The sequence below is a fragment of the Methylobacterium terricola genome (assembly GCF_006151805.1).
In the GTDB taxonomy this organism is placed as follows: Bacteria; Pseudomonadota; Alphaproteobacteria; order Rhizobiales; family Beijerinckiaceae; genus Methylobacterium; species Methylobacterium terricola.
This window is the reverse complement of sequence record NZ_VDDA01000021.1, coordinates 1-57487: the sequence shown is the minus strand read 5'-3', so window position 1 is coordinate 57487 and position 57487 is coordinate 1. Positions and strand designations below refer to the sequence as shown.

Annotated in this window: 54 protein-coding genes (1 of these 54 cut by a window edge); 27 read left to right on the top strand and 27 right to left on the bottom strand. The window is 63.4% G+C overall.

Translation table 11 applies throughout. The features are described from left to right. From FF100_RS28540 to FF100_RS28530, 3 genes are all read right to left on the bottom strand, one after another. Positions 1-2291: the 5' portion of an N-6 DNA methylase gene (locus FF100_RS28540; RefSeq protein ID WP_139039143.1), read on the bottom strand. Its footprint begins 757 nt before the window's first position; the window shows 2291 of its 3048 coding nt (coding positions 1-2291); the start codon lies at positions 2289-2291; the stop codon falls past the left edge of the window. Continuing rightward, positions 2288-2758: a hypothetical protein gene (locus tag FF100_RS28535; RefSeq protein ID WP_139039142.1), complete on the bottom strand. Its 471-nt coding sequence runs from the start codon at positions 2756-2758 to the stop codon at positions 2288-2290. The genes FF100_RS28540 and FF100_RS28535 overlap by 4 nt, the downstream gene beginning before the upstream one ends. 334 nt (positions 2759-3092) lie before the next feature. Beyond that, complete coding sequence (locus tag FF100_RS28530; RefSeq protein WP_139039202.1) at positions 3093-4265, bottom strand: site-specific integrase; 1173 nt, start codon at positions 4263-4265, stop codon at positions 3093-3095. A gap of 178 nt (positions 4266-4443) precedes the next feature. Here FF100_RS28530 and FF100_RS28525 point away from each other — a divergent pair, with 178 nt between their 5' ends. The 7 genes from FF100_RS28525 to FF100_RS28495 all read left to right on the top strand — a co-directional run bounded on the left by FF100_RS28525 (position 4444) and on the right by FF100_RS28495 (position 11863). Next, positions 4444-5544 (top strand): RHE_PE00001 family protein, encoded by a 1101-nt coding sequence (locus tag FF100_RS28525; RefSeq protein ID WP_139039141.1) that lies wholly within the window; start codon positions 4444-4446, stop codon positions 5542-5544. A 216-nt stretch (positions 5545-5760) separates the two neighbouring features. After that, the gene (locus FF100_RS28520) at positions 5761-6297 is read left to right on the top strand and encodes a Ros/MucR family transcriptional regulator (RefSeq protein WP_139039140.1); all 537 of its coding nucleotides are present in this window, start codon (positions 5761-5763) and stop codon (positions 6295-6297) included. Positions 6298-6481: 184 nt separating this feature from the next. Next, positions 6482-6955 carry a Ros/MucR family transcriptional regulator gene (locus FF100_RS28515; RefSeq protein ID WP_139039139.1) on the top strand — a complete coding sequence of 158 codons (474 nt, stop codon included), beginning with the start codon at positions 6482-6484 and terminating at the stop codon, positions 6953-6955. 418 nt (positions 6956-7373) lie between these two features. After that, a complete protein-coding gene (locus FF100_RS28510) occupies positions 7374-9269 on the top strand; it encodes a potassium transporter Kup (RefSeq protein ID WP_425463365.1) in 1896 nt (631 codons plus the stop codon). 480 nt (positions 9270-9749) lie between these two features. Further along, entirely contained in the window at positions 9750-9968 is a 219-nt protein-coding gene (locus FF100_RS28505; RefSeq protein WP_139039138.1) for a hypothetical protein, read from the top strand. A gap of 288 nt (positions 9969-10256) precedes the next feature. Continuing rightward, positions 10257-11201 carry a hypothetical protein gene (locus FF100_RS28500; RefSeq protein ID WP_139039137.1) on the top strand — a complete coding sequence of 315 codons (945 nt, stop codon included), beginning with the start codon at positions 10257-10259 and terminating at the stop codon, positions 11199-11201. A gap of 2 nt (positions 11202-11203) precedes the next feature. Further along, on the top strand, positions 11204-11863 hold the full coding sequence (locus FF100_RS28495) for a DUF1345 domain-containing protein (RefSeq protein WP_139039136.1): 660 nt from the start codon (positions 11204-11206) through the stop codon (positions 11861-11863). A gap of 74 nt (positions 11864-11937) precedes the next feature. Here the strand turns inward: FF100_RS28495 and FF100_RS28490 are convergent, their stop codons facing one another. The 3 genes from FF100_RS28490 to FF100_RS28480 form a co-directional block, all read right to left on the bottom strand. Then, a complete protein-coding gene (locus FF100_RS28490) occupies positions 11938-12429 on the bottom strand; it encodes a Ros/MucR family transcriptional regulator (protein ID WP_139039135.1) in 492 nt (163 codons plus the stop codon). Between the two features lie 202 nt (positions 12430-12631). Next, positions 12632-13108, bottom strand: coding sequence for a hypothetical protein (locus FF100_RS28485; protein ID WP_246102472.1), 477 nt, complete (start codon positions 13106-13108; stop codon positions 12632-12634). Between the two features lie 98 nt (positions 13109-13206). Beyond that, entirely contained in the window at positions 13207-13491 is a 285-nt protein-coding gene (locus FF100_RS28480) for a hypothetical protein (RefSeq protein ID WP_139039134.1), read from the bottom strand. A 211-nt stretch (positions 13492-13702) separates the two neighbouring features. Here FF100_RS28480 and FF100_RS28475 point away from each other — a divergent pair, with 211 nt between their 5' ends. Further along, positions 13703-14305, top strand: a complete 603-nt coding sequence (locus tag FF100_RS28475; protein WP_139039133.1) for a PAS domain-containing protein — start codon at positions 13703-13705, stop codon at positions 14303-14305. Positions 14306-14341: 36 nt separating this feature from the next. On the opposite strand, the gene FF100_RS28470 is transcribed toward FF100_RS28475, so the two are convergent. The 4 genes from FF100_RS28470 to FF100_RS28455 form a co-directional block, all read right to left on the bottom strand. After that, the gene (locus FF100_RS28470) at positions 14342-14770 is read right to left on the bottom strand and encodes a hypothetical protein (RefSeq protein ID WP_139039132.1); all 429 of its coding nucleotides are present in this window, start codon (positions 14768-14770) and stop codon (positions 14342-14344) included. Between the two features lie 195 nt (positions 14771-14965). Beyond that, complete coding sequence (locus tag FF100_RS28465; protein WP_139039131.1) at positions 14966-15211, bottom strand: hypothetical protein; 246 nt, start codon at positions 15209-15211, stop codon at positions 14966-14968. Positions 15212-16117: 906 nt separating this feature from the next. After that, complete coding sequence (locus FF100_RS28460) at positions 16118-17803, bottom strand: methyl-accepting chemotaxis protein (protein WP_139039130.1); 1686 nt, start codon at positions 17801-17803, stop codon at positions 16118-16120. A gap of 155 nt (positions 17804-17958) precedes the next feature. Continuing rightward, positions 17959-18147: a hypothetical protein gene (locus tag FF100_RS28455; protein WP_139039129.1), complete on the bottom strand. Its 189-nt coding sequence runs from the start codon at positions 18145-18147 to the stop codon at positions 17959-17961. 620 nt (positions 18148-18767) lie between these two features. Here FF100_RS28455 and FF100_RS28450 point away from each other — a divergent pair. Beyond that, positions 18768-19625, top strand: coding sequence for an outer membrane protein (locus FF100_RS28450; protein WP_139039128.1), 858 nt, complete (start codon positions 18768-18770; stop codon positions 19623-19625). A 105-nt stretch (positions 19626-19730) separates the two neighbouring features. Here FF100_RS28450 and FF100_RS28445 read toward each other — a convergent pair whose 3' ends face one another. From FF100_RS28445 to FF100_RS28405, 9 genes are all read right to left on the bottom strand, one after another. Further along, positions 19731-20663 carry a molybdopterin-dependent oxidoreductase gene (locus FF100_RS28445; protein ID WP_139039127.1) on the bottom strand — a complete coding sequence of 311 codons (933 nt, stop codon included), beginning with the start codon at positions 20661-20663 and terminating at the stop codon, positions 19731-19733. After that, a complete protein-coding gene (locus FF100_RS28440) occupies positions 20660-21484 on the bottom strand; it encodes a cytochrome b/b6 domain-containing protein (protein WP_139039196.1) in 825 nt (274 codons plus the stop codon). Before FF100_RS28440 ends, FF100_RS28445 begins: the two co-directional genes overlap by 4 nt. 134 nt (positions 21485-21618) lie before the next feature. Beyond that, positions 21619-21879 carry a hypothetical protein gene (locus FF100_RS28435; protein WP_139039126.1) on the bottom strand — a complete coding sequence of 87 codons (261 nt, stop codon included), beginning with the start codon at positions 21877-21879 and terminating at the stop codon, positions 21619-21621. Positions 21880-22353: 474 nt separating this feature from the next. Further along, positions 22354-22866: a hypothetical protein gene (locus FF100_RS28430; RefSeq protein WP_139039125.1), complete on the bottom strand. Its 513-nt coding sequence runs from the start codon at positions 22864-22866 to the stop codon at positions 22354-22356. Between the two features lie 42 nt (positions 22867-22908). Further along, positions 22909-24234 (bottom strand): hypothetical protein, encoded by a 1326-nt coding sequence (locus FF100_RS28425; protein WP_139039124.1) that lies wholly within the window; start codon positions 24232-24234, stop codon positions 22909-22911. Positions 24235-24238: 4 nt separating this feature from the next. Continuing rightward, positions 24239-25573 (bottom strand): HlyD family type I secretion periplasmic adaptor subunit, encoded by a 1335-nt coding sequence (locus tag FF100_RS28420; RefSeq protein ID WP_139039123.1) that lies wholly within the window; start codon positions 25571-25573, stop codon positions 24239-24241. After that, positions 25570-27297, bottom strand: a complete 1728-nt coding sequence (locus FF100_RS28415) for a type I secretion system permease/ATPase (RefSeq protein WP_171070366.1) — start codon at positions 27295-27297, stop codon at positions 25570-25572. The genes FF100_RS28420 and FF100_RS28415 overlap by 4 nt, the downstream gene beginning before the upstream one ends. Before the next feature lie 109 nt (positions 27298-27406). Beyond that, positions 27407-27871, bottom strand: coding sequence for a hypothetical protein (locus FF100_RS28410; protein WP_139039121.1), 465 nt, complete (start codon positions 27869-27871; stop codon positions 27407-27409). Positions 27872-28281: 410 nt separating this feature from the next. Beyond that, a complete protein-coding gene (locus tag FF100_RS28405) occupies positions 28282-29091 on the bottom strand; it encodes a Crp/Fnr family transcriptional regulator (RefSeq protein ID WP_246102471.1) in 810 nt (269 codons plus the stop codon). Between the two features lie 792 nt (positions 29092-29883). Here FF100_RS28405 and FF100_RS28400 point away from each other — a divergent pair. The 3 genes from FF100_RS28400 (at position 29884) to FF100_RS28390 (ending at position 35883) form a co-directional block, all read left to right on the top strand. Continuing rightward, positions 29884-30081, top strand: coding sequence for a type II toxin-antitoxin system ParD family antitoxin (locus FF100_RS28400; protein WP_139039120.1), 198 nt, complete (start codon positions 29884-29886; stop codon positions 30079-30081). Beyond that, on the top strand, positions 30078-33827 hold the full coding sequence (locus FF100_RS38065; protein ID WP_139039119.1) for a PAS domain S-box protein: 3750 nt from the start codon (positions 30078-30080) through the stop codon (positions 33825-33827). The genes FF100_RS28400 and FF100_RS38065 overlap by 4 nt, the downstream gene beginning before the upstream one ends. A gap of 250 nt (positions 33828-34077) precedes the next feature. Next, complete coding sequence (locus FF100_RS28390) at positions 34078-35883, top strand: PAS domain S-box protein (protein WP_171070365.1); 1806 nt, start codon at positions 34078-34080, stop codon at positions 35881-35883. Positions 35884-35953: 70 nt separating this feature from the next. Here FF100_RS28390 and FF100_RS28385 read toward each other — a convergent pair whose 3' ends face one another. Continuing rightward, positions 35954-36190: a hypothetical protein gene (locus FF100_RS28385; RefSeq protein WP_139039117.1), complete on the bottom strand. Its 237-nt coding sequence runs from the start codon at positions 36188-36190 to the stop codon at positions 35954-35956. Between the two features lie 137 nt (positions 36191-36327). Continuing rightward, a complete protein-coding gene (locus FF100_RS28380; RefSeq protein WP_246102469.1) occupies positions 36328-36738 on the bottom strand; it encodes a response regulator in 411 nt (136 codons plus the stop codon). Positions 36739-36875: 137 nt separating this feature from the next. Here FF100_RS28380 and FF100_RS28375 point away from each other — a divergent pair, with 137 nt between their 5' ends. Beyond that, complete coding sequence (locus tag FF100_RS28375) at positions 36876-37109, top strand: hypothetical protein (RefSeq protein WP_139039116.1); 234 nt, start codon at positions 36876-36878, stop codon at positions 37107-37109. Between the two features lie 335 nt (positions 37110-37444). Here the strand turns inward: FF100_RS28375 and FF100_RS28370 are convergent, their stop codons facing one another. Together FF100_RS28370 and FF100_RS28365 are read right to left on the bottom strand one after the other, a co-directional pair. Continuing rightward, positions 37445-38236, bottom strand: coding sequence for a Crp/Fnr family transcriptional regulator (locus tag FF100_RS28370; RefSeq protein ID WP_246102467.1), 792 nt, complete (start codon positions 38234-38236; stop codon positions 37445-37447). Next, a complete protein-coding gene (locus FF100_RS28365) occupies positions 38233-38610 on the bottom strand; it encodes a response regulator (protein ID WP_171070363.1) in 378 nt (125 codons plus the stop codon). Before FF100_RS28365 ends, FF100_RS28370 begins: the two co-directional genes overlap by 4 nt. 348 nt (positions 38611-38958) lie before the next feature. Between FF100_RS28365 and FF100_RS28360 the strand changes: the two genes are divergently transcribed. The 9 genes from FF100_RS28360 (at position 38959) to FF100_RS28320 (ending at position 49221) form a co-directional block, all read left to right on the top strand. After that, positions 38959-39672, top strand: coding sequence for a Crp/Fnr family transcriptional regulator (locus FF100_RS28360; RefSeq protein WP_139039114.1), 714 nt, complete (start codon positions 38959-38961; stop codon positions 39670-39672). Positions 39673-39674: 2 nt separating this feature from the next. Next, positions 39675-39941, top strand: a complete 267-nt coding sequence (locus FF100_RS28355; RefSeq protein WP_139039113.1) for a DUF6894 family protein — start codon at positions 39675-39677, stop codon at positions 39939-39941. Between the two features lie 174 nt (positions 39942-40115). Then, on the top strand, positions 40116-41468 hold the full coding sequence (locus FF100_RS28350) for a transposase (RefSeq protein WP_139039112.1): 1353 nt from the start codon (positions 40116-40118) through the stop codon (positions 41466-41468). 722 nt (positions 41469-42190) lie between these two features. Then, complete coding sequence (locus tag FF100_RS28345) at positions 42191-42610, top strand: DUF5681 domain-containing protein (protein ID WP_139039111.1); 420 nt, start codon at positions 42191-42193, stop codon at positions 42608-42610. Then, positions 42607-42873 (top strand): hypothetical protein, encoded by a 267-nt coding sequence (locus tag FF100_RS28340; RefSeq protein ID WP_139039110.1) that lies wholly within the window; start codon positions 42607-42609, stop codon positions 42871-42873. The genes FF100_RS28345 and FF100_RS28340 overlap by 4 nt, the downstream gene beginning before the upstream one ends. Positions 42874-43389: 516 nt before the next feature. Then, entirely contained in the window at positions 43390-45087 is a 1698-nt protein-coding gene (locus FF100_RS28335) for a methyl-accepting chemotaxis protein (protein ID WP_246102465.1), read from the top strand. Positions 45088-45688: 601 nt separating this feature from the next. Beyond that, positions 45689-48004 (top strand): bifunctional diguanylate cyclase/phosphodiesterase, encoded by a 2316-nt coding sequence (locus FF100_RS28330; RefSeq protein WP_246102463.1) that lies wholly within the window; start codon positions 45689-45691, stop codon positions 48002-48004. A 99-nt stretch (positions 48005-48103) separates the two neighbouring features. Then, positions 48104-48538 (top strand): hypothetical protein, encoded by a 435-nt coding sequence (locus tag FF100_RS28325; protein ID WP_139039109.1) that lies wholly within the window; start codon positions 48104-48106, stop codon positions 48536-48538. Positions 48539-48645: 107 nt separating this feature from the next. Beyond that, a complete protein-coding gene (locus tag FF100_RS28320) occupies positions 48646-49221 on the top strand; it encodes a cupin domain-containing protein (protein WP_205825054.1) in 576 nt (191 codons plus the stop codon). Between the two features lie 90 nt (positions 49222-49311). Here the strand turns inward: FF100_RS28320 and FF100_RS28315 are convergent, their stop codons facing one another. Next, entirely contained in the window at positions 49312-49551 is a 240-nt protein-coding gene (locus FF100_RS28315; RefSeq protein ID WP_139039108.1) for a DUF6894 family protein, read from the bottom strand. Positions 49552-49753: 202 nt separating this feature from the next. Here FF100_RS28315 and FF100_RS28310 point away from each other — a divergent pair, with 202 nt between their 5' ends. Continuing rightward, positions 49754-50140 carry a DUF7831 domain-containing protein gene (locus tag FF100_RS28310; RefSeq protein ID WP_139039107.1) on the top strand — a complete coding sequence of 129 codons (387 nt, stop codon included), beginning with the start codon at positions 49754-49756 and terminating at the stop codon, positions 50138-50140. A 12-nt stretch (positions 50141-50152) separates the two neighbouring features. Here the strand turns inward: FF100_RS28310 and FF100_RS28305 are convergent, their stop codons facing one another. The 3 genes from FF100_RS28305 to FF100_RS28300 all read right to left on the bottom strand — a co-directional run bounded on the left by FF100_RS28305 (position 50153) and on the right by FF100_RS28300 (position 51345). Continuing rightward, positions 50153-50500: a hypothetical protein gene (locus FF100_RS28305; protein WP_139039106.1), complete on the bottom strand. Its 348-nt coding sequence runs from the start codon at positions 50498-50500 to the stop codon at positions 50153-50155. Between the two features lie 314 nt (positions 50501-50814). After that, a complete protein-coding gene (locus tag FF100_RS37350) occupies positions 50815-50976 on the bottom strand; it encodes a hypothetical protein (protein ID WP_171070362.1) in 162 nt (53 codons plus the stop codon). Positions 50977-51042: 66 nt separating this feature from the next. Continuing rightward, entirely contained in the window at positions 51043-51345 is a 303-nt protein-coding gene (locus tag FF100_RS28300; protein WP_139039184.1) for a tyrosine-type recombinase/integrase, read from the bottom strand. A gap of 873 nt (positions 51346-52218) precedes the next feature. On the opposite strand from FF100_RS28300, the gene FF100_RS28295 reads away from it, so the two are divergent. The 4 genes from FF100_RS28295 to FF100_RS28280 all read left to right on the top strand — a co-directional run bounded on the left by FF100_RS28295 (position 52219) and on the right by FF100_RS28280 (position 57331). Further along, on the top strand, positions 52219-53163 hold the full coding sequence (locus tag FF100_RS28295; RefSeq protein WP_139039105.1) for an SMP-30/gluconolactonase/LRE family protein: 945 nt from the start codon (positions 52219-52221) through the stop codon (positions 53161-53163). Between the two features lie 211 nt (positions 53164-53374). Next, positions 53375-55165: a thiamine pyrophosphate-requiring protein gene (locus tag FF100_RS28290; RefSeq protein ID WP_139039104.1), complete on the top strand. Its 1791-nt coding sequence runs from the start codon at positions 53375-53377 to the stop codon at positions 55163-55165. Positions 55166-55188: 23 nt separating this feature from the next. Further along, the gene (locus FF100_RS28285; RefSeq protein WP_139039103.1) at positions 55189-56283 is read left to right on the top strand and encodes an enolase C-terminal domain-like protein; all 1095 of its coding nucleotides are present in this window, start codon (positions 55189-55191) and stop codon (positions 56281-56283) included. A 46-nt stretch (positions 56284-56329) separates the two neighbouring features. Further along, a complete protein-coding gene (locus FF100_RS28280; RefSeq protein ID WP_246102461.1) occupies positions 56330-57331 on the top strand; it encodes a hypothetical protein in 1002 nt (333 codons plus the stop codon). Positions 57332-57487 lie beyond the last annotated feature (156 nt).

The following is a 57487-nucleotide window of genomic DNA, read 5'->3' as shown; positions in this document are numbered from 1 at the left end:
CGGTGTGCCTTGTCTACGGAAGCCCCGAAATAGGCGTCCATATAGACGAGGTCGCGATCAACGACGGCCGCCACCGGACGCGGTCCCGCTCTTAGAAACTCCTTGATGAGCAGGATCGGGCCTCGATACGTTTCCCGCGCGCGTGGCCATTGCGCTGTCGGGTGCTCGAAAGTGGGAAGGCCGGTAGGTACGAGGAACGGCGCGAGGTCTTTCGTGCTAAGAACCTCCAGGCCTTGCAGGTGTGTGGCGTCTCGCGTGCGCTGGTGCGGCTTTCCGAGGATAAGCCCATCGCGCCAGACGGAGCCGACCGAGGCGAGCCAAGCATCCAGATCCGAAAAGCGCGTCCTGAGCTCGTCGAGCAATAGCATGTCGCGGCCGCGTCCGAAGGCGGCTGTTTTTAGCCGTTCTGGGTCTCGTTCCCAGCTCGCGAGCGGTACAACAGTCACGTCCCCAGGCGCGATCTCGAAGGTATAGGACCGCTCGGCCGAGGGTGACCAAGGAACGTTCACCACGGTGAACTGGTCTGGATCTTGCGGACGGTGACGTGCAAGGAGGACAACGGCGGGCATTTTAGCCGTCGGGAAGAGCCACTTTGTGTGCGCGGCCAGGTTGACGAGCGTGGCGGGCGCGAGCCGCTGGACCACGTGCCGCGCCGCGGCGGCGCCTGTCTTGCTGCCGGCGAAGAACGGCATCGCGCTTAGCACGATGCCATAGCGGGATTGCTCATGCCCGAACTCGGCGGCGCGAAGCACGAAGTCGAGGCCTTCGCCGCGCGGCTGGCGGGGCGCGCCTGGGCGCGAACGGGTTCGACGATCCTCCGTCCCCTTCTTACCCCGGAAGGTCCAGGGTGGATTGCCGACGATGATGTCGAAGCGTCGCCGCTCTCCCGTCTCATCGAGCAGCGACGAGCCCTCCGGCTTGCTCTCGATGTCTCGTGCGTCGCCGACCAACAGGGTACGGCCGATGAGGTGCTTGAACCTCAGCGCTTCCGGCGGCTGCGGGTCAGGATCGAGCTCCAATGCTGCGAGGTAGAGGCTGAACGCCGCTACCCGGATCGCGGCGTCGCTGATGTCGACCCCATAGACCTGATTGTAGAGGGTTGATCGGATCAGCTCGCGTGTGGGTATCTCGCCGCCCTTGCGCGCCACGAGCCGCCGAAGTGCCTCGACGAGGAAAACGCCTGAGCCGCACGTCAGGTCAATGATGGTTTCCTTGCCCGTGATGTCGTTCATTACCTCATCGAGGATGAGCGACACGACCGGCAAGCGCGTGTAGTGAACGCCCCGTCGCCTGGCTTGGGCGGCCGTGACAGCGTCACTGGCGGCATCCGCTTGCTCGTCAGGCGCATCCTCTACTTCGAGTGGCGGCGCGATCTCATCAGCCGCAAGCGCGCCGTCCGCCGCCGCACCCGCCTTCGAGTGCGCGAACTGCTCGTAGATAGAGCTGATCAGCTCAACCGGGATAACATCGAACTGGTAGGGAAAGAAGGTGAGCTGGCCGGTCTCTGGATCGACCGCTTCTAGGAAATCGGCGACACGCGACAGGTGCCGTTCGGACAGGTTCTCGGTCGCCGCGCTCTGCGGGAACATGTCGCCGTTAAAGGTCCCGGCGAGGAAGGCAAAGAGGCGCTCCGTCGCGACCGGATCGCGCAGGGCTGCTGACAGGGTCCCGGCGCCGCATTCAGCGGCGAGGCGCGCGGGCCCTACGATCTTCCGATCAATGAGGTACTGCGAGAAGATCGACCGGCCGATCAGGCCTTGAGCGGTAGCGCGATTGAGGCCGGCACGGATCAGATCGCGCTCAAGTGCCGCCAAGTCGGAGAGTAGCTGCTCATCGACGCTCGTCTTGCGATTGACCGTACCGGGCCGGAGCCAGAACTGCCCGGTCTCCATCGCGAGCCGACCCGCCAGTTCATCGAGCTCTTGAAGCTCACGCTCGATCGTCGTGAAGGTCCGTAGCCGGTGCCGGCTCGCCTCGTCACGTGAGACCGGACGTCCGAAGCCGTTGTAGAGCTCGACCCGCTGCGGCGAGACGACCCATAGCAGGGGCGCAAAGCCTTCGTTCCAGATTTGCCGGCGCCAATCTTCGATCTCGGCCTCGTCAACCTGCGCGCCGCCATACTTGAAGTAGACGGTTAGCGACGAAGTGCCCTGCCACAGCGCGTCGGGGACGAATGACCGGCCCCGCCGATCTCGGCGCGCGTCGGAGCCCAACCGGACGCCGTGAGCTGGCACGCCGTTCTGGAGGTAGCCGGTCGCTTCAAGAACGCGGTTGAGCGGGCTCGGGCTCATCGGGCGTTCACCCGCAAGGCTTGGGGCGGGAACGGATGCGCCGACTGCGGCTCAGGCGGGATCGGCAGCAGCAGGCCGCTTAACCGCTCGATCAACGGCCAGCACGGCACCGCAAGGACTGCGTCGCCCGGCTGTGACCATGGAACCTCTCCCGCCGCGCACAGTCGAGCCTCGTCGGAGGTCACAACCGCGACAGTCTGGCCGAGTCGCGAGAGCTCGGCCCGACCTAGCAATTCGAAGAGCTCGCTGACGCCTGCTCCAACCGCCCCCACTCCCACGCCAAGCCGGCCAACGATCTCGAGGGTGACGGCGAGGCCGAGCAGATCGGAGAAGGTAAACCGCGCCGATTTGCCGGTCTTGTGTCGGAGATATGGAACCGACTTCCGCCAGTGACGCAGCTTCTCGGCCGAGACACCGACAGCTTCTCTAGCCTGCTCCTGCGTGTAATGGATCGTCCTGATGCCCACAAATGCCTGTTGCTAGCAACGAGAAATCTGGCCCATCTGTACGATGGTAGCCGTGCTAGCGCAACAAGCAGGCATGGCTTCTGTGAAACACGGTCGGGCTAATCCACAGCCATTGGCGACGTCGCACCTAATGGTTCAAGTGAGCGCCGCAGTGTGGGAGCGTGGTTGTCGGATCGCGAGGCTCGATCCTGAACGCGTCGATACCGTGACAGCTTAGGGCGATCCGCGAACCTGAGATAGGCCAGCGGTAATCATGCGTCTGCCGATCCGGATAGCATCGATCCGCCGTGCAACTCTCCAGCCGTTTTTCACCTGACCCGTGCTGGTCCTCGCCTCATCCAATAAGCCGGACGGCCTTTCCCTGATCGATTTCGGCCTCGTTGTAGTAGCGTGCAGCCTGCTGAACCGAGCGGTGCTGCGACAGTTGCATCGCCTCAGGCAGCGGCACGCCCTGCTTCCCGGCCTCGGTCATGAACCCCGATCGCAAGCCGTGGGCCGAAAACAGGGCGGGGTCGAGCCCGGCTCGAGCGCAGCGCGCCTTCAAGATCGCGTTCACGCTTTGCGGATCGAGCGCCATCGCGCCCAGCCGGCCCCAGCGGTCGATGCGCCGGAACACCGCCCCGCTCTCGATCCGCGACAGCGCCAGCCAGTCGATCAGAGCCGTGGCGGCCCGCCCGATCACCACCACCCGGGCGTCGTCCTCTGCCGTCGTGGTCTTGGTGCGCCCGAGCCGGATCGTGAGCTTCGCGACCATCGGACCGTCCGGGTCGGCCGGATTGCGCGGCACGGCCGCCTCGCGCACCAGGTCTTCGACCCGCAAAGACGCGACCTCGGCCCGGCGTCGCCCTCCCGAGGCGAAGGCGACTAGCAGCAGCGCCCGGTCGCGCACGTCGACCAGGCGATGCTCGTACAGGCAGGTGGCGAGCAGCTTCTCGATCACCACGGCGGTGACCGCTCGGGCGCTCTTTCGAGCGCGAGGCCGCCGGTTCGCCCGCACGGCCAACGACAGGGCGGTCCGTAGGCGTGGTGCCTTGAACGGTCCGTCCGCGCCGCGGAAGCGGTGCAGGGTCGACCAGTGGGCGAGGCGCCGGCGCACGGTCGAGACCGCGTGCGGACCGGCGACCCGGAGCAGGCTGCGGGTGCGCAGTTCATCCTCAACGGCGCTGGGCATGCCGTGGCGGGGATCGCTCTCGCGCTCGGCTGGATCCCAGAGGTGATGGGCGACGAACTTCAGCGCCAGGGCCTCGGTCGCAGGCCAAGGCAGGGGATGACCGGTCGCGGCGAGGCACCAGGCCTCGAGGTAGCCAAGGTCGGAGGCGAGCGCCCGCAGGGTATTGGCGCCCATGCCGGAGCGGGCGAGGTGTTTGAGGGTGGCGGCGTCCTCGTCGGTGAGGAGGACGGCCAGGCGCTCGCGGGCATCGAACGGCAGGAGACCGGCGAGGGCATCGAGGTCGCGCTCTCGGGCGAGGGTCGGATCCGGGAGCAGGGCAGGGGCGGTATCGGGCATCGCGGCCGGAAGTGAGAGGAGCGGCGAGGGCGCATTCAAGCCGATTTCTGGCTCCTCGTCTACCACCATCGATAAGGGGGAATTATCAATGGTCAGAGTAGCACTCACGCAGTGATGCCGGTGCGGGAAGCGAAAGCTTTACTCGCTTCCGTTATGACGGATTGGTACAATCCTCGCAATGAGTTACCGTCTGCCCGACCCGCTCCCCTGGGCCGCCCTCGCCACACCGCTCGCCGCCGCCGAGGACACACTCGCCCGCCTCGACCAACTCCTCGCGACCAGCCCCATCCGCGACGGCTGGCGCACCCGCACCGACTTCGCCGACGCCTGCGCCAGCCTCACCCTCCAGGGCGACCTCGTGCTCCTCGAGGACCTCGTCCTCCACGACGCAGGCCGTGATCGGCACGCGCCCTCTCAGGAACTCACCCTCGCCCACACCGTCCTGCGTACCCGTCGCCGCATCGCCGCCGCCGAACCCGGATGGGCCACCAGCCCCACCGGACTCGCTGCCCTGGCCGAGGACCCGGATGGGGCGGAAAATCAGGCCGAAGCATCGGCATCAGCTGCGCCGCCGAACGACGACGTAGACGGGGAGGGGGATCTTGAAGATGCCGACGATGCCTTCGCTGCCGAACTCGCCGGCATCGACGCCCTGATCGCCCGCTCCAGTCGCCTTCTCGCCGACACCGGCCCGGTGAGGGAGAAAACGCCGCTGCTCTACGACCCAGCCTGGGGTGAGACCGACCGCCTCAGCAACTGGCGCCAGGTGGTCGCCGACACCCGCACCCTGCCCCCCATCCTTGTCGCCACCGTCGCCTACGATGCCTGGGCCGCCCTCGAACCGCTTCAGCACCGCGCATGGCTCGGGTCGCTCCTCACCGCCGACCTCCTGCGCGCGCGCGGCAAATGTCGACACCACCTGCCCGCTCTCGCCAGCGCCCTGCGCCGCGTGCCGCGCGATCGCTGGCTCGTGCGCGACCCACTGACCCGCTGGCTGGCGGTCCTTGGCGCCGTCACTGCGGGTGCCGAGCAGAGCATGAGGGATCACAACCGCTGGATGCTGGCGCGCGAGGGGCTACTACTCAAGGTGCGGGGGAGGAGAGGGAGTTCCAGCCTGCCCCGCCTCATCGACCTCGTTCTGGCCCGCCCGCTGGTCTCCACCACCACCATCGCAGACGAGCTCGGGGTCACACCCCGCGCCGCCCAGACCCTCGTGGCCGAACTCGGCCTGCGCGAGCTCACCGGACGAGGACGATACCGAGCATGGGGGATCTTGTGAGTTGGTGTCACGAGTGGCGGTTAAATCCGCGAGGTGCGCGGGCGCAGAGGTTGCCGTCGATGTCAGCGGTCCAGCGCGATAAAGTACTGAAGAACGAGATTATCCTTGGGATTGCCGGAGATCACATACCGGCAGGAACTTGCCCTACGTCGGCGGTTCTCCATAGAGTTTTCCGTGTTCGGATCAGGATGGATCCTCGTAGCAGAAAGAATTTACGTGTCGGACGAGCCCCAAGCCCAACAGCTTGAATTCATCGACCTCGCGGCCGATATCGTATCGGCGTATGTGAGCAAGAACAACGTTCCGATCACCGAACTGCCGAGCCTGATCGCCTCGGTGCATGCCGCGCTGAGCGGCCTCGGCCAACCCGCCGCCATTCCGACCGAGGATCATAAGGTCACAGCGGCCCAGATCCGCAAGTCCATCACCCCGGACGCCATCGTCAGCTTCATCGACGGGAAGTCCTACAAGTCGCTGAAGCGGCACCTGACCTCAAACGGTACGACCCCAGACGAGTACCGGCAGAAATACGGTCTGCCGCGCGACTACCCGATGGTGGCGGCCTCTTACACAGCGCGGCGGTCCGAGCTTGCCAAGAGCCTCGGCCTCGGACAGCTCCGGCGTGATCTGGCTGCTGCCAAGAGAGCGGCTGAGAAGCGGACCGAGCCTGATCCGGTCGTCACCGCACCCGTGGACGCGAAGCCTGCACGCCGCGGCCGGCCGAATAAGGCCGAGGCCAACACGGCCGAGTGACGTCAGATCCGACGAACCCATGGCGGCGACAGCGTACCCAATGCACGCTGTCGCTTTCGGGTGTGCTCCTCGTGGCGGGAGGTTTTGTGATCACCGTGGTCGGTGTGTATTTTGCCATCGAGGATGTCGTCATCCACTGGATCAGGTAGGTGCGCCGCCAATTCAGGGTTGTACACCCTGTGGGATGCTCGATACGCTGCCGTTGCTCGATCCTGAACCGAGCCATGGAGTAGGAAAGCTGTCAGTGCCCCAACAAGAACAAGGCTCCTCGGCCACTCTCGTTGAGCTCGCCGCCGACATCGTGTCGGCCTATGTGTCCAAGAACTCGGTTCCGGTTGCGGAGCTGCCGAACCTGATCGCGTCGGTCCACACCTCGTTGATGAACCTGGGGCAGGCAGTTGCTGAGCAACCCGAGAAGCTGACGCCGCCAGTGCCGATCAAGAAGACGGTGACACCGGATTACATCATCAGTCTCGAGGACGGCCGCCAGTACAAGTCGCTCAAGCGCCACCTGTCGACCCGTGGGCTCACCCCGGACCAGTATCGCCAGAAGTGGGGCTTGCCGCACGACTACCCAATGGTGGCAGCCACCTATGCAGCTCAGCGTTCGGAGCTCGCTAAGAACAGCGGATTGGGCCGGCCCCGTAAGGCAGCCTGAGCCATTCCCAAGCGCCCCTGTCGATCAGCGTCAGGCATAGCGGGTTGGCAGGGTGATGTGCTGCACGGCGGCGACGAGCATCAGCGCCGCCGTTAGTGCAAGCTACACCAGTTCAGGGTCATGGGCGACACATTCTAGAGGCTATACTTGGCTCCATGAGCCGAAATCGTCGTCAGCTTGGCCCTACGAGGGGCTCCTCCTGGCCCGGGCCAGCTGTTCAGGCCTTCCAGAACCAGCGTTTAAAGCGGACCTGCATACGGCAGCGCCTTAATGCGCTTTTGAACGATCTCCGGTGCAGGTCGATCGCCAGACAGGCGACCGAAACTGAGGCTATGCGTTAGTCCTGCGGGCAGCACTTCCCGTCCTTCGGAAGGGGCATTGTCCGCTCCGATCATCCTCTCGCCCAGGAGATGAGACGTTGACAGCCTCGGCCGAAGCAGTTTCAACACCCGCTGCAGCCAAGCACCCGGTGCGACCGGCCCTGCTGCTTGGTGCCCTCGGCATCGTCTTTGGCGACATCGGCACCAGCCCAATCTACGCCTTCCGCGAGTCTCTCAAGGCCGCCGGCGACACCGCCGTCGAGACCACTGTCCTGGGCGTACTCTCGATGGTGTTCTGGGCTGTCCTTCTCGTCGTAGCCCTCAAGTACGTTGTTTTCGTCATGCGCGCCGACAACCAAGGGGAGGGTGGGACTATGTCGCTGCTCGCCCTCGCGGTGCCGGTTGCCGGCCGCCTCCAGCCGGCGCTCCTCATCGTCGGGCTGGCCGGTGCCGCCCTGTTCTTCGGCGATGCCATGATCACCCCCGCCATCTCGGTGCTCAGCGCCGTCGAGGGCTTGCAGGTGGCGACCCCTGTGGTTGCCCCCTACGTCGTACCTATCGCGGCCCTTGTCCTGGTCGGCTTGTTCGCGATCCAGCGCTACGGCAGCGGCAGCGTTGGCGCGCTGTTTGGTCCGGTCATGGCCGCGTGGTTCATGACGCTGGCGCTCGCTGGTCTCGCGCACCTGCTGCAGCGGCCGGGCGTGCTGATGGCGCTCGACCCTCGTCATGCCCTCGCCTACGTGAGCCACGCAGGCGGTGCGACGACCTTCACGGTACTGGGCTCCGTCTTTCTGGCGCTGACCGGCGGCGAGGCGCTCTACGCCGACATGGGCCACTTCGGCCGCGGCGCGATCCGCATCGACTGGTTCGCCCTCGTCTTGCCCGCCCTCGTGCTGAATTACCTCGGCCAGGGCGCTCTCGTCCTGGCCGACCCAACGGCGGCGGCCAACCCGTTCTTTCTGCTGTTCCCCGGTTGGCTACTCGTGCCGGCAGTGGGGCTGACGACACTCGCCACGGTAATCGCGAGCCAAGCCGTTCTCTCAGGGGCGTTCGCGCTCGTACAGCAGGCCATCCAGCTCGGCGTCATCCCGCGGCTGGAGGTCCGGCAGACGTCCGACGAGTCGGCTGGTCAGGCCTACGTGCCGCAAGTGAACTGGCTCCTGGCCATCGTTGTGCTCGGCCTCGTGTTCGGCTTCCGCTCGTCGGATGCGCTGGCCAACGCGTATGGGATCGCAGTGGCAGGCGACATGACGGTGACGACGGTGCTCGTGGCCACCGTCGCGCATGGCCTGTGGCGCTGGCCCGCGGCGTTGGTCTTCCCGGTGGCCGGCCTGTTCTTGGCGCTCGATCTGACCTTCGTGGCGGCGAACGCGCACAAGATCCCGGCCGGAGGCTGGTTCCCGCTGCTGGTGGGGGCGGTCGCGCTGACGCTGATGCTGACTTGGCGCAAGGGTCGGGCGATCGCCTTCGCGCGCCGGGCCGAGAACGCGGTGATGTTGAGCGACTTCATCGCGGGCCTCGATCGGCCAGATGCGCCGGTGCGGATACCGGGAACCGCGATCTATTTCACAACCCGCACCGACGTCGTCTCAGCGGCACTGAGGCTGAATGTGCGGCACAACGGTGTGGTGCATGACCGGGTCGTACTGCTGCAGGTGACAACCGAACGCGCGCCACGGCTCATGGAAGGCCAGCGTATTACGCTTGAACCGCTGGGGTCGGGCTTCAGCCTCGCGCAATTGCGTTTCGGCTTCGCGGAGAAGCCGGATGTGATGGCGGCGCTGCGGCTGCACCATAGTGAGATTGGCTTCGATCCGGACGAAGCATCGTTCTTCATCGGTCGAGAGAACCCGGTGCCGTCGCTACGACCGGAGCTGAGTCGCTGGTTGGAGCCGCTCTATGCGTTCATGGCGCGCAACGCCGTTCGCTCCCCGGACTACTACCGCATCCCGCCGCCGCGGGTCGTCGAGTTGGGCACGCAGGTCGAGATGTAAGACGCTGTCGGTGCTTCATCAGCATGCCCAAAGCGAACCAGGTTCCCGCGCAGGGCGAAGCGGCTGCACCGCATCGTCCGTTTGGATCATGTCCACATGTTCGATTGTCCATTGGGTGAATGCGACCCTTGCAGACAGTTTTCCGGCCGGCCGCGGTGGTGTCCGTTGCGGTATGCCCCTATGGACGGCTGGAATAACGAACGGACCTTGGAGCGCCGCGCTGCGGTCTGTTATAGGTGGATTGTGTTGAAAAACTCCAACGCCAGCTGAAGCAGCACCTTGCACAAAGCGCCACGTAGAATGAATTTTTTTATGATACAGCTCTTCCGGGTGTAAACGCGTAGTTGCCGCTGCGATTGAAGATGGATTTTCTCCTAGGTGGGGCGTGAAACGAGGCCGCAGGCGCCATCTCCGAGTTTTTCAACAAAATCGGTGGAAAGCGGATGTTTCCCGGGCGGGGTACGTCCGCTATGATGCTCAATGCGTGAAGGCGAAACCGAACTCGATATGGTCAGGCGGCACGTCAAGAACGGTGCACAGCGCATCGCGAAGCAACGTGACCTAATCACTCGCCTGCGGCGGAAGAGCCTGCCGACTGACGAAGCGGAAGCGCTCCTGGCCACCTTTGAAAACCTGCAGCGTCAGCATCAGGACCATCTTGCGCGGATTGAAGCGCATGGATGCGAGGAGTCCGCTTAGGTTGGAAAGTGGCGGTTCAGATCCGGAAGTCCAGGGTCAGCCTCTGGCGTATCTGAGGCATCCAAGCGTCCTAGCACAGTCATCATGAGCAGACAGGACGACATGCCTATCACCGGCGGTTGAATGTTCGAATGTGTCACCTCGCTCTCGCGCTACTGCAATGGCGTAACAGGACATAGCAGGTGCCTCACGTGGTCGCGCGAATATGCAAATTTGTTGAGGTGTGCCCCCGGAAGCGCATTCGGGAAGCTGGATCACGGATATAGATCCCCGTGATCAGAGGTTTAGATGCCGCGTTGTCCCCTGACTACCATCGGCAGCCCCGCTGTTCGGGCTGGCTTGGTTTCATCCGCGTTGATCCTGATTCAGGCCTCAGGTCTCGCAGCGCAAGACAGTAGCAAAGGCGGCGTGCCGGATAAGGTCGACACAGAGAACCTGTTCGGTTTCACCGAGGGCACCGACACCGGCAAGAAGGGCGAGCAGGAACTCCTCTTCGACATGATCGGCCGCTTCAGCAAGCGCCGGGATGGTCCAGGCCGCTCAGGCTACAGCGCAGCGCAGCCTTTGATCAGCTACCAGTACGATCCGACTGACAATTTAAGCGTTGAACCGGGGCTCCTGTTCGATGCGCGCAACAGCCATAATATCGCAGGTGTGCCGGATAAAAGCTTCGGCACCTTCAATGGCGGCTCACTGGAACTCAAGTATCAGTTCTTCAAGCGGACGGACGAGCGGCCCTTTAGCCTCGCTCTTCAGGTGGAGCCGCAGTACGCCCGCATCACCCCAATCGAGGGACAGGGTGCCGACGTGTTCAGCGTCGAGACCCGCCTCATCGCCGATGCCCGCATCCTGCCGGACAAGCTGTGGGGAGGCCTCAATTTGATCTACGATCCCCAGGTGGCGCGGTCGAAGGGAAGCGGCGACGTCGATCGGGGCTCGACCCTGTCCGTCTCAGGCACGCTGATGGCGAAGGTCGCGAACGGTCTCTTTGTTGGGCCAGAAACCCGATACATGCGCGCCTATGACGGCACCTACCTGAACCGCTTTCTCGGCCACGCGGTGTTCGTCGGACCGGTGCTAAACTACCAAGTCATGGAGAAGGGCTTCTTCACCTTGGCCTATTCGACGCAGGTGTTCGGTCATGATCGTGACCCGGACTTTTCAGTTCGAGCCTTCAACCTGAACCAGTTCGCGCGACACGCCGTCCGTCTCCGCTTCGGCGTCGAGTTCTGATCATGCGTCTTTTCGGTCCCGCACGTGCATTCTGGTTGCGCCCCCGTCTGCTCGTCTGCGCCACGCTGGCTCTAGCTCTCGCCCTGCTGCTTCCGATACCCGGCGTATGGACGCGGCTCCTGGTCGGCTGGTGCGTCGGCGTCGTCGCCTATATCGTCCTGATCATCCTGCAAGCGGCTCACGGTTCCGGAGAGGCGCTGCGCCGCCAAGCCTCCCGGCTCGACGACAGTGCTTTCACGATCTCGCTCTTCGCGGTTCTCGCTGCTGCGGCGAGTTGCGGCGCTGTGGCGATGCTCCTGTTTGGTGAGCAGGGGCAGGATGCCTACCGCATCCCTCATCTCGGTCTGGCCGCCCTCACCCTCGTCTGCGCATGGGTCTTCGTCCAGGTGGTCTTCACGACTCACTATGCGCACGTCTACTACGGCGAGGAGGATGGCAAACCTCGAGGTGGGCTTAACTTCAACGGCGACGAGAGTCCTGATTTCTGGGATTTCTTCTATTTTTCTGTGACGATCGGCGCCACATCGCAGACGTCCGACACCGATATCACCGCGAAGCATATGCGCAGGATCGCGACGGTGCAGACAATCTATGCGTATTTTTTCAACACCAGCGTGTTGGCTTTGGCGGTGAATATGGCAGCCGGGCTTGCTCAGCACTGAAGCGGAGCCCTCGGGCCTCAGGCTAGATCAGTGCGGCTGTGACACTCGATGCCGTCCTGAGGCTGCCTGATCGGTTAGGTGACCTTTCTCGGCCGCCCACGCCGGGCTAGACCCTTATCACTCTTTCCACCGCTGCGCGCCGCGACTTGTGCGGTGCAATCACGTCCGCTCTGGCCGAGGCCAGAACTCTTGGCGAGCTCGGAGCGCTGGGCGGCGTAGTTGGCGGCGACCATCGGGTAGTCCGGCGGTAGGCCCCATTTCTGGCGGTAGGCTTCGGGGGTGAGCCCGCGGCCGGCCAGATGCCGCTTCAGCGTCTTGTAGGGCTTGCCGTCCTCCAGGCTGATGATGTGGTCGGGGGTGACCGTCCGGCGGATCGGGATCGGCGGCGTGGGCTTCTCGGCTTCGACGGGCCCAGCCGGCTGCCCAAGCTTCACCAATGCTGCGTGGGTCGCAGTGATGAGGCTCGGCAGCTCCGAGGCTGGCACGTTGTTTCTAGAAACGTAAGCGCCGATGATGGCGGCGGCGAGGTCGATCATCTGATTGGTAGGCGGGCTGATATCGTCCATCTCCTAACACCCAAACCTATTCGTTCTTAGTGCTGCGTCCTCGCAGCATACGAATAGCCTAACCAATCCAATCTTGAAATCCCTAGGTTGCAATTTACCCCTGTGACATACGCGCAACAAAGCCCGCTGCGATGGGGGTTGGCGCGTTCCTCTCGCCAGTCTGAGCGGGCCCATGTCCATCGTGCCCATCCCCCCATCGACGTCAGGCGGGATGGCTTTCGAACAGGTCGAGCTGCTGGGGGCTCACGCGTCGCCGGCGCGGACGCCTGGGAGCAGCCTTGGGGCTGGCCTTGAGCTTGGCGAACGGCGGCAGCGCCTCGCGCGGCTTGCCGTGCAGCACCGCCCCGACGATCCGGCCGCTCTCGCCATGGTGGAGCAGGTAGAGGACGTGGGCCGGTGTCCGCAGGATCTCCTGGCGCAGCGGCTCGCCGGACGGCAGGCACGCCAGGGCGGCCATCAGGCACGGCAGCCCGGCCGAGGCGACCTGCATCGCCTCGAACTCGATCTCGCGCAGGCTCCAGCGCTGGCGGGCGACGCCGGCCGTCGTGGACGGGAACGGGTTGGCCGCGGACCCGGTCGCTTCGTCGAGGACGAAGGCTGCCGGGCGATCGCGCTCGGCGATGGTGCCGGTGCGTAACGCAGCCGCGATCTGGCGCTTCTCTCCTGGAATATCCCGCAACTGCCTCTCCGACCCGGCCAGAGGGTACCATTGGCCTGCGGGAGATGAACAGCCAAGCCACGGACGTCAGATGCCGGCTTCAGTATCGGTCGATCGGCTTATCCGGCATCAAACAGCAGATGTCCCGTGAGGAGGCGGTCAATGAGCGCGGCAAGCGCTTGATGCTGGGGGCTCCCGACCTCACGAGCGAGGAAGGCTTGGACGCTCTCCCCAGGCGTGCCCTGCTCCGCTGCCGGACTGTCGAGGCGTATTGTAGGCGTGCCTTGACCATCGAGCTCTAGGAGCCAGCGCTCGCCGTCCTCGCCCGTGTGCAGGACATGAAGCTGAGCAGTTGCACTGAATGTGTCGACGGATACGCCGAGCACGCCGGCGATCTCGTTCAAGCGACGCAACCCGTCCGAAGATGGGCGCGGCATTTTGGCTGGGAATGACACTACGTTCATCCTCGCCTCCTCTCTCGCGGGAACCAACGAGGGTTAGGAAAATATATATCCCCAGTGTTCTCCGCTTCCACCAATGTCAATCACATATGGAACAAAAGTCCCACAACCTCGATAGGTTCTGCAATCTTGGCGTGCGTCGCAGGCTTGAGACATGCCGAACCAGGTCACCCGATCCGTACTCTCCTTCGTGCCAGACGCACTGACCGCCTCGCAGGTCGGCACTTGGGAGACCGAGTCCCTCACCGATCGCACTGTCAGCGATGCGACGACGGCCGCCCTGTTCGGCTTGGATCCGGTTCGGGCCGCCGGAGGCCTGCCACTGGCGGCATACTCTCGAGTGATCCATCCGGACGATCGGGCAGCATTCTTCGGCAAGCTCAACCGCGTACGCGATCATGGTGGCTTGTTCGTCATCGAATACCGGACACTCCCTGGGCCCAGTGACCTGCGTTGGGTGCTCGCTCGGGGCCGCTACGAGCGTGACGAGCGTACAGGGGGCATGACCGGGCGTGGCATCGTCATCGACATCACCGAGAGCAAGCACGACGGGCGAGTGGAAGACCGCGCGTTCTTCTTTGTAGAGGACGATACCGAGATGCCCCTCGATCGTGCGGCAGCCTGTGCCATTCAGGCGCGGCAAGCCATCGATGAGTTTGCTGGACCGGAGAGGCTTGGACTGCGCCGGTCGGTCGACACCCTGCTCTTGGCACTTGGACGCGCCCTTGCCTGCCGCATCGGACCTCTGGAGCTTTGAACGATGCCGGCTGCCGAGACCGGTGAAGGTTTCAGCTCAAGCCGTTGGATACGGCCCCTGGAACAGGTCACCCAGCGCTTTGCGCCGGAACAGCGTGCGCCAGCGGCGGCGCTGATGCTCGTCGCGGTCGTGCAGCATGTGGCAGCGCTGGCAGAACGCCGCCAGGTTGGCGTCCTCGTTGTTGGCCGTGTCGTGGTTACGGTGAGCTGCTGCCAGCACCACCTTCGTGATGCGGATCCGGGCGAGCAGGTCCTCGTCACGCTGCCGGAGCCGGCGCCCCTGACCATCGCGCCAGCCGGAGATCTCGGCATCCCACCACCGGCCGTCGCCGAGGTGGAAGACCCGCTGCAGGTGCGGACGGGCGCATTCCTCGCACCGGCCCCGCGCCCGGCGGAAGCGGATCGCGTCGGAGAGCTGCGGCCAGTCGATGGGGTAGAAGAAGCGGTGCTCCGGCCGGATAGGCATCCCTACTCCCCGAGTCGGAGGCCTGCTATTCGAGGGAAGCCTAGCCCGTTTGGTGGTTAAGCCCATCCTACCAGGTCGGCGATCCGCGCTTGCACAGACACACAAGCACGAAGCGTGGTTGCATTGTAGTTCGGGAGCGCTCGTGCAGCTCGGGGGCGATGACGTCAAGCGGTTCGGGGTCGGCGGGAGGATGGCTCACCGCGCCACGCCGTGCATTGTGAACCGGTTTAGCGCCGCCTTGAAGGTCGGATGCTCACCATTGACTGGCGTGTAGAAAGCACCTTCCAGCCGCTCGGCGATGAACCACTCCTGGATGAGACCATCTTTGTCTTTCTGCCGACGGCGCACACGCCCGATCAGTTTGTCATCACAGTAGACCTGTCGCACTCGAGAGCGACCGTCTGGTTCTGGGGTCCAGAACCAATCAACGGTGATCGACATTGCTCGCGCCTCCTCGAGTGGGCCCGAGTGGTGAGGCGGTCGGTCTGCAGAAATTCATAACAGGCCAGCGAAAATCGTCACGGGGCATCGTAAGGAGCTATGCGCGGAGGCTCGCCCTACGGTTTCAGGCGCTTACCATGAGGGCAAACGGAGCGCAGAGGGTATTTGGTCAGGCAGATGGACAATTCCGAGGGCTTCAGCTTGGATCGTCAATCCTGTTGCTACCAACCCAAGCAGCACAGCGATGACAAGAGCTGGCGGCCTACTGGCTGGATTGTTGATGACGGTGAGCTTGCCTCGCGCTTCTATTTTAGATCCGCACATACTTCACCCCCCTATTTTAGGCGAGCATACGCAGTCATCAGGCGCGCGTCCGTGACTTATTTGCTACATGAGAGGTACCGGTTAGCCTCCGGAAAACTCGCCAGAAGCCACGACGCGGTTGGCCACTCGGTGTACATGGCCGCCCTGGCCTACACTGGCCCGGTCCTGGCTAATGATCCAAGCACAGGTTAGGGAAACCACAGCGCGGCAGCAGAGCAGGCATGAGAACTGGGATCGATCGCTTCATGGCTAAACGCCGGGAGACTAGCATCCGCGTACGTCAGGAGCGAGTCAAGCGACACGCCGCCGATTTAACCCTCATTATCGACCAGTTACAGTCTGTCGCTGACGCTTTGAATGCTCGCAGCATCCCCACAGCCCGTGGAAGTCTTTGGACGCCCGTGCAGGTCAGCCGCATCCTTGCCAGGATAGCCTGAAAGGGCAGCGAGCCGGGGTACTCCCTCCGAGAGGAGGCCCGGCTCGCAGGTGACGCCAGCGGAGCGGATGGCAGGCTGGTGTGACGGGTGATCAGTTAGGGCTGTGACTGCGCGAGTCTATTGCGGCACCTCAACCCTGAGAACATCAGGCCGCCCGCACGGTATTGAGGAAGCGCGCGACCTCGGCTGAGAGGTGCTCGGCCTGGCGCGACAGCTCGCCGGCCGCTCCAAGCACCTGTGACGCTGCTGCTCCCGTATCCTCGGATGCACGTGCCACACCCACGATGTTGCCTGTCACCTCGCCGGTGCCGGCCGCCGCCTGGGAGACGTTGCGCACGATCTCCTGGGTCGCCGCGCCCTGCTCCTCCACCGCCGCGGCGATCGAGGTGGCGACACCCGAGATCTCCTCGATCCGCGTCGTGATCTTGCCGATCGCGCCGGCCGCCTGGCCGGTCGAGGCCTGGATCGCCGCGATCTGGCCCGTGATCTCATCTGTTGCCTTCGCGGTCTGCCCCGCCAACTGCTTGACCTCGGCAGCAACGACCGCGAAGCCGCGGCCCGCCTCGCCAGCGCGGGCGGCCTCGATCGTGGCGTTGAGCGCCAGCAGGTTCGTCTGCGCAGCAATCGACGAGATCATGCCGACGACGTCGCCGATGCGGGCGGTCGCCTCGGTCAGCGCCCGAACTTGATGCGCCGTCTGCCCGGCCTCAGCGACGGCGGCCTGCGCGAGTCGGGCCGAGCCATCGACCTGACGGCCGATCTCCTGGACGGACGCGCCGAGTTCTTCAGCCGCCGCCGCGACGGTGCCAACGTTCGCGGACGCCTCTTCAGCAGCCGCTGCGACGGCGGTGGACTGAGCGGCCGTCTCGGTCGCAGTAGCGGTCATGGTCTGGGCGGTCGCCTGCAGCTCGGTCGCTGACGCGGACACCATACCGACAATGCTGCCCACCGCAGCCTCGAAGCTGTCGGCCATCTGGCGCATTCCGGCGCGGCGCTGCTCCTCTGCTGAAGCGCGGGCGAGCGCCGTCTCCTCCTCGAGCTGACGCGTGTGGATCAGGTTGTCCTTGAACACCTGAACCGCTGCAGCCATGGCGCCGATTTCGTCCCGCCGATCGCCGTAGGGAATATGCGCTGCGGCATCCCCGGATGCCAGGATGCGCATCATGTCGGTCATACGAGCCAGAGGGCGCGCGATCCGCAGTAGGCCGAAGAGCATTGCGCCTAGAGCCGCGGCCAGACCCAAGCCGACAGCCAAGGCTGACACCAGTGTAGCGGCAGCCGCAGCAGTGACGCTGGCATCAGCGTCACGTTGGGCACCGCGTTCGTTCAGAGCAACAATGCGATTGAGCGTCTCACGCATCGCATCATAAATAGCAACATTTTGTGTGCTTAACAGCGTCTCCGCCGCCTTACTTGTTTGACCAGACACTACAAGGCGCAGGATCTCGCTTGCAACTTGGTTGTATTTTATCCAATCGGCAGAAAAGATTTCATAGAGCGCGCGCTCTTCCGCTGATGATATGAGTGGTTCGTACCGAGCCCGCGCTTTTGCAGCACGATCAACGCTCATTTCAAATTGGCTGCGATTTTCCAAGCGGTGCTGCTCATTGGCTCCGTCACTGATGAGGCGGTACTGTTTGATGCGAATTTGATCAATCTCAGCTCGAATTGCATTGGTTGCTGAAACAGACGGCATCCAGTTTTGTGCGACTTCAGCAACGCTGTGCCGGATGCTAGACAATTTGATCAAAGCAACAGCGCCTTGAGTGCATGAAATAAGCGCCAACCCACCGAATAAGTAGGCCAGTGTATTTTTGATTGAGAGGCGCATTGGGAGAATGCCGGTGCGTGAGTGGCCGATCGATCCGCTGCGCGCTACCGACCAGGTCTGATGACGATTTAGACTTGATATATATTGTTAATTATTAGTTATGGTATCAGATTATAACATGTTATTTTCAAGTGCATGTGTTAGCGCAACTCGCGTTATGATTGTGTAACATTCCAGACAAATACGTTGAGATTAGGCCGAGCTATATCGCGGTGGGCTGCCGCCAGCACTATCCGCGTGATGCGGATCCGGGTGAGCAGATCCTCGTCGCGCAGCCGCTGCCGCAGGCCCTGGCCGTTGCAAGTGCCCGCATCGGGCGTCTCGTGATGGTTCAGGTTGGGCATGCCCTTCGTTAACCAGCCTCGGGGCGGCCCGGAGAAACCTACCAGACCGGCCAAACTGAACTGGCACCAGGTGAACCATCTGATTGAACCGGCGCCTGCCCGTCGCATCGCCTTCTATCCGTATTGGTATACCCATAAGGACATGCCGGTCGCGCATGACCAGTCCAGATGGATCTGTAACCTCCACCAACGACGCGGTCCGATCTGGAATGCCGCTCATGTGGACCTGAGTTGGACCGGTCCGATGAGGCAGGCCTCAATGGACCGGACAGAGGGCCACGGCTGTCAAGCTCGGTGAGCGTTTTCCTGACGTTTGAATAGGAGGCGGGGTTTCCTGACATCCTCCCGCACGCGCGGCTGGCGCGTAAGGCGCGTCAGCCTTGGCCGACCAGCTGGCCTGTCAGGAACGGGTCGTTTTGTTGACACGTGTACGACGAGCATTTCCAGGCCTTCCGCGTCACCAAACCAAAATGCGTCTTTGAAGCCACACCAGATTTTAAAGGGCCACCTGCGACCTGTTTTCGACTGAGATGATTGAACCATCGCGCTTAAGCTCGACGTTATGCTCATAGCCACGGTTCAGGCCGGCGGTGAGATCAGCCCGAACCCAGGTGACACCGATGCTCAAGAAGCTTCTTCTGACCAGCGCGGCCATCGCGACCTCCAGCGCGGCCCTGGCCGCCGACCTGCCCCGCCGCGCAGCGCCCCCAGTGTTCACGCCGGTCGCCCCGGTGTTCACCTGGACCGGTGCCTACTTCGGCATCAACGCCGGCTACGTCTTCGACGGCGATACCCGCTTCGACCGCACGACCGGCGACCTCGCCAACAACAACGCCGCGCTCGCCGTCGGCCTGCGCCCGACCGCGGCCCGCGTGCGTAACGATGGGTTCACCGGCGGCGGCCAGATCGGCTACAATTATCAATTCACGCCGGGCTCAGGCTTCGTGATCGGTATCGAGGCGGACGCCGCCTATACCGACCTCAACCGGATCCGCACGCTGAGCAACACCACGAACTTTGGCCCGCTCGTCACGCCCGGCGCGGTCGCCACCACGCGGGTCAACACCTACCAAGGCGGCCTCGACTTCCTCGGCACCGTACGCGGGCGCGTCGGCTATGCCTTCGACCGCTTCATGGTCTACGGCACGGGCGGCTTCGCCTACGGCGGCGTCAACAACCGCGTGACCTTCTTCGCTCCGAACGGCACAATTCCGTTCTTCAACGGGCGGCAGAACGACATCCAGACCGGCTACGCCTACGGCGGTGGTATTGAGTATGCGCTGCCCACCGACTCGTTCTTCAACTTCTTCCGCTCGAGTGCGGTGACGCTGAAGGCCGAGTACCTGCACTACAATCTTGGCGGTGACCGCTTCGCCATTCCTGGTGTCAACGGCGGCCCAGGCAATTACAGCGCGCGTGTGCGAAACGATGGTGATCTCGTACGCGCTGGGCTGAACTATAAGTTTGGCACGTTCTAGTCGTCAGGCAATCAATCAGGGCCTGTAACGCTTTCGAGATCTGACCCCGTCGCCTTGGCGACGGGGTCCCGAAGTACCATATCTTTCGGGCAGCCTCGGTTCTTCTCAGATGCCTGCGTACCAGGCGTAGCCTTGATCCTCCCAGTACCCGCCTTGGCCCCGACCGATCGCGGTGTAGCTCTCGACCACCTCGATGTGCATCACGTACTTGGCCTGCTTGTAGCCGAGCTGCCGTTCCAGGCGCAGGCGCAAGGGCGCGCCATGGGCCACGGGCAGCGGCTGACCGTTCATGGCGTAGGCCAGGATGGTCTGCGGATGGTAGGCATCCACGAGATCGATGCTCTCGTAGTAGCGCACGGGCTCCGATGAGGGCGACGTTCGCTTCGGCGGATTGTCCTCGGCGTCGCTCGGCCCGTTCGTATCGCGCTTATCCTCCGCGTTGCCGCTCCGCTTGGTCATGTTTGGATTGGCTTGTTCCGAACCGCCCACGTCATCACTCTCGCCATCACCCGCACTATCGGCCTCCCCGCCCTCCATCGTGTCGGCGCAGTGGAAGACGATGTAGCGGGCCTGCGGCTTCAGTCCGGCCCGCTGCAGCAGCTCGGACAGGGGCACACCCGTCCATCCCCCGATGCAGCTCCAGCCCTCGACGCAGTCATGGCGGGTGATCTGCGTGCGCGAGGGCAGGGCACGCAGCTCGGCAAGTGAGAGCTTGAGCGGATGATCCACCAAGCCGTCCACCACGAGGTGGAAGTCTCGAAAACCGCGTCGGGCAAGAGCCTTGTAAGCCCGATCGGGCGGGCTCTCCGTACCGTTCGGCTTGAACCAGGGGGAGATCTCGGCCGCCGTGTACTCCGGGGCGAGGGTCGCCTCGCGCAGGAGCAGACGTTGCACGAAGAGATTGGCGTCCTCACCCGTATCGAGTGTGCGCGGAAACCAATCTTCGTTCCCGAGCCGATCGCAGCCGCCGAGGCTGGCGGCCAGGGCCGTGCTCGCCGCGCCGAGCAGGAGCCCTCGGCGGCTCGGTAGACGCCTCACGTTGGTTCTCCTGTGCGTGTCGTCGCGCGCAGCGGCCGGATCTGGCGAGCGATCACGAACCAGCCCGTGAGCATACCGCGCATGTTGTTCCAGAAGCCCGAGAGGAACACCAATGCGACGTGCACGACGACGAAGAGCACGAGCAGGCCGGCGATCACGAAATGCACCGTGCGGGCGGACTGGCGACCGCCGAAGAGGTCGAGAAGGAAGGGCGCCGCGGCATTCATCGCGGGCGACATCGCAAGGCCGGCCAGCACCTGCAGCGGGAGCAGCACGGCGACCACGACGAGGTAGGTCAGCTTCTGAATGACGTTGTAGCGCTTGGCTTCGTCCCCTTGCGGGAACCGCAATGTCAGGTGTTCCCGGACCGACGCGCCGAAGTGGCGAAGCTGATGGCGCGTCGGGATCAGCCGGAACCGGAGCTGACCGCTCACAAGGCCATAGGCGAGGTAGGCGAGGCCGTTGAGCACGAGGACCCAGGCGAAGAAGAAGTGCCAGCGCCGCCCGCCGGTGAGGTCCTGGTCGGCTGGCAGCGTGATCCAACTTGGGAAGCCGCGGTCGGCGAGTTCGCCGGTGCCACTCGGCGACACGCCAAGATACCCGGTAGTGTCGTAGGAACGCCCGAATATATTGGTGACGCCGCGCGGCGGATCGTCCTCGCTTGAGGTCATCGACAGCAGAGGATGATCGAAGGTTGAAACCTGCCCCCAGTAGAGAACTGGATGTGCATTGAAGATCTGCAGCCCGCTCATCAGCAGGATAGCGATAGCAAGCGTGTTGACCCAGTGTGTCACCCGGATAACAAGCGGGTGACGAAACATCCAGCGACGGCGTTCCACCTCAATCTGCTCTGGCGTGGTATGAGTGAGTTCAAATTGAGACAGAACAACTCTCCCAAGATCTTTTCAAGCGAGGATCGCGTCCGCATTCGGCCTGACGCGATCCTCGAACTGAATTACATGGAGCGCTGACGACGCTTCATCATCATCTTCTTCTTGGATGAGCGCTTCATCATCTTCTTCGAGCGCATCGGGCGCTGGGCCCGCATGTCGTCCTGCCCCATGCCGCCGGACATACCGCCCTGCATCTGGCCATTCTGCATACCGGGCTGCATGCCACCGCCCATGCCGGGCTGCTGCATTTGTGCCGAGGCGCCTGTCGCACAGCCGAGGCCCAGAGCCAGGGTGCCAGCAGCGATCCACATACGGGTCGTCATCGCATTCTCCATCAGTGTTGATCGTCTTCGGTCATGCTCCGACGCGGGCACAACGGTGGGACAAAGAAGTTCTCCATCGAAGATTCCAATGAAGAAAACAGTTTCCTTTTTGAAGCTTATACGCAGTCGCCATGCTCCGGCAACATGCTGGGTGCCGGGGACAAAGACCAGCCGTGACGCAACCATAGCGCATCACGATGAGGTGCGGTACGGATTGGTTGGGCGGAAAGTTTCAGATCCGCGCTGAAACTGTGCGTGGCTGCGCGAGCTCTCTCTCTACACGCGTGTTCCCTGACTGCGAGGCGATCCTCAACGCCTCCTGCGCCGCCTGGAACGCACTCACCGCAGAGCCAGAGCGTGTCGGCTCCATAGCCAACTTCCCATACATCGCACGCGTCAATGCTTAAGCGCGACGGTATAAGCATGAAACTGTTCGCGCGGTGGCGATAATTTTTTTCTTCAGAAAACAATAAATCATACATAAGCATCTCGAATTTTGCCTAATCGATCGGCCTTGCAGGTTAAGGTGCTTTGCCGAACCTCGTAATCTTCACGGCCGTTGAAGCGCGCATAGATCAGCCGAAACGCGACGGGTGCCGTGATGCCGTCTCGTGTCCGGCGCTCAGAACCCGCTGAAACTGCTTCGACCTGGACGCTCCCGAGCTTACCGGCCGCTTGAGCGACGACATCCCGGCAAGCTTCAACAAGTGCATTTCGTCCTGACTGCTCGAACAATGGAGTGAACAAGTAGTTAAGTGCAGTTTGCGTACCTCGCACTGTTCCAAAACCTTGAATATCAATGAGCAAGGTCTGCTCTCCCTGCGCACGCGAGGCTGCCGAGGCGGGACTAAGCTGCCAAGGCATAGCCCAAGCTGGATCAGCTATTGGTGGAAGGAATGCGTAGTCTGCATCGGCCCTTCCAACCATGCTCGTGACCAGCATGCTTGTCGCGAACGTGCCAAGAAAAAATTTAGATCCTAAGTTCATCGTGTCTTCTCCTGGATGCTTAAGCCACAACGCATCACGGAACTAGAATGGAGTCGGTCGCAGCACGGTTGGAAGGCTGAAGACGGTCGCACGCTCCGCTTGCGCCACGCGAGGCGTCTCGAACTTTGGGCTCGTAGTTCGCATGTTCCTGAGCGGATTGTGGCGCAGCATCGAACGCGTAGTTTCGGGCAAGCGCGTCACGCTTGGGTGAGGTGCTGCCGGGTCGGCGACCGCAGTTTGCACGGGCTTCTTGATGGCAAGGCGACGTCTACTGTGAGTACGCTCCCGCGATCGGGGCTGATTTTCCTCCACGGTGTCCTTCCTGGTACGTTCATACCAGCGGGAGCCAGAACGTACACTTCCGCCATGGGTGCTCTTCATCTCTCCATCGGAAGGTAGGCTATTCGGTGCAGCTAGAGGCTCAGCAAGGATAACGGAGGGCTCCGGCCGAAGCGATGAACCATCGAAATTCGGTTCTAGCGTGACTTGGGTGGCAGGCTCATCAAGCATGGGCGTGAGCGTCGGAGCAAGCGCGATACTCGCGGTTCGACTTGATGCAGGAGGCAGCGCGGTCGGTACTGTCTGTATCGCTGCTCTGGGCAATCCTTGATCGACAGATACGGTATGCGGCAGGATTTCGGTTGGAGTGACAGGCGTTGTTACTCCCTCGTCTGCAAGTGGGAAAATAATGGTGGGAGGCAGCGTTGGCGCTGTGGTGCCCATCATAGCAAGCGAGGACTGCCCCCGTAGCATGCTCTTCTGATCACCGCGTAGCGCTGACAAGTTTAGCCTCCCAGTCAATGAATCGCCTGCATTTCGGCTGACGGTTGGTCGTTCCAGATTATTCAGCACTAAGACACTGCTCGTGACGGTCATGGCTGCTAGAGCAACAAGCAAGCGGAGTTGTCCTCTGCGTGTATAGCTCGCACCATCGGAATCAGAACTGACTATCTTTACGCTTGTCTCGCCTCCTGAAGGAACGTTTGCTTCGTTTTCATTGATATCTGCACGTATGGCGGAGCCGCTACTATTCGTCTGCTTTGTGCCACGATCTGCCTTCGTGCGGTCGAAGCTGTGGGCATGACCGTCTTGAGATTTAGGTGCGGAGGAGCTGGACTTCTTTAGCAGGGAGCGAGGATTTCTCTGCTCAACATCAACCTGCATGAGGAGGTTAACCATACTGGGGCTCGGATTGCCATGCCGCGCTTCACTCGGCTCACCGTTCCGCGACGGCGGTTCCGAACCTGCTGGCCCTGATGGCTTGACGGCTTTGACGAAGGACGCAGCCTCGACGTCGGGCCCGTCATCCTCGAAATTGATGAACCAGGCGTTCTGTTGAGTTCCGGTGATGACATCCTTATCCGCCATCGTCTCACTCCTCGCGGAAGACGCGCTCGACTTGGTCGCTCAGCGGAGCGACAAGATAGTCGAGTATGGTGCGCGGATAGGTTGACACGACCACCTGTGCTGGCATTCCGGCCTGCAGGGTGACATTGCGTGCAGCGAGGTCGTTCGGATCGAGCTTCACCTGAGCCGTGTAATGCCCTCCGCTCGTGCCCATGTCGTCGATGCGGTCGGCTGAGACTGTCACGACCCGACCTGTTGCGATCGGCCGACGCTTCTGTGCGACCCCGGTGAAGCGCACCTCGGCTCGCATCCCAGCTGCGACTTCATCAATGTTTTCGGGCGGGATCCGAGCTTCAATGAGCAGTTCTTTCTTGGAAGGGACAATGTCGAGAACGCGCGAGCCTGCGGCGATGACGCCGCCGACCGTGAACGCATTCAGCTCGACAACCCTGCCCTCCGTGGGCGAGCGGATAGTAGTGCGGTCGAGAACCTCGCGGGCGGTCGTCAGCTTCGGCTCGAGCTCGGTCAGCTTGCCTTGCGTGTTACGGAGCCCCTCCGCCGTCTCGGTCGCGCGGGTGCGCTCGGCGGCGATGATGACGAGGTTGGTCTCGCCGATCTGCTGCTGGGCTCCCGCAATGGCGGCGAGCTTGGTGCCTTTCTCCGAGATGAGCTGCGCTTGCGTGCGCGCCAAGGAGACGACGCGGGTCTTGGGCGCGAAGCCCTTGTCGTAGATCTGCCGCACGCCCGCGAGTTCATCCTCGATCAGTGCGAGCTGCGTGGCCAAGCCCTCGATCTCGATGCGGTGACCCTTGATCTCCTCATCGAGCTGCTTGATCTTCTGGCGGCGCACGTCCGTCTCCGCAGCGAACTGGTTCCGGCGCTCGCGGAAGACGGCGGTCTGGTTCGTCATCGCTTCGGCCACGGAAGGCTTGGCCCGCCGCTGGGTCAGGGAGGCATCGAACGACGGCCCAGCCGCGCCGCCGCGCTCGGCAAGGTAGCGGGCCTCCAGCGCCTTGAGGGTATCACGCTCGGCCTGGAGCGTCTCGACCCTGGCCTTCGCCGCCACCGTGTCGAGTTGGATCAGGACTTGGCCGCTCTCAACCCGATCGCCCTCGCGCACCCGCAGGTCGCGCACCACGCCGCCGTCAGGGTGCTGCACGGCTTGGCGGTTGCCCTCGACCTTGATCGTGCCGCCAGCCACGACCGCGCCGGAGAGCGGAGCCAGTGCGGCGAAGGTGACGAAGCCACCGAAGAACAACAGCATCACCGCGAGCCCGGCGAGAATAGGACCGCGCGTCGTGTCCCTGGCCGCTCGGGCGACGACGGGAGCGGGTTCGGGCAGGACGAGGGCGGTACTCATCGGGCCGCCTCCCTCGACGCGCCCGATGTCTCGACGGGACGGACCTGCTTGCGCCGCAGCGCATCGATCAGCTCGGCACGGGGGCCGAACGCGCTGACCGTACCGGCCTCGACGACGAGGATGCGATCGGCGGCCGCAATGATGCTCGGACGGTGCGCCACGACGAGGACGTTCGCGCCCCGCTCCAGGATCCCGCCGATGGCCTGCATCAGCGCGCTCTCCCCGACGGCATCGAGATTGGAGTTCGGCTCGTCCAGGACGACGAGGCGCGGGTCGCCGAAGAGGGCGCGTGCGAGTCCGACGCGCTGTCGCTGCCCGCCGGACAGCCCGCTCCCGCCCTCGCCCAGGCGCGTATCGTAGCCGTCGGGTAGGTCGAGGATCATCTCGTGTACGCCGGCGCGCCCGGCGGCCTCGACGACGGCCAGATCGCTGGTGCCGCTCTGAAAGCGGGCGATGTTGTCGCGGATCGTGCCCGGGAAGAGCCCGGCTTCCTGGGGCAGGTAGCCGATCGTGCGTCCCATAGCCGGGTCGGCCCAGGGCTGCAACGGCGCTCCGCCGAAGCGCAGGCGCCCCGCGCTCGGCACTAGGGCGCCGACGATCAGCTTGACTAGCGTGCTCTTACCCGCGCCGCTCGGGCCGACGATGCCGAGAAGCTCGCCCCTTGGCAGCTCGAAGCTGACGTTGCGCAGAAGAATGCGACCGCCCGGCAAAGCGTAGCCGAGACCGTCCGCCCGCAGCCCACCATCGGTGGGGGCGACCCGCATCCGTGCGGCTGGTGCTGGGTGCTCGCTCAGCAGGGCTTCGAGGCGCTTGAGCGCCTGAGCACCGCCGCCGAACTGCCGCCAGGAGGCCACGGCCTGCTCCACCGGAGCGAGCGCACGAGCCATGATGATGCTGGCCGCGAAGATGGTGGCGGGCAGGATCGTGTGATCGAGTGCGAGCCAGGCTCCGACACCGAGCATAGCGGCCTGCAGCAGTAGGCGCAGGAAGCGGATCAGGGCTGTCGCCGACGTGTTGAGGTCGGCCGTTCGCCCCTGGTCGGCGAGCATCGCTTCCCGGTCCGTGTCCCAGTGGCGGGTGACGTCGACTTGCATCCCCATCGCTCGGATCACCTCCGCGTGACGCATCAGGCTTTCGGTGAAGGCGTAGGACCGCGCTGCCGTCTCGCTGGCGCGCACGACGCCTCGACGCGTCATCCACTCGTTGAGGATAGCCACCGCCAGCAGGACCAGGGTCCCGGCGGCGGCGGTTGCGCCGAGCAGGGGATGGGTGAGAAACAGCATCGCGAAGAACAGTGGCGTCCAGGGGACGTCGAACAGGAAGTGGACGGCAGGGCTCGCGACCACGGAGCGGATCTGATCGAGGTCCCGTAGGGCCTGGGAGCTGCGCAAACCGTTCGGCTGGGCGGCGCGCGCCACGCTCGCCTCCAGCACGCGGTGCGCGAGCTGCCGGTCGAGCCGTGTTCCGAGCCGGTTGAGGAGGCGCGCCCGTATCGCGTCGAGCAGGCCCATCACGGCGAGCGAGAAGGCAAGCACCAGCGTCAGAGCGACAAGCGTCGGCAGGCTCTGGCTCGAGAGAACGCGGTTGTAAACCTGGGTCAGATAGAGGGGGGAAGCCAGGTACAGTATATTGATGCCGCCACTGAACAGGGCGGCAACGGCGAGCGGCGGCAGACACTCGCGCAGGATCACGCCGGTTTCGCCACCGAACGGCTGCGTGTGCATGGAGCAGCGAACCTCGCGAACTGGGAGCGACGATGTGGCCCGGGACCATGGTGCGATCCCGGGCCGGGGCTGCGGAAGCAGCCAGCTGCCCTTCGGTTCGGGCCTCGGCCTAGCCGTGGCCGAGGAGACCGCCACCGTCATGGCTCTGCAGTTGACTCAGCTGATCGAACGAGCTGTCGAGGCTAAAGTCGTTGGTGAAGCTATGGGAAGTGTAGTCCACGTTGTGGCTCGCCTCCGAGGATTCCGACTGGCTTCCGCCAAAATCCTGGTTCGACGCTTCGTACGACGTGCTCGACGAGCCATGATCGCCATCGTGCGAAGTCATCTCGTAAGATTTCGACGACTCGCTGCCATTGTCGACGGCCGACGACTCATTCGAGCTGCTCTGGTGATTGCTGTAGCTCGTCTGATCGTAGGTGGTGTTGTTGTCGACGTTGAGCACCTTGCTCAGATCGAACGTGCTGGACGAACCTCCGGCATCGCCGCCGGATGAGCCGCCCCAATGGCTGCTTTCGCCGCCAGTCGAACCGCCCCAGTTGCCAGTGTTCGTGAGAGTGCTGAAAAAGTCAGCCATGGGAGATTCCTTCTACGTTGGCTGCGCGTTCGAGGCGAACACGTGAGCTCATCGGCTCCAGGAATAAGCACTCGCCTCATGGGTGTGGGCTGCCCCACGGCTGAACAAGTCCCGGATGCCGCGGGTGTTCCCGATAAGGACGGAGAATATCGCGATTAATCCATCTTCATCATTTGTCGATTAAGGCCGAATGAGGAATATCTTGACCGCACAGCACGAGAGTTCTATCAGCCAACACCGACCTTGTTAAGCATTTGCTGATTGAATGTCTTCGAAAGGCTTCGGTCGTCCGCGACTGACAGTACCCGGGACGGCACGGCACGGGGTACCGGCGCGCCGCCGGTGGCGTGCGTGTCATAACCTCGACCACTGTGCGGCAAGGGGCTCGCGATCAAATTAACAAACAAATGTCAGTTGAAGCGCCGTTCGAACTCAAGACGCGTCGCGTGCGAGAGCTCGTGAGGGGGGTCCGACACCTCGGAGATCTCCGGTAGATGGAGATAGCGATTATCGAAATTGGCGAAGGCTTCGAGACGCTTCGGATCAGGTACGACGAGACCCTTGCGCTTGCTCTCGATCAAGCCCTCCTTGCGGAGAGTGGTGAGCACGCGATGGACGTGCATGTGCGACAGCCCTGCCGTATCGGCTAACTCGGACTGCGTTAGAGGTAGCTTATAATCAGGCTCCATCGCTATGCCGACTGCCTGAAGGCGGGCCAGAACCTCGCATAGGAAGTGAGCTACCTGCCTGTCGGCCGAGCGCCGTCCTACGCCGACCAACCATTCGCGCAAAATTGACTCGTCGACCAAGACCGACCACCACAGAGCGAGGTAGATGTTTGGCCGGTAGGCTGCCATCTCCTTGATCTTGCGGTAGGGAATGGAGGCAACGGTGCAAGATGTGACGGTCGAAACCGAGTGAGACATGCGTTTTAGGACAGATGCGTGCAGATCACACCCATCACCTGGCACAAGATACGCGACGATCGATCGGCCCCCTCCGGCAACCACGTTGTATCTGCATGCAAATCCCTTTAGTATAATGTGTGCATATTCTGGAACTTCCCCCTCTATGACAACATCTCGCCCTTCTTCAATCTGAGAAACTTGCTCGGTAGCAGCGTTTAAGGCGTGGATATCATCATTATCGAGATTTACCCGGAGTGCCATCTTGCGAATGAAAGCGCTCCTGATTGAATAATTATCCAAGTTTTTATCCAATTTGTTTCACTCCCCAGGGATGTGTTGGCTTATTATTAAATAATTATTACAGGTACAAAGTTAAATTCTGCACTTTGATCATAACATACACCTCAATTATCATGCGTTAGCATGGGCGAAGAGACTCGGCATCCTTACCGGATAAATGGAAGGCGACCGTAGTGCTCTCATTCGCAGGCTCCTTACATGATTGAGGCTCGCAACTGTATTTCATTTGATGCATTGCAGGGGCAGTCCATAAACTTATGTTAAACATCTCGCTTTTTCAAATGGCAGATGCTCACAAGGGGAGGAACTCGGAGCGATGAGAGAGGCTCAGGCTGCGGCCTCGTTCGTCTCAGCTATCATATGTAGTAGTGTACAAATTAACTATAATAAGTTTTATATTTAGTAATTTCTATACATTACGAGATAACTACTTGTAATTAAATACGTTAATTATCGTAAAACTGCATTTATATCTATTATTTATCACTGACACAAGAGCTTACTGACCATTGGCAACTCCAGATCAACAGAGTGGCTTACGCCAGCATTATTGGAACTCCTGAGTGAGATCGATTGCGACTGTTCGTGTCATATCGGCCTGGCTAGTTCCATATGCCAAGCTTCTGCGCTTGAACCCGGCTTTGATTTCCAGACACGCTAACCTTACAGGTTTAAGTGGCTGAAAAACCGTCGTTTTCATTACGATACCAGTTTCCTTCGCTCGCGAGGTTCATGAATGCCAAGGCTGCCTATGTCGCAGGCAAGCCACTGGTCATATCTGTTCGTACCAGGCATGGAGGGGCCATGTCCGTACGCAAAAACGTCTCGATCTCACTGAGCCCGGAGCTGCACGCCGTCGTTGAGAGGATGCTAGCCTCCGGCCGCTATAGCAACTTCAGCGAAGTCGTCCGCGCGGCGCTGCGCCTGCTCGATGAGCGGGAGCAGCAGTTCCAGGCGCACGTCGAGACCGCCAGCGAGACGCAGAAGACCTTCAACGCATGAGTGTCCCATCAACGTTTCTGCGCGAGTTCGACTGGAGCTCCACGCCGCTCGGCCCCCGGGCGGCTTGGTCACCCGCGCTCACCACGATCTACGAGATGATGCTCGCGTCCCCGTTCGCCATGTGCGCCGGCTGGGGCTCGGAGCTGACGCTGCTCTATAACGACGCCTATATGGACTTTCTGGCTGGGCGTCATCCCGCCGCGCTCGGCCAGCCGATCAAGGCAGTCTGGCACGATATATGGACGGACATCGCGCCGCTAATTGATCAGGCGCTGGCCGGTAAAGAAGTCAAGATTACTGATTTGCATCTGGTTATGACCCGCAAGGGTTATGAAGAAAATACTTATTGGACTTTCGCCTATAGTCCGCTGCGCGACGGTGCAACGGTGGCCGGCTTCCTAGATATCGCGATCGAAACCACCGAAAGCGTCCTAGCCGGTCAGCGCAGAGACACTGCAGAAATCGCCTTGCGTCAGCAGAACTCCACGCTGAAGCAGGAGGTCGCCGCCGGCACTGCGGCCCGGGATCTGTTTGCCGTCCTGATCGAGCATCTACCGGTCGGCGTCAGCCTGCTCGACGCCAACGGCCAGATCCTAGTTGCCAATCCGACGTTCCGGACGTTCCTGCCTGGTGAACCGCTGCCGTCACGCATGAGAGAGGGTACCGGGGTCGAACGCTGGCTGGCTTATGATGCCCACGGCCAGCGGCTTCCCCCCAACCAGTATCCGGGCGCACGAGCGTTGCGCGGTGAGCTGGTCATGCCAGGCGTCGAATTCCGTTTCCAACCAGAGCATGGCCCCGAAATCTGGACGGCGGTCAGTGGCGTGCCGCTCAAGGATGCCAGCACGGGGCAGGTCAGCAACGCTATCGTCGTGCTGCAGGACATTGATGCCCAGAAACGCGCCCTGGAGGTCGCCCACGCCAATGCCGAGCGGCTGCAGAACGCTCTGGCCGCCGGCGCGATCATCGGTACTTGGTTCTGGGACCTACCAAGCGACCGGTTCACCGTGGACGAGGCGTTCGCCACGGCTTTTGGCCTCGACCCGGCCCTTGGTCGCGATGGCATTCCGCTCGCGCAGATCGTTGCGACCGTCCATCCGGATGACCAAGCCGGGCTGGCCGAGGCGATCAACGAGGTGATCGCGCGCGGTGGGCCCTATGCACACCAGTACCGGGTCCGGCGCCGGGATGGCCGCTACTACTGGCTGGAGGCCAACGGCCATGTCGAACACGGCCCGAACGGCACGCCACTGCGCTTTCCCGGCGTGCTGCTGGATATCGGAGTGCGCCGCCTGGATGCTGCCCTGGCGGTCCTGAGCGAACGTCTGCGTACGCTCGAGACCCCGCAGGCCATGGCACTGGCTGCGGCCGAGACGGTGGGGATGACGCTTGGACTGTCGCGCGCCGCCTATGGCGAGGTCGATGCCAAAGCGCGCAAGGTCATCCTGGCGCAGGACTGGCTGGCCTCCGGCCAGCAGAGTGCTGCCGGCGAACACACCTTTGCGGCCTACGGCACCTACATTCAGGCCCTTAAACGTGGGGCGGACGTCGCGATCGAAGACGTCACCACCGACCCGCGCACCGCAGCCCAGGCACTCAACTTTCAGCACCTCGACATTCGGGCGCTCGCCAACCTGCCGCTGATGGAGCAGGGTCACCTCAAGGTCATCTTCTGCCTGCACGCCAGCCAGCCACATGCCTGGACCAGCGACGAACTTGCCTTTGCCCGGCGGGTGATGGAGCGCACCGAGGTCGAGATCGCCCGGCGCAGTGCGGATGCCGAGGTCCTGGACGGCGCCGAGCGTCTCCGCTTGGTCATTGAGGGGGCAAGCGACCACGCGATCCTGACCACCGATCCCCACGGGATCATCACCAGCTGGTCGGCCGGCGCTCAGGCGATTTTTGGCTGGTCGGCCGATGAGATCGTGGGCCAACCAGCGAGGGTCATTTTCACGCCAGAGGACCAAGCGGCTGGTGCGCCGACACGCGAACTCGCCACGGCCCGGGAGCATGGCTGCGCCAACGACGAGCGCTGGCACGCGACCAAGAGCGGTGGGCGCGTGTTCATGAACGGCTCGGTGCGGCCACTGCCACCAGACCCTCAGGGCCGCGAGCGCGGCTTCATGAAGATCGCCCGCGACGAAACCGAGCGACGGCGGGCCCATGCTGAACTGCAGGAACTGAACGCGACCCTGGAGCAGCGCGTCGCCGAGCGCACAGCGGACCGCAATTCCCTCTGGCAGCTTTCCTCGGACCTGATGCTGCGCTGCACGTTCCAGGGCGTGATGACAGCGGTAAATCCGGCCTGGACCGAGGTGCTGGGCTGGCGCGAGGACGAACTGCTCGGCCGCACCATCTTTGAGTTCATTCACCCCGACGATGTGGCGCACACAATCGAGGGTGCCCAAGCCTCGTCCGAGGGGCATGCGTATAGCCGCTTCGAGAACCGCTACCGCTGCAAGGATGACAGCTACCGCTGGATCAGCTGGTCGACCAGCCCGGCCGACGGATTGATCAACGCCGTCGGCCGAGACGCCACGGCGGACAAGGAACAGGCCCAGGCACTGGAAATCACCGCCGAAGCCCTGCGCCAATCGCAGAAAATGGAGGCGGTGGGACAGCTCACCGGCGGGGTGGCCCACGACTTCAATAACCTGCTGACGATCATTCGCTCGTCGGTGGACTTCCTGCGCCGGCCCCAGCTGCCCGACGATCGCAAGGCCCGCTACCTCGATGCCGTGTCCGACACCGTGGATCGTGCCGCCAAGCTGACTGGTCAGCTGCTCGCGTTCGCCCGGCGGCAATCGCTCCGGCCAGAAGTGTTCGATGTGGGTGCGCGGCTGCGCGGGGTCGGCGACATGCTCGACACGGTGACTGGTGCGCGCGTGCAGGTGACGATCGAGGCGCCGGACGAACCGTGTTTTATCCACGCAGACGTGAGTCAGTTCGAGACCGCATTGATCAATATGGCGGTCAACGCCCGTGATGCGATGGACGGTGAGGGACACTTGATCCTGCGCCTTGCCTGCGGAGCCCATCTGCCACCGATCCGGGGGCACGCCGGTTCGGCCAGTTCCTTTGCAGCGGTCTCCGTCATCGACACCGGCTCCGGCATCGCACCAGACCAGCTTGGGCGCATCTTCGAGCCGTTCTTCACCACCAAGGAGGTCGGCAAGGGCACGGGACTTGGGTTGTCGCAGGTGTTCGGGTTCGCCAAGCAGTCGGGCGGTGACGTGGACGTGGCGAGCGTGTCCGGCCAGGGCACGACGTTCACACTCTACCTGCCCGAGGTGGCCGCCCCGGCCCAGGTCAAGGAGACTGATGCAGACACGCCACCAGCGCCGGTGGCCACGGGCCAGCGCGTACTCGTGGTCGAGGATAACGTTGAGGTCGGCCGGTTCTGCACACAGATCCTCGATGACCTCGGCTACGCGACGGATTGGGCGACCACGGGTGAGGAGGCGCTGCTCAAGTTGGGTCACGACGGGGCCGGGTTCGATGCGGTGTTCTCGGACGTCGTGATGCCTGGTATGGGCGGCATTACGCTCGCGGAAACCTTACGCGATCGTCTGCCTGGTCTGCCGGTCGTTCTGACCTCGGGCTACAGTCACATTTTGGCTCAGCAGGCTGATCACGGGTTCGAGCTGTTGCACAAACCCTATTCAGCCGAGCAGCTGGCTCGCGTACTTCAGCGCGTGATGCAGCCGGCCGTCCATCTGTTCGGCCGGGCCGTAAGCTCGCGGTAGCATTTCATGCGATGGCAAAGCGTACATCACCTCGTTCGCGAACCACTGCAGAACGGTGTTCGCGAGCTGATCCAGCATTGCAAAACGGACGCTCGAGCTAAGTTCATGCCCGAAAACACCAAACTGCCAAGCTCGCTAATGCCGAAACAAACTTCTCGAATGGGCGGCTACGGCCATGTCGCCGCCAAAAAGCCGTGCTAAGCAACTGATGGGCCGGACGAACTCCGCCGTCACCGTTACAGGACGCACCTTGTCTGACGTTCCTGCGCTCAACCTGTTCGAGGCCACGCCGAACCCTTATCTACTCCTCGCCCCGGATGGCCCGACCTACACAATTGTCGGGGTCAACGAGGCGTACCTGCGCGCAACGATGACCGAACGGCAGGCGATCATGGGCCGGTCGATCTTCGAGGTATTTCCAGACGATCCGGACACGCCGGACGCCTATAGCAGTCGTGATCTTCGGGCTTCGCTAGACCGGGCCACTCAGACCGCGCAGCCCGACCGTCTCCCGGTGCTACACTACAACATTCGTCGTCCGGACGGGATATTCGAGGAACGACACTGGCGCCCGCTGCAGGTGCCGGTACTTGGCCCCGGCGGTGAGGTCGTCAGCCTCATCCACTACGTCGAGGACGTGACCGAGAGCGTGCTCGATGCGCGCAAAGCGCAAACAGCGCTGACGGCCAGTGAAGCGCGCTACCGGGCGATCGTGGAGAGTTCGATCGACTACGCGATGATTGCGACAGATCTCGATGGTGTCGTGACTACCTGGAACACCGGCGCTGAACACATTCTTGGGTGGTCGGCTGGGGAGATGGTCGGTCAGACCCTTGATCGTTTCTTTACCCCGGAGGACCGGGCTGCGGGTGTTGCGGCGATGGAGATGCACAGCGCTCTGACCTGTGGACGTGGCACGGATGAGCGCTGGCATCTGAAAAAGGGCGACGTGTGGTTCTGGGCCAGCGGCGAGATGATGCCGCTCAAGAGCGACACGGGCACGGTGATCGGCTTCCTGAAGATCCTGCGCGACCGGACCCACCAGCGGGAAACCGAACTGGCCCTGGAACGGCAGACTATGCTCCTGAAGACCGTCACGGATTACGTCAGCGAAGCCGTGTTCCGGCTTGATCCGGACGGCACGATCCTACTGGTCAACCCGGCCGCCGAGCGCCTGTTCGGCTGGTCCCTTGAGGAGCTGCGCGGCGGAAACTTCCACGACATTCTGCATCATCACCATGAGGATGGCAGGCCATTCCTGGCGGAGGAGTGCGTGTTCGTCCAGGCCCTGCGCGACGGCCAGGCCGTGATGGCTGAGGAAGCCACGTTCTTCCGGCAGGATGGCCAGCCAGTGCCCGTGGAATGTACCAGCGTGCCATTCCACCTCGAAGGGCAGGTCTCTGGAGCAGTCATCACCGTGACCGACATCACCGAGCGGCGGCGGGCGCAGGAGCAGCAGCAGACCGTCAACCGCGAGCTCAGTCACCGTATGAAGAACGTGCTGGCCGTCGTGCAGGCGATCGCCACGCAAACGATGCGCAACGCGACCGATCTGGATGCCGCACGCAACATTCTGGCGGCCCGGCTAATTGCCCTGGGCAAGGCCCATGACATCCTGCTCGATACGGAGACTGGTGGAGCCGAGATGCATGCCCTGGCCAGCGCAGCGCTAGGCCTGCACGACGATCGACAGCCTGGTCGGTTCCACCTCAAAGGACCGCCGGTCGCAGTGGGTGAGGCGGCCATGGTGTCGCTGACGCTGATGCTGCATGAGCTGGCGACCAACGCGGCCAAGTACGGAGCACTCTCCACGGCGAAGGGGACGGTACGGCTGACCTGGCAGATCGTGCGCAGCGATGGCCCGCCGGTCTTTGCACTGCGCTGGGAAGAGGAAGGCGGCCCGCCGGTCGTTCCGCCGACCCGCAGTGGGTTCGGGTCACGCCTGATCCAACGCGGGTTGTCCAATGCGAGCGGTGGCACTGTCGAACTCAGCTACCAGCCTGGCGGTGTGGTCTGCACGTTAGCTGCCCCCCTGGCGGAGATCGAAGCGAGTTAGCGGCCAAGTCTTACTCGGCGAACCAGCTCTCCCGCGTGCTGCGCGAGGTCGTTCGTGCCAGGCGCGGGCGCTAATTGCCGTCCTCGGCGGCGTCGTAGCTGGCAACTTCAAGAGCTGCCAGATTGCTGCGCAGCTCGATACCTTTAACCCGGCGGCCACGGCTTATGGCCCGGAGCGTGTCAACAGTCGCATGATGGCCGTCTGCCTCCATCCGGTCGGCAAACTCAGCCAGCTCCTGGGCCATACCTTCCTGCTCAAGGAGCTCGGCGATGATCGCGTCCACAAGCCGCATATGTGCGTCGGTCATCCATAGCCGCCTAAAATGCTGATCACGCGTAAATCGCGAACGTTTGACCAGGGCGCAAGGGAGGACTGGCTGCCCCTCGCTCCGGTTGGGGGATGCTGCGTGCCGAGCGCAAAAAGCCCTATGGCCGAGGTTAGCGGTCAGGCCCTCAGCGGCTCGGGCTTATGCTCGTCCGGCACCACCTCCTTGAGGTGATGAAAGACCACCTCGGCGCTGAACGGCTTGCCGACGAACCGGGCACCCTTCGGCATGTCATCGGGACCCGGTCGGGCGCGGCCAGAGGCTACAACGATCGAGATGTGCGGCCAGTGCTTGGCGGTATGGCGGGCCAGCGCGAACCCATCCTGGGCACCGGGCATCTGGACGTCCGTGAACAGCACCACGATGGCGGGGTGGTGCTGGCCGAGCACGCCTAACGCCTCCTCGACGTGGGACGCTTCAAGGGTTTGAAATCCGGCGTCTGCCAGCATCTCGGCAGCGTTCATGCGGATCAGCGGGTCGTCATCGACCACCAGGGCACAGAGAGGGGTGTGGTGGTCAGCATCTTTCATCATGGACTAAATCGTCGGCCGCCGGAAAGGTCCGCTCGGTCGATGCCGATCTATCGAATGCAAAAGGGTTACCCGATCTGCCGCCCGGAGGAAAATTGCGCTAAATATGATCGGGCTGGGGGTAGCAAGGACCTATCATGAGCGCTGCCGATCCGTTGTCCGACGCCCTGCCGCTGGTGGCGGCATTAGCTGAAGAGCTTGCATTCGCGCTGACTAGCGATCTCATGGTCGAGCAGTATCGCCAGCCAAGCCGGGCCCTCGATCACCTCTCAGCTGCCAAGACGTTCCTGGAACAGCATCACCATTCTGTCGGTCCCTGTGTGCAGGAGGTCGTTGAAGTCGCCACGGCGCAAGGCGGACTGCTGGCGTAGTCCTTCGTAACCATCCGGACGCTCTGAGTGATGGGCATCGGACGCGAGTTCCGCACTGGACTTTTGGATCAAATAAGCGTTTAAAACTACACCGACAGGAAGATGGTGCAAAACTCATGAATTTCGCACTAGGCAGATACTGGTTCCATGCGCCAAGCTTATATTATTACCCTCGACTTTGATTTCCAGACACGCTAAACTTACAATTTTAAGTGGATTAAAAACTGTCTCTTTACATACATCCCAATCCCGTCAGCGGAATGACTGCTCGGGGTGGATAGCGGACGATCGGCTGCATCATCTCGGCGCCCGCGATGAGCGGTGTAAGGTATCCGTCAGCGCGGCAGACTCTCATGGCCAGTGGTCGAATGCAGGTAGCCCGCCTTGAACGCGGCTATCGCCTGCAGCTGCGGTAGATCCAGGATCCTCATCTGCCTTTCCCGCCACTCAATCAGGTTCTGGTCCCGCAGCACCCTCAGCGTGCGGTTCACGTGAACGTTCGAGAGACCCAGCGTGTCGCCCAGATCCTGCTGGGTGATCGGGAACCCGTAACCATTCCTGGTCGCAAAGCCGACCGCCTGCAGTCGCACCTGCAATTCGCATAGAAGATGCGCCATCCTTTCGAGGGCTGAGCGGCACCCCACATTCACCAACCACTCACGGCTGATCGCCTCTTCCTGAAGCTTGGCCAAGCGTAGAGCGCGAGCCATGGCTGGATGCCGCTCAAGGGTACTGACGAGGGCACGCCGCGGGATGAAGGCCACCATGCACGCACTCAGGGTGCCAACCGAGAAATCCAGCCGGCTCAGGTGCCCGGCATCGGCCTCGCACAGGTCGCCTGGTAGGAGGTGAGCCAGGATTTGACGATGGCCGGTCGGCTGGAACTTGCAGCGTGCGGCGAAGCCCTCCAGCACCAGAATTACCTCGTCCGGTGTATCGCCTTCGTGGAGCAGCTCGGTGCGAGGCCTGACTTGGCGCGCACCGACACTCAGATCGGCCAGGGCACCTGCATCGTCCTCAGTCAGCGGGACCAGACGGTCGAGCTTACGGACCAGGACGTGGTGATGGTGCCGGTCGCGATGCGGAGCGGGGATCCGGAGCGGTTCGGCGCTTTCGAAACCGCTCAACGGCCAGCATCCCGATCTAGCCTGCTCAAGGTCGCGACGACCTCGCTGGGCAGGGTGGGCTTTGCCAGCCAAGGTGCAGCCTGCAACTCGGGACAGAGGGAGGTATCCCGTCGCCAGGCCGAGTGGACCACGAACGGCACCTGACGGCGGTGAAGTTCGCGCGCTAGTTCGCTGCTCAGCCCATCGCGCAGGCGAACATCGACGATTGCGAGATCGGGCGGGCGTCGCCGGAGGTGGACGAGGGCGTCAGCGAGGGTGCTGACGGGTCCGGCAGTGCGGTAACCGGCACGCACGAGCGCCTCGCCAAGATCGAGGCCGACGAGGGCATCGTCCTCGACAAGCAGGACCGTTGGCTTTGGATCGGTGGATCTCACAGGCGCTCTCCTTACGGATGACGGCCGCTGCCGGACCTCTATGAATGACAACGATCCGTGTGTAAGCCACTGGGATTGCTGATAAAAGCCCACCTCAGACGTTGGTATTGTAGCGAACAATTTTATTGTTCGGCATCGAACCAAGATGCCATGAACAACATTGCAAATGTTAATTTAGGAATATAGCAAATGATTGTCTTGGAATGTGGCTTCCATAACTTATGCGGTGATCGGTCTCACCTTGTTACATCGCTATGCACTACCTAAATAGCTGATGTCGCTTGCTCACGATCCGGGCGCGAGCGCTTGAGAGATGACACGTGCTCTTGCCCCAAATGGGAGAGCGCCGTGTCGCAAACCCAGCAAGCCACCATCAACAACCGCCTGCTTCGGGCGCTTACACCCGACGATTTTGCTCGGCTCCAGCCGCACCTCGAGCCAATGACATCCCAGCTGCGCGAGGAGCTGATCGGGGCGGGTGAACCAATCAAGGAACTCTACTTCCCAGAGACCGGCTTCGCCTCAATCGTGATCGACGGCTTAGCGCAGAAGATCGAGGTTGGACTGATTGGCAGGGAGGGTCTGGTCGGTGCCGCACCACTATTGCTAGGCACTGATAGCACCCCACAGCGGTCGTTCGTTCAGATGTCCGGTACGCTCATGAGGATCGATGCGAGCGTGCTACGTGCCGCCGCCCTGGAGAGCGCGAGCCTACACACCATTCTTCTGCGCTACATCCATACACATATGATCCAGGCCTCGCTGACCATTTATGCCCACGCTGCCCTCAACCTGGAGGCTCGCCTCGCCCGCTGGCTTTTGATGTGCCACGATCGTGTCGACGGTGACGAACTGGTACTGACGCATGAGTTTCTGTCGATGATGCTGGGCGTGCATCGGGCGGGCGTGACACTGGCGTTGCAGAACCTGGAGGGCGCAGGCCGCATCAAGGGCAGGCGCAAGCGCATCCAGATCCTCGACCGGGACAAGCTCTTGCAATTGGTGGACGGCAGCTACGGCGTGGCTGAGGCAGAGTACGCTCGCTTGATCGGAGGTGCCTGACGATGGCACGCTACTTCTTCAACGTGCGCCACCATCCTGGCCTGGAGGGACTGGCCCGGGACCCTGAGGGCGACGAGTTGCCGGACGGCGCTGCGGCTCGGGAGCACGCCCTGGCAGTCGCCCGCGACCTGATCGCCCGGACGCGCTTGGACAGCGTGCGGGACTGGTTCGAATGCTCGTTCGAGATCACCGACGAGGAAGGCCGGCCTGTCATGATCGTGCCGTTTGGCGACACAGTGCCGGATGAGACGGATGAAGGGGAGGATTGACCTGAACGGCCAAGAGCCATGACACGGAAGATGGTTTCGTCCATTCGGCAGTGGACGGCGGCGGGGCCTTCTTCGTTGAGGGACCGCTAAGGGTCGATTTTGTTGAAAAACTCGGCTGTTGCAGCGGCATTCGCGAGGTGATTCACTGCCTTTGTGAGGCGGGGATCGACGCAGATGATGGGACCTCGGCAAGTCGAGCAAGGTGCTCTGTTCTACGAGTTCTCGCTCGACACCCACGTTCCCGCTGACCATCTACTACGCTCCATCGACCGCTTCGTCGATCTCACCGGCCTGCGCCAGGAGCTGGCCCCGTTCTACGCCTCGACGGGCCGCCCCTCGGTCGATCCCGAGTTGATGATCCGCATGCTGATCATCGGCTACTGCCTCGGCATCCGCTCCGAGCGTCGGCTCTGCGACGAGGTCCACCTCAACCTCGCCTATCGCTGGTTCTGCCGGCTCGGTCTCGACGGCCGGGTGCCGGATCATTCCACCTTCTCCAAGAACCGCCATGGCCGCTTCCGCCACAGTGACCTCTTGCGCCGCCTGTTCGAGACCGTGCTGGCCCGCTGCATCGCCGAGGGCCTCGTGGGTGGCGAAGGCTTTGCCGTCGATGGCAGCCTGATCAGGGCCGATGCCAATCGGCAGAAGGGGGTCGAAAACTCTGCCGGCCTGCCGCCTGAAGCCGTAAGCCGCGCCGCTCGGGAGTACCTCGCTGTCCTCGACGAGGCCGCCTTCGGGGCAGCAACGCCGGTGCCGCCCAAGTTCATCTCGCCCGCCGACCCGGCCGCGCGCTGGACGGGAGCGCACGGCGGGCAGGCGTTCTTCGCCTACACAGCCAACTATCTGATCGACCTCGATCATGCGATCATCGTCGATGTTGAAGCGACCACGGCCATCCGGCAAGCCGAGGTCACTGCGGCCAAGCGCATGATCGAGCGTTCGCGCGAGCGCTTCGACCTCTATCCGGCCAAGCTGGCGGGCGACAGCGGTTACGGTTCGGCCGAGATGCTGGGCTGGCTCGTCTACGAGCAGGGCATCGAACCGCACATCAGCGTGTTCGACAAGTCGACCCGCACCGACGGCACCTTCTCACGCGCCGACTTCGCCTACGACCAGCCGGACGACGTCTATCGCTGCCCAGCGGGCCAGGTGCTGACCACGACTGGCACCCGGGTCAACGACGGGGCGACGCTGCTGTACCGCGCGAGCAAGTTCGACTGTACGCCATGCCCGTTGAAGGCGCGGTGCTGCCCGAACGAGCCGAGGCGCAAGGTCCCACGCTCGATCTACGAGGGCGCACGGGACATGGCCCGCGATATCGCACGCTCCGAGGAAGGCAAAACCTCACGGCGCGAGCGCAAGAAGATCGAGATGCTGTTTGCCCACCTCAAGCGCATCCTGAAGCTGGACCGCCTCCGGCTACGGGGGCCGAACGGAGCGAAAGACGAGTTCCACCTCGCAGCCGCTGCCCAGAACCTCAGAAAGCTCGCAAAGATCATCCCGGTCCTGCAGCCGAGCCCGGCTTGACCGGCCGGGCACACACCAGGCCCGACGACAGACGCCCATCCCGTCCGACGGTGATCGCGGCAGCCATCGAGTTTTTCAACAGAATCGGTCGGGAGCAGACCCCCGAGGACGATTAGCCCCGTCCGCCATCCATCGACGCTTCGGCCGCCCAGATCATCTCCTAGAGGTCGCGCCCCACCATCGCGATCATCCGCCGGAGCGCGATAGCCCGAGCCGTGTACCGCCTATGCTTCCAGTTCGCCCGCGCGGCCCGCTCTCGGCCCTCCGGGGTCCTAGCACCTGTGCCACTGCCCCGTGGATCCGGCATCATCCTCCTATTCAGCGGTTGATGGTCAGGATCATGCTCGAGGCAGGTACAGCCGATATCGCCGGAGCAAGGTAAGCCCAGCCTACGAGCAGGCTACCAGCGACGACGACCCGGACAACGCTCACCAGCACACTTTCCTGTCGTGACCTATGATCGCCACCCGATTGGATGCGTGAGAAGAAGAATGGTGTCTTCCGCGCTTTGTCGGGGGTTACAGGCGACTCGTGAGGCATCATACTGCTCGGAACCGAGAGAGACGGGTAAGGTCGTTCAGTCGCGATACGGATCGGAGGCCTAGCTGATCCGTTGATGCAGAGGGGTGTTGATCCGCTGCTCTGCGGCTGTTCTGAGCAGCGCTAACAGCGGGTACCGTGCCGAACCTCGGATAAGGATCCGTAAACGAGAGGACGTCGTGATGCCCGCGAGAGGGCTACCATTCCAGAAGGGGCAGAGCGGCAACCCTGCCGGGCGAGCGAAGGGCAGTCGGACCCGTGTCGCTCAGGCGATGGAGCTGATCCTGTCGGACGACGCCGACGCTATCATGCGCAAGGCAACCACCTTGGCGAAGGACGGCGACCCCACGGCCCTTCGCCTCTGCCTCGACCGCTTGATGCCCGTCAGGAAGGACCGGCCGGTGCCGTTCGCTCTCCCGCCTATCGAGACCGAGGCCGACCTGACGAAGGTGACCGGCGCGCTCCTCGCTGCTGTGGCTGCCGGCGAGCTCACCCCGTCCGAGGCTGCCGAACTCGGCAAGCTGGTGGACGCCCACGTGCGGGCAGTCGAGCTGACCGACGTGCAAGCCCGCCTCGACGCCCTGGAGAGTTTGAAGAAATGAACCGCACTCTTGAGAGCCGCATTCGCAGATTGGAGAAGGAAGCCGACATGAGCAGCCTGCACCACCTTACTGACGACGAGCTAGACGAGCGCATCATCGAGGCGCTTCGCCAATTGACCGCCGGCCACAGCAGCATCATGGGCGCCATCGAGCATTGGCAGGGCACAGGCGACCCCGACTATGTGAAGCTTGCCGACTCTCTCGACAGGAGAATGCCAATGATCCGAGAGATAGTCGCGCGCCAGTACCCGACCGCGGCCTGACCCACGTAGCCGAGCTTCTCGAGGATCGTATTTGCATGGCTGACGAGCACGACGCGGGGGTGAGGCAACGGGAACACGGAGGGGAGTGGGGCGTCGGCGGGTGCGACATTCTCTGACAGACCAAGGCACCCATGGTGCATGGACCGCTGGTTCGGCGACGTCATTCGCTGCCAACCCCTTCCCGTCCACGGCGGTCAGCGTTGCCCGCTATCGCTGGGGCCTATGCGAGATCGAATTCGATCCCGGTAGGGATCTCAATCAATCGATATAGGTCAGTCGCATTATGCCTCGGTTTCGATCTTAAATTGCACAACTATTAAATCGCAGATTTTTACCATTAGTTGCGTGTCATAAATTATTAATATCTGTCTTAGATGTGATATATAAAACATATATTAACTTTGTCTAACAGATATTGTCGGCCGCGAGAGCCTTTTATAGATATTGTCGTGCAGACAAATAGCTCAATTCAGGCGTGCACGGCGATCTACCTGTGCAATAGGGAGTTAATCTGTAATGCAATGCCATGTTCCGCGCATCCCAGCGTTTTCTCTTGCTGCTCGTAGCAGCTTAGTAGGAACATTTATATTGCTGATAGCGATTGCGGGGATCGTCAGCCTCATGCTGCGGGACATCGAAGCAGAAATGCATCGTCAGGCGACGGATGCTCTTGCAAGTAATATCAAATTGTTGAAACAAACATTAAGCGATCAGGGCGGATCATCAACTTTCAAGATGCTAGATGGAAAGTTGATTATTGGGTCACACGTCATCAGCGCTACCGAACCGGCGGTCGACCGCGTGCGCGAAGTCATGGGCGGCTCCGCGACAGTGTTCCTAGGCGACACTCGGGTTGCTACGACCGTCCTCAACCCGGACGGCTCCCGCGCCGTCGGGACCAGACTCACGCCGGGCCCGGTCCACGATGCGGTCCTCGGCCGGGGCGAGACGTACCAGGGCGATGCCGTCATCCTCGGCATCCCGTACCTGACGATCTACGAGCCGATCCGCGACGCGCGCGGCGGCGTGATCGGCATCTTTTACGCGGGCGTGAAGAAGAGCGATTACTACGTGCTGCTCGACCGCATCAGGAACGAGTCCATTGTGCTCGGCCTTGCCATGGCCCTCGTCGGCGCGGCGATCCTGTGGCTCAGCCTGCGCCGGGCGTTCGCACCCCTGCGCAAGCTCGATCACTCGATGCGGCAGCTGGCGGCGGGGGGCGTCGCGGTCGCCATCCCGGGTGCGGACCGGCGCGATGAGATTGGTGCTATGGCTGCAGCGGTTCAGGTGTTCAAGGACAACCTGATCCACACGCGCCAGCTCGAGGAGGAGACGGCGCTCGCTCGTGCTTCAGCAGAAGAACAGCGACGCGCCGGCATGCGCCAGATGGCCGACAGCTTCGAGGCTGCCGTGGGCAGCATCGTTGGCATGGTGTCGGCGTCAGCGACCGAGTTGCAGGCCACCGCCCAGACCATGACAGCCACCGCGACCGAGACGGCCGCGCAGTCCACCGCTGTGGCGGCGGCGGCTGAAGAGGCATCTGCGAACGTCGGCACCGTGGCCGCGGCGGCGGAAGAGCTCGGCGCCTCGGTCCAGGAGATCGGCCGCCAGGTCGACGGCTCGGCCCGCCTCGCCCAGGCTGCCGTCGCCGAAGCAGGTCAGACCGCTCAACAGGTTCGGGCTTTGACCGAGGCCACCACTCGTATCGGCAACGTGGTCGGGCTGATCTCGTCGATCGCCGCCCAGACCAACCTGCTCGCCCTTAATGCCACGATCGAGGCGGCCCGCGCCGGGGCGGCGGGGCGAGGCTTCGCGGTCGTGGCGGCGGAGGTGAAAGAGCTCGCCGGCCAGACCGCGAAGGCGACGGAGGAAATCACGAGCCAGATCGCGGCGATCCAGGCCTCGACGGGTCAGGCGGCCGGGGCGATCGGCCAGATCACGGCGCGGATCGAGGAGATCGCGGGCGTGGCGACTTCGATCGCGGCGGCGGTGGAGCAGCAGGGCGCGGCAACGCAGGAGATCGTGCGCAACGTATCTCAGGCGGCGGCCGGCACCGGCGAGGTGACGGGCAACATCGCGGGCGTGGCGGGCGCTGCAGAGGAGACGGGGGCGGCAGCGAGCCAGGTGCTTACCTCGGCCTCCGAGCTGTCGCGCCAGTCCGAGCATCTCTCGGCCGAGGTGGCCCGCTTCCTCGATACTGTGCGCGTCGCATAGAATTTCTAATCTCCCATAAATTTGCTGACAGAGGTAAAAGATAGAAACCTAATGCGACTGGCCCCGCAGTGACGCACAGCGGGGCCTTTCCATGTTTAAATCTGGTATTTCTTATCGAGCGTGCCAGGCGTGAATTTTGGGGCTGGGGGGGGTAGCCGGTGATGGGATGACGGCAATGCATGGCCAGTTTCTGCTTTCAACCCGCATTCCAATTATAGCCGATACCCGATGCACCACGAGGAGCCCTCGCGTACCTGTTCCTGGCGATGATCGGCCTCGACGGCCGCACCCTTCAATCCGGGTTTTAAACCAGGGCGTCGACGCGCTGCGCTTCGGTTGCACTTGCATGGAAACCGAACGCGGGCCCTTCCCACTAGCAGCGCTTCGTGGAAACTCCCTATCTTAAGTGGCCATGAATTGACTATAAAATGTGCGATTGGTAGCGATCGAAGCACCGCTACCACCCAATTCCAAACCTAATTACCACGTATTTATTATATTTCATCCTGAGAAATTTAACTTGTATACCCTCCAGTCGCCTAGAGAGGTCACAATGCTAGCGATATTAACATGTGTTACCCAGAACCATGACGAGAAAATATTGTTTCTCGCCGCGGTCGTCTGCGCGATCGGTATCTACGCCTCATCGGCAATCGCCGCGCATGCCGGCCGATCCGAAGGTCTGACGCGCCGCCAATGGGCTGCGGCCAGCATCGTCGCCTCTGGTTGTACCGCGTGGGCGACGCATGTGATCGCCCTGCTCGCTTTTCTGCCCGGCATGGCGGCGGGCTTCGAGCCCGTCCTCACCGCGCTTTCCCTCATCCTGGTGATCAGCGGCATAGGTGCCGGCGTCTGGCTCTCACTTGGTGAGCGCCGCCGGACACGCCGTTTCGCAGCCGGGGCAATCCTCGGGCTCGGCATCGCAGTCCTGCACTATGTCGGGCAGGCCTCCTATCGGGTCACCGGGCAGGTCGCCTGGGACATGCTCCTCGTCTCCAGCTCAATTTTGGTCGGCCTGGTCCTGTCCGGGACCGCCCTTGTCGCCGCCGGCGAGCGCAGCCGCACTTGGCGCCGCTGCGCCGTCCCGCTGCTGCTTTCGTCGATCACCGTCCTGCATCTCGGCGGTATGACGGCGATGACCCTGATTTACGATCCGCGGATCCCGCTGCCGGACACCGCGATCGCGCCGGCAACGATCGCCCCGATCATCGCGGCAGTCTCGCTTGGCCTCCTGATGCTGGCCTTCGTCGGCCTGCGCATGACGCTGAACGCCAAGGCGCAGCTGCGGCGGGATCGCGAGCGCCTGCGCGAACTGGCAAGCCTTGCTCTCGAAGGGCTCGCAGTCTGCGAGGAGGGCACGATCACCACCGCCAACCACAGCCTTGAGCAGCTCTCGGGCATGACCCAGGCCGAGCTAATCGGTTGTAGCATTTCGCGGCTGCTGCCGAGCTTGGTGCTCGCCGATCTCCCAGAGCAGGAGGAGCGCGACACCAAGCTGCTTGATGCAGGCGGGCAGAGCGTGCCCGTACGAGTCCTATGCAAGGACATCACTCTCGGCCACAAGCGCCAGACCGTCTTCGCTTTCCGCGATCAACGGGAGCGCCTGAAATCCGAAGCGCGCCTACGCGCTCTCGCCTTCACCGATGCGGTGACCGGACTGGCGAACCGGGCGCGGTTCGGCGACCTGCTGCAGCACCATGCGGCCGTCGCGCGGGAGCGGGAAGAAGGATGCATCGCCGTGCTGATGCTCGACCTCGACCGCTTCAAGTTCGTCAACGACACCTTCGGCCACGGCATGGGAGATGAACTCCTGCGCAAAGTCGCCGGCCGCCTAACAGCCGCCGTCACCGAGGCTGACGTGGTGGCCCGCCTCGGTGGGGACGAGTTCGCTGTCCTGCTCTACGGCGTTGCGGACGGGGAGCGCCCTCAGCAGGTAGCTGCGCGCATCGTCGAGGCGGTCGATCGCGCCTTTCTGCTCGACGGGCAGCTTGTCCATGTCGGAGTCAGCGTCGGCATCGCCATCACCCCGGGCGGCGGGACTGGGCCCGAAGAACTCCTCCGCAACGCGGACCTAGCCTTGTACAAGGCCAAGGCCGAGGGCCGGGGGGCCTTCCGGATGTTTGAACCGGCCATGGCCGAGCGGATGCAAGCGCGGAACCGTATGGAGACCGACCTGCGCCGGGCCCTGGCCGCCGGCGAGTTCGAGTTGCACTTCCAGCCTCTCGTTGACGTCCAGAGCGGGGAAGTGACGGCGGCCGAGGCGCTGGTCCGTTGGCGCCATCCCGAGCAGGGACTGATCTCCCCGGCCGATTTCATCCCGCTCGCGGAGGAGACCGGACTCATCGTGCCGCTTGGCGAGTGGGTGCTGCGCACCGCCTGCACACAGGCGGCATCTTGGCCGCAGGAGATCAAGGTTGCCGTCAACCTGTCGCCGGTGCAGGTCCGCGACGACCGGCTGCCCGAGACCGTTGCGGCGATCCTGCGAGAGATCGGCCTGGAGCCCGGCCGGCTCGAACTCGAGATCACCGAAGGCGTGCTTCTCGACGGCGAGGAGCGCACTCTCGCGATGCTGACAAGGCTTCGGGCCATCGGCGTTGGCCTCGCGATGGACGATTTCGGGACCGGCTACTCGTCGCTAAGCTACCTTCGCCGCTTCCCCTTCTCCAAGATTAAGATCGATCGCTCGTTCGTTTGCCTGCTCCCCGACGACGCGGAGAGCGCCGCCATCGTGCGCGCCATCATCACCATGGGAGCGGGTCTCGGTATGGCGACGACGGTCGAGGGCGTCGAGAACGCCGAGCAGTACGCCTTCGTGGCGGCCGAGCACTGCGGACAGGTGCAGGGCTACCACGTGAGCCGGCCGCTGCCTGGTCCGGCATTCCTCGGCTTCCTGAGCGGAATGGAGGCAGCAGCCTGAACACGGCATATGGCATTATCTGTAAGCTGGTAGCTCGAGCTTAAACCCAAAAATAGCTAAGCTCACGGCACAGCAGCCCGCCGCCACGGAGGAGCAGGGATGCCGATCCGGCCGGAGCACCGCTTCTTCTACCCTATCGATTGGCCCCAGCTCTCCGATGCGATCCGCTTCCGGCGGGCGCGGGGTCGGTGCGAGGAATGCGCCAGACCTCACCTGCAGCGAGTCTTCTACCTCGGCGACGGTCGGTGGTGGGATGCCGAAATCTCGGGCTGGCGCGACGGCCACGGCCGCCGGCTCCGGACGCGGCTGCGCGACGAGGATCTGCTCGCCCGGATCCGCATCACAAGGGTGGTGCTGGCAGCAGCCCACCGCGACCACGACACCGCCAACAACGAGGACGCCAATTTAGCGGCGTTCTGCCAGCGCTGCCACATGCTGCACGACCGCGACGAGCATCAGCGCCGCCGCTGGCGCACTTTGTTCCGGCGCAAGGCCATGGGCGACCTGTTCCGAGGACCGTATCCGAGTGATTGAGGCCACCGCTCAACAGCAACGCGTAATTGCCTTAACGGCGAGCGCCTCCAGTATCATATACGGCAAGAGAGATCCGCTTCCGAGATCTCCGGCCGGAGGAAGCATCCATGACGATCTCACGTACCCGGAGCGCAGCTATCATCTTCGCCGCCACCAGCGCCTTGCTCGGCTCGTTCGGCATGACGATGGCCGACGATATGCATGGAATGACTCTGGTGCCCGGCGAGGAGGCGGTGCGGTGGAGCCCGGCCCCGCCTTCGCTGCCGCGGGGCAGCGAAATCAGCATCCTGTACGGCGATCCCAACAAGCCCGGCCCGTTCACCCTGCGGGTGCGGTTTCCGGCCGACACCCTGGTGGCGCCCCACACCCATGCGGCCGACGAGAGCGTGACCCTGCTCTCCGGCTCACTGATGCATGCTATGGGTGAGACCGTCGACAAGACGCGCGGGAAACCGATGAAGCAGGGTGGCTTCGTGTTCCTGCCGGCCAAGATGCCTCACTCCCTCTGGACATCTACCGAGCCCGCAACGGTGCAGGTATCCGGAGTGGGACCGTTTGGGCTGATCTACGTGGAACCGGCCGACGACCCGGCCCGGCAGAGCTCCCCAAGTAATATTCATAGGCTAGACTCGATTGAAGATCAAATGAGAGTGCCCCCTGGGGTGACAGTCCTTAGCATATGATCGTCTTGTCGGGGGAGTTGGGAGGCGCCGTCGATGAGGCCGGCGGGTCGGGACCCCAGCAGGTAGCCGACCCGCCAACCCATGCCTGGGTCACCGAGCCAGCACCAACCCGGAGTAGGAGAGGGTTGCCGTGTACACCGGGCGACCATCCTCGTCCGTAACAAGTACCGTCATGGTGTGGCGATCCCCGTCGCGAGGCAGCTGATCGAGTGCCATGGCGGGCAGAGTCTGCTTGGCCTGCAGGATGGCGTGTTCGATATTAGGGCATTCGGTACCACCGTCATCGCGGTCCCAATGGCCATCGTGGAGGTCGAAAAAGAACCGCGGCATTGCGCATCTCCGAACTGGGCCGCCTGGGAGCGCGCAGGCCTCACAGCCGTCAGCGAGCAAAAACTGAAGCTAGCGATGCACCGTCTATAACATGACACATCTGCCTAGAATTAACATGGATCGGTAATTTGGATAATATTTCCTAACTTCAGCTGCTTCACGGCGGTCAAGCCAGTTGCCCTTCATGCAATGAGGTGCGCACATGCCGATCCGTCGTGAGACCTACATCACTCGCCAAATGCTCCAAAATGAGCCGGACACGCTGTTCGTGTTCAGTGACACCCTAATCGGCAAAGGGTCAGACGGCCATGCTCAAGAAATGAGGGGTGAGCCGAACGCGGTTGGGATCCCGACCAAGAAGCTGCCGACGATGGACCCAAGCGCCTTCTTCGTGGATGGCGATGAAGGGTTCTTCCTGCTAGCGGCCGAGCCGCCGTTCCGTCGCCTTACGACCCACCTGCAAGCGGGAGGCATAGTCGTTTGGCCTGCTGCTGGCATCGGCACTGGGGCGGCCGATCTTCAGACGCGTGCGCCGATAATCTGGGCACGCCTCGAGCGGGCCCGGGAGATCTTGTTCGCATGGCAGTAGGGGATCACGTCTTCAGGCCTTAAAGACCCCCGTGCGGCTGGCGAGGGCTCGCCCCAATACCAAAAGCAGGGCGTCAACCGATCTTCGCAGTCCAAGCCCCTCCGATCCGGCAACCTCATCGATCGCTTGTCGTGCTTGGATGGCGCAGGCCGCTCGATCTTCAGGATGGATCGCTCGGGTATAAGTCGCAAGCGGCTCACCTTCAGCAGCACGATCAGGATCGATGCCAAACAGGGTAGCGGTCGCTGCATCGCTCAGCGTGAGATCCGTGATAGAGTCGGTTTCCCACGTACCGACCTGTGAGGCGGTCAGCGCGTCAGGCACGAAGGCGAGTACGGATCGGGTAACCTGGTTCGGCATATCTCAAGCCTGCGACGCACGCCAAGATTGCAGATCCTATCGAGATAGTGGCGTAATTGTTCCGTATGTGATTGACGCGCGCGGAAGCGAGGAACACGGGGGGTGGGTATATTTTCCTGACCCCATTCGTTGTCATGAAGGAGGAGGCGAGGATGAACGTAGTGTCATTCCCAGCCAAAATGCCGCGCCCATCCTCGGTCAGGTTGCGCCGCCTGGACGAGATCGCGGACGTGCTCGGCGTGCCCGTGGACGCGTTCACTGCGCCTGCTCAGCCTCACGTCTTGCATACTGGTGAGGGTGGCGCGCATTGGCTCTTAGAGCTCGATGAACAGGGTACGCCGACTGTGCGCCTCGTCAGGCCTGCCGCGGAGCAGGGTGCGGCTGGAGAGAGCATCCAAGCCTTCCTCGCTCGGGATGTCGGCAGCCCGCAGCATCAGGCGCTTGTCGCGCTCATCGACCGCTCTCTCGTGGTGCATCTGGCTTCCTGACGTACGGATTGATCGCCCGGAGCGTCTGCATGGCCCTTGCTCTGACTGTGCCTTCTACAAGAACCCGCTTCCCGAGTGACCCTGGAAGGCGTTCGCGCGCCGGATGTACCCAACCACGGTTCGGGTATCTCGGTGCCCGGACTGATCCATGATGCGAGCCAGATCCGCACCACGTTCAGCCGCGGTCGTGATGTAGCCGGCCCGCAGGGAGTGAGCTCCGAACGTCGAGGCATCGAGCCCGGCCGCGGTCGCGTACTTCTCGATGATATCAGCGACGGCTTGGGTGGTGAGGCAGGCGGGGTCGGCATTCGAACCTGCCCAATCGCGACACCGGCCGGAACACGGCCCCTCGCTGATCCCAGCCGCATTGAGCTAGTCGCGTAGCAGGTAACGGACTTGATGAGGCGCTGCCTCGCCCCTCTATGGATGAGGTCGACGCGGATGGATTAGGATCGGGCAATGGCCCGCACCTCCTGCCAGCACCCCGAGAACTGCATCGCCGCGGGCCGCGGCGGCCCTTGCCGGCGATGTGATGCGGCGGCGATCGCAGAGCGCGCGGTTCTCCTGCGCGAGCGCATCCTCGCCAACCAGGCGGAGGGGCGTCCGCCCTACGCTGTGCGCCCACGTCAATCGCTCAAGCCTGCACGACGAGCGCCTTGATCTCCCCGCCCCTAGCGTGGGCTCGCTCCGCTCGCATCAGGCGCAAGTTATGCGCAGCAAGCCTGTCCGAATGGGTATACCGTAGCGGACAGGGCCGCGGTCACCCGGGATACCGTCCGCAAGCGTCGAATTTACCTAACGGGCAATCGAGCATGCGGACATGATCCCAACGAACGACGCCGTGCACCCGCTCCGCCGTGCGCGGGAAGTTGGTTCGCTGTGGGTGCGCCTTCAATGAGTAGTCCTGACCGCGCCTTCCAACCCCATGCGATCATTTTACCGTCTGGATCGCTATGTAAAAAACGACCGTTTTCCTTACAGGTGTGCCAGACCCCTGTTGAACCGTATGAAGACGTTCCGACCGCCCACGATCATCAGCGCAGCGAGGGATAATACGCCAAGCCAAGCAGGAAACACTTGGACACTTTCGGTGATCGGGGGCGCAACAGAAAGCTACTGTCCTTGCTTTGAAGCGCGAACAAGATCTGTCGGCGCCGGTTGTTGCCTGCAAGGCCGCCTTGGAATGCCCCTCCATCGCGGCCCGCCGAGAGACGCGATCGCGGAGAATTCATGAGCGCCGGACCCGCTTCGAACCTGCTGCGCCAGCCCGGTCCGCCGAAGACCGTCCCTGATGTTGATCCGCCGAGGGCGTTCGACCCACGCTTCACCGAAGCGGTCCTGCCCCAGGCCCGCCTCGTCTCGCTCTACGATCAGGCAGTCTTCAGCGAGGGACCGGTGTGGTGGCCCGCACGCGGGATCCTGGTGTGGTCGGACATTGAGGGCCGGCGCGTGCTCGGCTGGCATTCGGACGGCTGCGTGCGGGTCGTGATCGACGCGGCGCCCTTCATCAACGGCAACACGGTCGACCATAACGGCGACCTGATCCACTGCGAGCACGGCAACCGTCGCCTGTCCCGCACCACGCCCGATGGACGCTCCTCCGTGGTGGTCGAAACCTTTGAAGGCCATCATTTCAATGCGCCGAACGACGTGGTCTGCGCCGCCGACGGCGCCTTGTGGTTCACCGATCCGGCCTACGGCCTGCGCCTGCCCAGGCAAGGCGCTTTGGCCGAGTCGGATCTCGGACACTACAGCGTCTACCGGTTCGACCCAAGCACGGGCAGCGTGCGGCGCATGGCGGATCTCGGCCAGCCGAACGGGCTCGCCTTTTCACCGGACGGGCGCACGCTCTACGTCAGCGACACATCGCGCACCGAGGGCGGCGACGGGCACACCATTCTGGCTTTCCCAGTTCGCGACGATGCCGGCCTCGGCGAGCCACGCGCCTTCGCCGAGATCGAACCCGGCGTGCCCGACGGTTTTCGGGTCGACCACCGTGGATGGATCTGGACGAGTTCCGGGTCCGGGGTGCAGGTCTTCTCGGCGGAAGGTGGCCGGCTCGGGCTGATCCCGACCCCGCAGACATGCTCGAATTGCTGCTTCGGCCCGGACAAGCGGCGGCTGTTCATCACCTCTGGGCAGCACCTCTACGCCCTCGACCTCGCCAGCGACTGAAGCCGACGGGGCACGAACCCTTGCACCGCCCGGGAGTGCCGGAAACACCCGACACGAGACGGAAACATCTCTGCCAGGAACATCCCCAAAGTATGTCGGTTAGCCCCGCGATAGAGGCAATGCCCCAAGGGCACGTTGAGGAGCCGGTCGCCGCATCCTTCGCAGGCCCCCGATCGGGTTCGCGATGCCGCACGGCTCCTGAGGAGCAGCCATGGCCGAAGCCGTCGCCGATTTCTTCTGGAAGCGTCTCGCCGAGTGGGGGGTGAAGACGATCTTCGGCTACCCGGGCGACGGCATCAACGGCCTCCTCGGCGCCCTCCAGCGCAACGACCTGCCGTTCGAGTTCATCCAGGTCCGCCACGAGGAGATGGCGGCCTTCATGGCCACCGCCTACGCCAAGTTCACCGGCGAGGTCGGCGTCTGCCTCGCGACCTCGGGACCCGGGGCGACGCACCTGCTGACCGGCATGTACGACGCCTATTCCGATCATGTGCCGCTGCTCGCCATCGCGGGCCAGCAGGCGCGCAACGTCAACGGCGCGCATTACCAGCAGGAACTCGACCTCACCAGCGTCTACAAGGACGTCGCCGCCTACGTGCAGCAGGCGGCCTCCCCGGCGTCCGTGCGCCATATCGTCGATCGTGCGATGCGCATCGCCAAGGCCGAGCGCAAGGTCGCGGCGATTATCCTGCCGAACGACCTGCAGGACGTTCCCTACGAGGCCCCCGTCCGCAAGCACGGCAATACCTTCTCAGGGACAGGCTGGACCGCCCCGAAGGTCGTGCCGTTCGAGGCCGATCTGAAGCGCGCCGCCGACGTGCTGAACGCCGGCGAGAAGGTGGCGATCCTGGTGGGCGCCGGCGCGCTCCACGCCACCGACGAGGTGATCGCGGTGGCAAACCGCCTCCAGGCCGGCGTCGCCAAGGCGCTACTTGGCAAGGCCGCGCTCCCGGACGACCTGCCCTTCGTCACCGGCACGATCGGCCTCCTGGGCTCCAAGCCCTCCTCCGACATGATGGCGGAGTGCGACACTCTGCTGATGATCGGCTCCGGCTTTCCCTGGGCCGAGTTTCTCCCCGAGGAAGGCCAGGCCCGCGGCGTGCAGATTGATCTCGCGCCGGAGATGCTGTCCTTGCGCTACCCGATGGAGGTGCCGCTCCAGGGCGAGTCGGCCGAGACCCTGCGCGCGCTCCTGCCGCTGCTCGAGCAGAAGGCGGAGGGTGGCTCCTGGCGCAAAGGCATCGAGAAAGGCGTCGCCTCCTGGTGGAAGGAGGCCGAGGATCGCGCGATGGCGAAGGCCAACCCGGTGAACCCGCAGCGGGTGACCTGGGAGTTGTCGCCGCGGATGCCCGACCGCGCCATCATCACCTCGGATTCGGGCTCCTGCGCCAACTGGTACGCCCGCGACCTGAAGATGCGGCGCGGCCAGATGTGCTCGCTCTCGGGTGGCCTCGCCTCGATGGGGGCGGCGGTGCCCTACGCCATCGCCGCCAAGGTGGCCCATCCGGACCGGCCAGTGATCGCGCTCGTCGGCGACGGCGCCATGCAGATGAACAACATGGCCGAGCTGATTACCGTCGCCAAGTACATGCATCGCTGGTCCAACAAGACCTGGATCTGCTGCGTCTTTAACAACGAGGACCTGAATCAGGTGACATGGGAACAGCGGGTGATGGAGGGCAACCCGAAGTTCGAGGCGAGCCAGACGATCCCGAACGTGCCTTACCACAAGTTCGCCGAGCTGATCGGGCTGCGCGGCATCTACGTTGACGATCCTGAGCGGATGGGCGCGGCCTGGGACGAGGCCCTGGCGAGCCCGGTGCCGGTGGTGCTGGAAGTTAAGACCGATCCCGAGGTGCCGCCGCTGCCGCCGTTCTTCACCTTCGAGCAAGTGAAGAACTACATGTCGATGCTCGGCAAGGGCGATCCGAAGGAGCGGCACCTCCTCGTCGATACGGCCCGCCAAGTGCTGAGTTCCGTTCTGCCCGGGGGCAAGAGCTGAAAGCTGGGTCCGGCACAACGACCATGCGTGACGATCCGACGATCCGGGTGGTGCGGGCGCGAGCCTTCACCGTGCCCACCGACGCGCCCGAGGCCGACGGGACCTATGCCTGGGACAAGACGACGATCGTCGTCGTCCACGTTGAGGCCGGGGGCGAGACCGGCCTCGGCTACAGCTACACCGACGCCAGCGTCGTGCCCCTGATCGAGGCGACGCTGGCGACGCGGCTCTCGGGCCTCTCGGTCTTCGACATCCCGCGCGCTAACGTGGTCCTGTGGGGGGCGGTGCGCAATATCGGCCGCTCCGGGCTCGCGACGAGCGCGATCTCGGCTCTCGACACCGCCTTGTGGGATCTGAAGGCGCGCCTCCTCGGGGTGCCGCTGGCGACCCTGTTCGGCCGGGTACGGGAGCGCGCCGAGATCTACGGCAGCGGCGGCTTCACAACTTACGACGACCGGCAGCTCCGCGAGCAGCTCGAGGCCTTCGTCGCGCGCGACGGCTGCCGGGCGGTGAAGATGAAGATCGGCAGCGAGCCCGAGCGCGACCCCGCCCGAATGGCGGCGGCGAAGGATGTAATTGGGGGCGCAGAGCTGTTCATCGACGCCAACGGCGCCTTCACGCCGAAACGCGCGCTCACGATGGCCCGGGCCGCCGAGCCGTTCGGCGTGACGTGGTTCGAGGAACCGGTCACCAGCGACGATCCCCAGGGGATGGCGCTCGTCCGCGCTGCGGCGCCCGCCGGTCTGGAGATCGCGGCGGGCGAGTACACCTACACCCTCGACGACCTACAGCGCCTGATCCGTGCCGATGCAGTCGATGTGGCGCAGGCGGACGTGACCCGCTGCGGCGGCTATAGCGGCTTCCTCAAGATGGCCGCCCTCTGCGAGGCGGCGCATCTCGACCTCTCCGGTCACTGCGCCCCCGCCCTGCACCTGCCCGTCGCGATGGCAGCACCCCGCTTCCGGCACCTCGAATGGTTCCACGACCACGTCCGGATCGAGCGAATGCTGTTCGATGGGGCGCCGGTACCGCGGGACGGCGCGATCGCCCCCGACCTGACCCGGCCGGGCCACGGCCTCACCCTCAAGACGAAGGCCGCCGATGCCTACGCTGCCTGATCGCAGCCCCCGCCCGCCCGAGCGCCGTTTCGCGCCCGGAGCCGTTATGGAGCGCCGCGTCGCCCCGGTGCGGGTCGAGGCGGCCATCCATCCGGTGGTTGTTCTCGCTGCGGTCGCGGCGGGTGCCGGCCTGCTGACCTGGTTCGCCGCCGGGCGCTCGAAGCGCCTCGGCCTCTCCCCAGCCGGTGGCTCATCAGAGGGGCGCCGCTACAGCCCGCGCGGCAGCGCCGTGACGGCGAGCGCCGCGCAGCGCCTCAACCACGCCTCCTCAATGCTCGCCGCCTCTGTGTTGTTCGACTCCGGGCTCGAGCATTATCGCGGCCAGTTCTTCAACCGGGCGATGTACACGCCGATTATCGTCTCGAGCATCACCCTAGCCTCGTCCCTGCACGGTGCCGGCGACACCGACCCCGGCAGTTCCCGCGTCCGGCACACGATGCAAGCGCTGGCGGGCGTCACCGGGCTGATTGGCTTTGGCTTCCACGCCTACAACGTCGGCAAGCGCGAGGGCGGGTACTCCCTTCAGAACTTGTTCTACTCGGCGCCGATCGGCGCGCCGATGGCGCTGACGCTGGCCGGCCTCCTCGGCATCGTTGCCGAGCGGGTGCGCGACGCTGATCCCGACGAGCCCCGCCTCGGCGGGAAGCCGGCAGGGCGCATGCTGGCGCTCGCCACCGCCGGGATGCTCGCCGGCACGACCCTAGAGGCTGGGCTCTTGCATTTCCGCGGCGCCTTCCAGAACCCCGCGATGTTCGTGCCCGTCACCCTGCCGCCGCTCGCGGCAGCCCTCCTCGTCCGCGCCGCCGGCAAGTCCGAGGGCGCGAGCCAGGTCGGTGCCAAGTGGGGGATGTGGGCGGTCTCCGCCATGGGCATCGGCGGCGTCGCCTTCCACGCCTACGGCGTCGCCCGGATGATGGGCGGCTTCGACAACTGGCGCCAGAACCTGATCGACGGGCCGCCGCTGCCGGCTCCCCCCTCCTTCTCCGGCGTGGCGCTCGGCGGCCTCGCCGCCCTTGAACTCCTCGAGCACCGTCCGCTTCGCCTATGATCCGAGGGCCGCATGCTTCCCAGACGAGACCTCTATCCCGGCTACGACGTACTGGCGAAGCGCGACGGCCCGTCCTGGAACGCCAAGACCCGCGCCGTACTCGACGAGCGACTGGCGATCGGGCCAGAGACGCGTCGCTTCTTCGTCGAGGCCGAG

What these genes read in the sequence shown, in the direction of transcription:
- FF100_RS28530 (WP_139039202.1), bottom strand. Translation starts at nt 4,265, where the DNA reads ATGCCCGATACCGCCCCTGCCCTGCTCCCGGATCCGACCCTCGCCCGA.
- FF100_RS28525 (WP_139039141.1), top strand. Translation starts at nt 4,444, where the DNA reads ATGAGTTACCGTCTGCCCGACCCGCTCCCCTGGGCCGCCCTCGCCACA.
- FF100_RS28515 (WP_139039139.1), top strand. Translation starts at nt 6,482, where the DNA reads ATGCTCGATACGCTGCCGTTGCTCGATCCTGAACCGAGCCATGGAGTA.
- FF100_RS28505 (WP_139039138.1), top strand. Translation starts at nt 9,750, where the DNA reads ATGCGTGAAGGCGAAACCGAACTCGATATGGTCAGGCGGCACGTCAAG.
- FF100_RS28500 (WP_139039137.1), top strand. Translation starts at nt 10,257, where the DNA reads ATGCCGCGTTGTCCCCTGACTACCATCGGCAGCCCCGCTGTTCGGGCT.
- FF100_RS28495 (WP_139039136.1), top strand. Translation starts at nt 11,204, where the DNA reads ATGCGTCTTTTCGGTCCCGCACGTGCATTCTGGTTGCGCCCCCGTCTG.
- FF100_RS28490 (WP_139039135.1), bottom strand. Translation starts at nt 12,429, where the DNA reads ATGGACGATATCAGCCCGCCTACCAATCAGATGATCGACCTCGCCGCC.
- FF100_RS28475 (WP_139039133.1), top strand. Translation starts at nt 13,703, where the DNA reads ATGCCGAACCAGGTCACCCGATCCGTACTCTCCTTCGTGCCAGACGCA.
- FF100_RS28470 (WP_139039132.1), bottom strand. Translation starts at nt 14,770, where the DNA reads ATGCCTATCCGGCCGGAGCACCGCTTCTTCTACCCCATCGACTGGCCG.
- FF100_RS28465 (WP_139039131.1), bottom strand. Translation starts at nt 15,211, where the DNA reads ATGTCGATCACCGTTGATTGGTTCTGGACCCCAGAACCAGACGGTCGC.
- FF100_RS28460 (WP_139039130.1), bottom strand. Translation starts at nt 17,803, where the DNA reads ATGCGCCTCTCAATCAAAAATACACTGGCCTACTTATTCGGTGGGTTG.
- FF100_RS28455 (WP_139039129.1), bottom strand. Translation starts at nt 18,147, where the DNA reads ATGCCCAACCTGAACCATCACGAGACGCCCGATGCGGGCACTTGCAAC.
- FF100_RS28450 (WP_139039128.1), top strand. Translation starts at nt 18,768, where the DNA reads ATGCTCAAGAAGCTTCTTCTGACCAGCGCGGCCATCGCGACCTCCAGC.
- FF100_RS28440 (WP_139039196.1), bottom strand. Translation starts at nt 21,484, where the DNA reads ATGTTTCGTCACCCGCTTGTTATCCGGGTGACACACTGGGTCAACACG.
- FF100_RS28435 (WP_139039126.1), bottom strand. Translation starts at nt 21,879, where the DNA reads ATGACGACCCGTATGTGGATCGCTGCTGGCACCCTGGCTCTGGGCCTC.
- FF100_RS28430 (WP_139039125.1), bottom strand. Translation starts at nt 22,866, where the DNA reads ATGAACTTAGGATCTAAATTTTTTCTTGGCACGTTCGCGACAAGCATG.
- FF100_RS28425 (WP_139039124.1), bottom strand. Translation starts at nt 24,234, where the DNA reads ATGGCGGATAAGGATGTCATCACCGGAACTCAACAGAACGCCTGGTTC.
- FF100_RS28420 (WP_139039123.1), bottom strand. Translation starts at nt 25,573, where the DNA reads ATGAGTACCGCCCTCGTCCTGCCCGAACCCGCTCCCGTCGTCGCCCGA.
- FF100_RS28415 (WP_171070366.1), bottom strand. Translation starts at nt 27,297, where the DNA reads ATGCACACGCAGCCGTTCGGTGGCGAAACCGGCGTGATCCTGCGCGAG.
- FF100_RS28410 (WP_139039121.1), bottom strand. Translation starts at nt 27,871, where the DNA reads ATGGCTGACTTTTTCAGCACTCTCACGAACACTGGCAACTGGGGCGGT.
- FF100_RS28400 (WP_139039120.1), top strand. Translation starts at nt 29,884, where the DNA reads ATGTCCGTACGCAAAAACGTCTCGATCTCACTGAGCCCGGAGCTGCAC.
- FF100_RS38065 (WP_139039119.1), top strand. Translation starts at nt 30,078, where the DNA reads ATGAGTGTCCCATCAACGTTTCTGCGCGAGTTCGACTGGAGCTCCACG.
- FF100_RS28385 (WP_139039117.1), bottom strand. Translation starts at nt 36,190, where the DNA reads ATGACCGACGCACATATGCGGCTTGTGGACGCGATCATCGCCGAGCTC.
- FF100_RS28380 (WP_246102469.1), bottom strand. Translation starts at nt 36,738, where the DNA reads ATGAAAGATGCTGACCACCACACCCCTCTCTGTGCCCTGGTGGTCGAT.
- FF100_RS28375 (WP_139039116.1), top strand. Translation starts at nt 36,876, where the DNA reads ATGAGCGCTGCCGATCCGTTGTCCGACGCCCTGCCGCTGGTGGCGGCA.
- FF100_RS28355 (WP_139039113.1), top strand. Translation starts at nt 39,675, where the DNA reads ATGGCACGCTACTTCTTCAACGTGCGCCACCATCCTGGCCTGGAGGGA.
- FF100_RS28350 (WP_139039112.1), top strand. Translation starts at nt 40,116, where the DNA reads ATGATGGGACCTCGGCAAGTCGAGCAAGGTGCTCTGTTCTACGAGTTC.
- FF100_RS28345 (WP_139039111.1), top strand. Translation starts at nt 42,191, where the DNA reads ATGCCCGCGAGAGGGCTACCATTCCAGAAGGGGCAGAGCGGCAACCCT.
- FF100_RS28340 (WP_139039110.1), top strand. Translation starts at nt 42,607, where the DNA reads ATGAACCGCACTCTTGAGAGCCGCATTCGCAGATTGGAGAAGGAAGCC.
- FF100_RS28335 (WP_246102465.1), top strand. Translation starts at nt 43,390, where the DNA reads ATGCAATGCCATGTTCCGCGCATCCCAGCGTTTTCTCTTGCTGCTCGT.
- FF100_RS28325 (WP_139039109.1), top strand. Translation starts at nt 48,104, where the DNA reads ATGCCGATCCGGCCGGAGCACCGCTTCTTCTACCCTATCGATTGGCCC.
- FF100_RS28320 (WP_205825054.1), top strand. Translation starts at nt 48,646, where the DNA reads ATGACGATCTCACGTACCCGGAGCGCAGCTATCATCTTCGCCGCCACC.
- FF100_RS28315 (WP_139039108.1), bottom strand. Translation starts at nt 49,551, where the DNA reads ATGCCGCGGTTCTTTTTCGACCTCCACGATGGCCATTGGGACCGCGAT.
- FF100_RS28310 (WP_139039107.1), top strand. Translation starts at nt 49,754, where the DNA reads ATGCCGATCCGTCGTGAGACCTACATCACTCGCCAAATGCTCCAAAAT.
- FF100_RS28305 (WP_139039106.1), bottom strand. Translation starts at nt 50,500, where the DNA reads ATGCCGAACCAGGTTACCCGATCCGTACTCGCCTTCGTGCCTGACGCG.
- FF100_RS37350 (WP_171070362.1), bottom strand. Translation starts at nt 50,976, where the DNA reads ATGCACCACGAGAGAGCGGTCGATGAGCGCGACAAGCGCCTGATGCTG.
- FF100_RS28295 (WP_139039105.1), top strand. Translation starts at nt 52,219, where the DNA reads ATGAGCGCCGGACCCGCTTCGAACCTGCTGCGCCAGCCCGGTCCGCCG.
- FF100_RS28290 (WP_139039104.1), top strand. Translation starts at nt 53,375, where the DNA reads ATGGCCGAAGCCGTCGCCGATTTCTTCTGGAAGCGTCTCGCCGAGTGG.
- FF100_RS28285 (WP_139039103.1), top strand. Translation starts at nt 55,189, where the DNA reads ATGCGTGACGATCCGACGATCCGGGTGGTGCGGGCGCGAGCCTTCACC.
- FF100_RS28280 (WP_246102461.1), top strand. Translation starts at nt 56,330, where the DNA reads ATGGAGCGCCGCGTCGCCCCGGTGCGGGTCGAGGCGGCCATCCATCCG.